General features: G+C 40.1%; 52 protein-coding genes and 1 riboswitch. Of the genes, 37 read left to right on the plus strand and 15 right to left on the minus strand.

The window, feature by feature from the left end; all coding sequences use genetic code 11:
- Positions 1-28: 28 nt before the first annotated feature.
- The 8 genes from BQ9859_RS07690 (at position 29) to BQ9859_RS07725 (ending at position 9,273) form a co-directional block, all read left to right on the plus strand.
- Positions 29-1,477, plus strand: a complete 1,449-nt coding sequence (locus tag BQ9859_RS07690; RefSeq protein WP_075877625.1) for a glycoside hydrolase family 1 protein — start codon at positions 29-31, stop codon at positions 1,475-1,477.
- 16 nt (positions 1,478-1,493) lie between these two features.
- Positions 1,494-2,876 carry a PTS transporter subunit EIIC gene (locus BQ9859_RS07695; RefSeq protein WP_075877626.1) on the plus strand — a complete coding sequence of 461 codons (1,383 nt, stop codon included), beginning with the start codon at positions 1,494-1,496 and terminating at the stop codon, positions 2,874-2,876.
- Between the two features lie 90 nt (positions 2,877-2,966).
- Positions 2,967-3,656 (plus strand): DUF554 domain-containing protein, encoded by a 690-nt coding sequence (locus tag BQ9859_RS07700; RefSeq protein ID WP_083662758.1) that lies wholly within the window; start codon positions 2,967-2,969, stop codon positions 3,654-3,656.
- Positions 3,657-3,670: 14 nt separating this feature from the next.
- Positions 3,671-4,672, plus strand: coding sequence for an AraC family transcriptional regulator (locus BQ9859_RS07705; protein ID WP_075877627.1), 1,002 nt, complete (start codon positions 3,671-3,673; stop codon positions 4,670-4,672).
- A 103-nt stretch (positions 4,673-4,775) separates the two neighbouring features.
- Positions 4,776-6,734, plus strand: coding sequence for a DNA mismatch repair endonuclease MutL (gene mutL / locus BQ9859_RS07710; protein ID WP_075877628.1), 1,959 nt, complete (start codon positions 4,776-4,778; stop codon positions 6,732-6,734).
- The gene (gene miaA, locus BQ9859_RS07715; RefSeq protein ID WP_235846411.1) at positions 6,727-7,644 is read left to right on the plus strand and encodes a tRNA (adenosine(37)-N6)-dimethylallyltransferase MiaA; all 918 of its coding nucleotides are present in this window, start codon (positions 6,727-6,729) and stop codon (positions 7,642-7,644) included. The genes mutL and miaA overlap by 8 nt, the downstream gene beginning before the upstream one ends.
- Before the next feature lies 1 nt (position 7,645).
- The gene (locus BQ9859_RS07720) at positions 7,646-8,380 is read left to right on the plus strand and encodes a tRNA threonylcarbamoyladenosine dehydratase (protein ID WP_075877630.1); all 735 of its coding nucleotides are present in this window, start codon (positions 7,646-7,648) and stop codon (positions 8,378-8,380) included.
- Positions 8,377-9,273, plus strand: a complete 897-nt coding sequence (locus tag BQ9859_RS07725) for a diacylglycerol/lipid kinase family protein (RefSeq protein WP_075877631.1) — start codon at positions 8,377-8,379, stop codon at positions 9,271-9,273. The genes BQ9859_RS07720 and BQ9859_RS07725 overlap by 4 nt, the downstream gene beginning before the upstream one ends.
- Positions 9,274-9,572: 299 nt before the next feature.
- Here BQ9859_RS07725 and BQ9859_RS07730 read toward each other — a convergent pair whose 3' ends face one another.
- The 3 genes from BQ9859_RS07730 to BQ9859_RS07740 all read right to left on the minus strand — a co-directional run bounded on the left by BQ9859_RS07730 (position 9,573) and on the right by BQ9859_RS07740 (position 12,418).
- A complete protein-coding gene (locus tag BQ9859_RS07730; RefSeq protein ID WP_075877632.1) occupies positions 9,573-10,445 on the minus strand; it encodes a Cof-type HAD-IIB family hydrolase in 873 nt (290 codons plus the stop codon).
- On the minus strand, positions 10,402-10,902 hold the full coding sequence (locus BQ9859_RS07735; protein ID WP_083662760.1) for a DUF3284 domain-containing protein: 501 nt from the start codon (positions 10,900-10,902) through the stop codon (positions 10,402-10,404). Before BQ9859_RS07735 ends, BQ9859_RS07730 begins: the two co-directional genes overlap by 44 nt.
- 259 nt (positions 10,903-11,161) lie before the next feature.
- The gene (locus BQ9859_RS07740; RefSeq protein WP_075876486.1) at positions 11,162-12,418 is read right to left on the minus strand and encodes an IS110 family RNA-guided transposase; all 1,257 of its coding nucleotides are present in this window, start codon (positions 12,416-12,418) and stop codon (positions 11,162-11,164) included.
- A gap of 301 nt (positions 12,419-12,719) precedes the next feature.
- On the opposite strand from BQ9859_RS07740, the gene BQ9859_RS07745 reads away from it, so the two are divergent.
- The 4 genes from BQ9859_RS07745 to BQ9859_RS07760 all read left to right on the plus strand — a co-directional run bounded on the left by BQ9859_RS07745 (position 12,720) and on the right by BQ9859_RS07760 (position 17,527).
- Positions 12,720-14,051: a 6-phospho-alpha-glucosidase gene (locus tag BQ9859_RS07745; protein ID WP_075877634.1), complete on the plus strand. Its 1,332-nt coding sequence runs from the start codon at positions 12,720-12,722 to the stop codon at positions 14,049-14,051.
- Positions 14,052-14,064: 13 nt separating this feature from the next.
- A complete protein-coding gene (locus tag BQ9859_RS07750) occupies positions 14,065-14,682 on the plus strand; it encodes a hypothetical protein (RefSeq protein WP_075877635.1) in 618 nt (205 codons plus the stop codon).
- A gap of 151 nt (positions 14,683-14,833) precedes the next feature.
- A complete protein-coding gene (locus BQ9859_RS07755) occupies positions 14,834-16,165 on the plus strand; it encodes an MATE family efflux transporter (protein WP_143404404.1) in 1,332 nt (443 codons plus the stop codon).
- 90 nt (positions 16,166-16,255) lie between these two features.
- Complete coding sequence (locus BQ9859_RS07760) at positions 16,256-17,527, plus strand: HlyC/CorC family transporter (RefSeq protein ID WP_075877637.1); 1,272 nt, start codon at positions 16,256-16,258, stop codon at positions 17,525-17,527.
- Positions 17,528-17,560: 33 nt separating this feature from the next.
- Here BQ9859_RS07760 and BQ9859_RS07765 read toward each other — a convergent pair whose 3' ends face one another.
- The gene (locus BQ9859_RS07765) at positions 17,561-18,757 is read right to left on the minus strand and encodes a cation:proton antiporter (protein WP_075877638.1); all 1,197 of its coding nucleotides are present in this window, start codon (positions 18,755-18,757) and stop codon (positions 17,561-17,563) included.
- A 40-nt stretch (positions 18,758-18,797) separates the two neighbouring features.
- A riboswitch (Fluoride riboswitch) is annotated at positions 18,798-18,868 on the minus strand.
- A 135-nt stretch (positions 18,869-19,003) separates the two neighbouring features.
- Between BQ9859_RS07765 and BQ9859_RS07770 the strand changes: the two genes are divergently transcribed.
- The 3 genes from BQ9859_RS07770 to BQ9859_RS07780 all read left to right on the plus strand — a co-directional run bounded on the left by BQ9859_RS07770 (position 19,004) and on the right by BQ9859_RS07780 (position 21,834).
- Positions 19,004-19,528, plus strand: coding sequence for a nitroreductase (locus tag BQ9859_RS07770; protein WP_075877639.1), 525 nt, complete (start codon positions 19,004-19,006; stop codon positions 19,526-19,528).
- 100 nt (positions 19,529-19,628) lie between these two features.
- A complete protein-coding gene (locus BQ9859_RS12855; RefSeq protein WP_407940100.1) occupies positions 19,629-20,747 on the plus strand; it encodes a collagen-like domain-containing protein in 1,119 nt (372 codons plus the stop codon).
- A gap of 40 nt (positions 20,748-20,787) precedes the next feature.
- Complete coding sequence (locus tag BQ9859_RS07780) at positions 20,788-21,834, plus strand: glycosyltransferase (protein WP_083662764.1); 1,047 nt, start codon at positions 20,788-20,790, stop codon at positions 21,832-21,834.
- Positions 21,835-21,864: 30 nt separating this feature from the next.
- Here BQ9859_RS07780 and BQ9859_RS07785 read toward each other — a convergent pair whose 3' ends face one another.
- Both BQ9859_RS07785 and BQ9859_RS07790 read right to left on the minus strand, forming a co-directional pair.
- Positions 21,865-22,515: a YggS family pyridoxal phosphate-dependent enzyme gene (locus tag BQ9859_RS07785; protein ID WP_075877640.1), complete on the minus strand. Its 651-nt coding sequence runs from the start codon at positions 22,513-22,515 to the stop codon at positions 21,865-21,867.
- 87 nt (positions 22,516-22,602) lie between these two features.
- Positions 22,603-23,265: a phosphatase PAP2 family protein gene (locus BQ9859_RS07790; RefSeq protein ID WP_075877641.1), complete on the minus strand. Its 663-nt coding sequence runs from the start codon at positions 23,263-23,265 to the stop codon at positions 22,603-22,605.
- A gap of 198 nt (positions 23,266-23,463) precedes the next feature.
- On the opposite strand from BQ9859_RS07790, the gene glpK reads away from it, so the two are divergent.
- The 4 genes from glpK (at position 23,464) to BQ9859_RS07810 (ending at position 26,737) form a co-directional block, all read left to right on the plus strand.
- The gene (glpK, locus tag BQ9859_RS07795; protein ID WP_075877642.1) at positions 23,464-24,945 is read left to right on the plus strand and encodes a glycerol kinase GlpK; all 1,482 of its coding nucleotides are present in this window, start codon (positions 23,464-23,466) and stop codon (positions 24,943-24,945) included.
- A gap of 40 nt (positions 24,946-24,985) precedes the next feature.
- Positions 24,986-25,843, plus strand: a complete 858-nt coding sequence (locus tag BQ9859_RS07800) for a D-2-hydroxyacid dehydrogenase (RefSeq protein ID WP_235846412.1) — start codon at positions 24,986-24,988, stop codon at positions 25,841-25,843.
- Positions 25,844-25,910: 67 nt separating this feature from the next.
- Positions 25,911-26,354, plus strand: coding sequence for a ribose 5-phosphate isomerase B (gene rpiB, locus BQ9859_RS07805; protein ID WP_075877643.1), 444 nt, complete (start codon positions 25,911-25,913; stop codon positions 26,352-26,354).
- Between the two features lie 23 nt (positions 26,355-26,377).
- Positions 26,378-26,737, plus strand: coding sequence for a hypothetical protein (locus tag BQ9859_RS07810; protein ID WP_083662768.1), 360 nt, complete (start codon positions 26,378-26,380; stop codon positions 26,735-26,737).
- 32 nt (positions 26,738-26,769) lie between these two features.
- Here the strand turns inward: BQ9859_RS07810 and BQ9859_RS07815 are convergent, their stop codons facing one another.
- A complete protein-coding gene (locus tag BQ9859_RS07815; RefSeq protein WP_075877645.1) occupies positions 26,770-27,234 on the minus strand; it encodes a hypothetical protein in 465 nt (154 codons plus the stop codon).
- Positions 27,235-27,478: 244 nt separating this feature from the next.
- Between BQ9859_RS07815 and BQ9859_RS07820 the strand changes: the two genes are divergently transcribed.
- Together BQ9859_RS07820 and BQ9859_RS07825 are read left to right on the plus strand one after the other, a co-directional pair.
- On the plus strand, positions 27,479-29,611 hold the full coding sequence (locus BQ9859_RS07820) for a PTS sugar transporter subunit IIABC (RefSeq protein ID WP_075877646.1): 2,133 nt from the start codon (positions 27,479-27,481) through the stop codon (positions 29,609-29,611).
- A gap of 24 nt (positions 29,612-29,635) precedes the next feature.
- Positions 29,636-30,466 carry a PRD domain-containing protein gene (locus BQ9859_RS07825; protein WP_075877647.1) on the plus strand — a complete coding sequence of 277 codons (831 nt, stop codon included), beginning with the start codon at positions 29,636-29,638 and terminating at the stop codon, positions 30,464-30,466.
- 73 nt (positions 30,467-30,539) lie between these two features.
- Here the strand turns inward: BQ9859_RS07825 and BQ9859_RS07830 are convergent, their stop codons facing one another.
- The 4 genes from BQ9859_RS07830 to BQ9859_RS07845 are packed head-to-tail and all read right to left on the minus strand — an operon-like array spanning position 30,540 to position 34,111.
- Positions 30,540-31,208 (minus strand): hypothetical protein, encoded by a 669-nt coding sequence (locus tag BQ9859_RS07830; RefSeq protein WP_075877648.1) that lies wholly within the window; start codon positions 31,206-31,208, stop codon positions 30,540-30,542.
- On the minus strand, positions 31,192-31,740 hold the full coding sequence (locus BQ9859_RS07835; RefSeq protein ID WP_075877649.1) for an RNA polymerase sigma factor: 549 nt from the start codon (positions 31,738-31,740) through the stop codon (positions 31,192-31,194). The genes BQ9859_RS07830 and BQ9859_RS07835 overlap by 17 nt, the downstream gene beginning before the upstream one ends.
- Positions 31,741-31,770: 30 nt before the next feature.
- Positions 31,771-33,240 (minus strand): hypothetical protein, encoded by a 1,470-nt coding sequence (locus BQ9859_RS07840; RefSeq protein ID WP_075877650.1) that lies wholly within the window; start codon positions 33,238-33,240, stop codon positions 31,771-31,773.
- Positions 33,218-34,111, minus strand: coding sequence for an ATP-binding cassette domain-containing protein (locus tag BQ9859_RS07845; RefSeq protein WP_075877651.1), 894 nt, complete (start codon positions 34,109-34,111; stop codon positions 33,218-33,220). Before BQ9859_RS07845 ends, BQ9859_RS07840 begins: the two co-directional genes overlap by 23 nt.
- A gap of 208 nt (positions 34,112-34,319) precedes the next feature.
- Here BQ9859_RS07845 and glyA point away from each other — a divergent pair, with 208 nt between their 5' ends.
- On the plus strand, positions 34,320-35,546 hold the full coding sequence (gene glyA / locus BQ9859_RS07850; protein ID WP_075877652.1) for a serine hydroxymethyltransferase: 1,227 nt from the start codon (positions 34,320-34,322) through the stop codon (positions 35,544-35,546).
- Between the two features lie 2 nt (positions 35,547-35,548).
- Positions 35,549-36,025: a 23S rRNA (pseudouridine(1915)-N(3))-methyltransferase RlmH gene (gene rlmH / locus BQ9859_RS07855; RefSeq protein ID WP_075877677.1), complete on the plus strand. Its 477-nt coding sequence runs from the start codon at positions 35,549-35,551 to the stop codon at positions 36,023-36,025.
- Between the two features lie 26 nt (positions 36,026-36,051).
- Here rlmH and BQ9859_RS12205 read toward each other — a convergent pair whose 3' ends face one another.
- A complete protein-coding gene (locus BQ9859_RS12205; protein WP_083662771.1) occupies positions 36,052-36,336 on the minus strand; it encodes a GNAT family N-acetyltransferase in 285 nt (94 codons plus the stop codon).
- 463 nt (positions 36,337-36,799) lie between these two features.
- Between BQ9859_RS12205 and BQ9859_RS07865 the strand changes: the two genes are divergently transcribed.
- On the plus strand, positions 36,800-37,978 hold the full coding sequence (locus BQ9859_RS07865; RefSeq protein ID WP_075877653.1) for a phosphoglycerate kinase: 1,179 nt from the start codon (positions 36,800-36,802) through the stop codon (positions 37,976-37,978).
- Positions 37,979-38,001: 23 nt separating this feature from the next.
- The gene (gene tpiA, locus BQ9859_RS07870; protein ID WP_075877654.1) at positions 38,002-38,748 is read left to right on the plus strand and encodes a triose-phosphate isomerase; all 747 of its coding nucleotides are present in this window, start codon (positions 38,002-38,004) and stop codon (positions 38,746-38,748) included.
- 222 nt (positions 38,749-38,970) lie between these two features.
- Here tpiA and BQ9859_RS12730 read toward each other — a convergent pair whose 3' ends face one another.
- Both BQ9859_RS12730 and BQ9859_RS12735 read right to left on the minus strand, forming a co-directional pair.
- Positions 38,971-39,444 carry a transposase gene (locus BQ9859_RS12730; RefSeq protein WP_235846413.1) on the minus strand — a complete coding sequence of 158 codons (474 nt, stop codon included), beginning with the start codon at positions 39,442-39,444 and terminating at the stop codon, positions 38,971-38,973.
- Position 39,445: 1 nt separating this feature from the next.
- Entirely contained in the window at positions 39,446-40,156 is a 711-nt protein-coding gene (locus BQ9859_RS12735; RefSeq protein ID WP_235846414.1) for an IS110 family transposase, read from the minus strand.
- Positions 40,157-40,468: 312 nt separating this feature from the next.
- Between BQ9859_RS12735 and BQ9859_RS07880 the strand changes: the two genes are divergently transcribed.
- The 11 genes from BQ9859_RS07880 to BQ9859_RS07940 all read left to right on the plus strand — a co-directional run bounded on the left by BQ9859_RS07880 (position 40,469) and on the right by BQ9859_RS07940 (position 51,485).
- Complete coding sequence (locus BQ9859_RS07880) at positions 40,469-42,544, plus strand: excinuclease ABC subunit UvrA (protein ID WP_202613464.1); 2,076 nt, start codon at positions 40,469-40,471, stop codon at positions 42,542-42,544.
- Positions 42,545-43,164: 620 nt separating this feature from the next.
- Positions 43,165-45,084 carry a tetracycline resistance ribosomal protection protein Tet(W) gene (gene tet(W), locus BQ9859_RS07885; protein ID WP_075877655.1) on the plus strand — a complete coding sequence of 640 codons (1,920 nt, stop codon included), beginning with the start codon at positions 43,165-43,167 and terminating at the stop codon, positions 45,082-45,084.
- A gap of 50 nt (positions 45,085-45,134) precedes the next feature.
- A complete protein-coding gene (locus BQ9859_RS07890; RefSeq protein WP_075877656.1) occupies positions 45,135-45,902 on the plus strand; it encodes a class I SAM-dependent methyltransferase in 768 nt (255 codons plus the stop codon).
- 171 nt (positions 45,903-46,073) lie between these two features.
- Entirely contained in the window at positions 46,074-46,496 is a 423-nt protein-coding gene (locus tag BQ9859_RS07900; protein WP_002586616.1) for a sigma-70 RNA polymerase sigma factor region 4 domain-containing protein, read from the plus strand.
- A complete protein-coding gene (locus BQ9859_RS07905; protein ID WP_002586615.1) occupies positions 46,489-46,701 on the plus strand; it encodes a helix-turn-helix domain-containing protein in 213 nt (70 codons plus the stop codon). Before BQ9859_RS07900 ends, BQ9859_RS07905 begins: the two co-directional genes overlap by 8 nt.
- Before the next feature lie 498 nt (positions 46,702-47,199).
- Complete coding sequence (locus tag BQ9859_RS07915) at positions 47,200-47,598, plus strand: plasmid mobilization protein (RefSeq protein ID WP_002596229.1); 399 nt, start codon at positions 47,200-47,202, stop codon at positions 47,596-47,598.
- Positions 47,570-49,195 (plus strand): relaxase/mobilization nuclease domain-containing protein, encoded by a 1,626-nt coding sequence (locus BQ9859_RS07920; RefSeq protein ID WP_002596230.1) that lies wholly within the window; start codon positions 47,570-47,572, stop codon positions 49,193-49,195. Before BQ9859_RS07915 ends, BQ9859_RS07920 begins: the two co-directional genes overlap by 29 nt.
- A gap of 10 nt (positions 49,196-49,205) precedes the next feature.
- The gene (locus BQ9859_RS07925) at positions 49,206-49,571 is read left to right on the plus strand and encodes a cysteine-rich VLP domain-containing protein (RefSeq protein WP_425386754.1); all 366 of its coding nucleotides are present in this window, start codon (positions 49,206-49,208) and stop codon (positions 49,569-49,571) included.
- A gap of 188 nt (positions 49,572-49,759) precedes the next feature.
- Complete coding sequence (locus tag BQ9859_RS07930) at positions 49,760-50,437, plus strand: replication initiator protein A (RefSeq protein ID WP_242956034.1); 678 nt, start codon at positions 49,760-49,762, stop codon at positions 50,435-50,437.
- Positions 50,434-51,276, plus strand: coding sequence for an ATP-binding protein (locus tag BQ9859_RS07935; protein ID WP_002596233.1), 843 nt, complete (start codon positions 50,434-50,436; stop codon positions 51,274-51,276). Before BQ9859_RS07930 ends, BQ9859_RS07935 begins: the two co-directional genes overlap by 4 nt.
- 14 nt (positions 51,277-51,290) lie before the next feature.
- Positions 51,291-51,485 (plus strand): transposon-encoded TnpW family protein, encoded by a 195-nt coding sequence (locus BQ9859_RS07940; protein WP_002596234.1) that lies wholly within the window; start codon positions 51,291-51,293, stop codon positions 51,483-51,485.
- A 64-nt stretch (positions 51,486-51,549) separates the two neighbouring features.
- Here the strand turns inward: BQ9859_RS07940 and BQ9859_RS07945 are convergent, their stop codons facing one another.
- The gene (locus BQ9859_RS07945; RefSeq protein WP_002596235.1) at positions 51,550-51,750 is read right to left on the minus strand and encodes a hypothetical protein; all 201 of its coding nucleotides are present in this window, start codon (positions 51,748-51,750) and stop codon (positions 51,550-51,552) included.
- A 225-nt stretch (positions 51,751-51,975) separates the two neighbouring features.
- Here BQ9859_RS07945 and BQ9859_RS07950 point away from each other — a divergent pair.
- Positions 51,976-52,732: recombinase family protein (locus BQ9859_RS07950; RefSeq protein WP_161941289.1), on the plus strand; the 757-nt coding region annotated here is incomplete at its 3' end.

The raw sequence follows: 52,732 nt of genomic DNA on the forward strand, positions 1-52,732 counted from the left end.
ACTGTTGAGAAAGGGGGAGTGAAAGTCGATGAGCAAATTCCCGCAAAATTTTTTATGGGGTGGAGCAACTGCATCTGCACAGTTTGAAGGTGGATATGCAGAAGGACATCGTGGAAAGTCGCAACTGGATTATATTGATTACATAGATCCAATCCATCGAAATAATGCGCATTCCACAGATTTGTTAACTTATGAACGCTTCATAAAAAACAAAGAACAAGAAGATTCAAAAAATTTCCCAAATCGACGCGGAAGTGATTTTTATCACAGGTATAAAGAAGATATCGCTTTGTTAGCAGAAATGGGTTTTAAAGTATTCCGTATGTCTATTTCGTGGGCCAGAATTTATCCAACTGGTTATGAAGAACGACCAAATGAAGAAGGACTTGCATTTTATCATCAAGTATTTCAAGAATTACATAAATATGGAATCGAACCATTGGTTACGATCATTCATTATGAAAATCCAGTTACCCTAACAGAAGATTTAAATGGATGGGAAAATCCAAAAATGATCGATCTGTTTGTGAAATATGCAAAAACAGTAATTGATGAATATAAGGATGAGGTCACCTATTGGCTGGGATTCAATGAAATAAATGCATGTTTGGATAACCCTTATGTGAGTGCTGGAATGTTTGTTGAAAAATCAGATAAAAACTATCTGTCTTGTTGTCATCAGGCATTGCATCATCAGTTTATTGCACAAGCATTGGTTACAAAATATCTGCATGAAACAGCACCTAATTGCAAGATGGGGGCAATGATTGCCCGATTAGAATGCTATGCACAAACGTGTGATCCGGCTGATGAATATCAAACGCTGATCGAAGATCAAATTAATTGTTCATTTCTTGATATTATGTGCAGAGGAAAATATCCAAAGACATTATTAAACTATTTTAGACAAAATGAAGTAGATATTCAAATGGTGAATGATTATGAAAAGATTCTACAGGAAGGTGTCGTTGATTTTATCTCTATCAGTTACTACATGAGCTATGTCATCAGTTCAAAACCTGGACAAAAAGAAAATCCTGGAAATCTGATGAAGACATTGGTAAACCCGTATTTGAAACAAAGTGCATGGGGTTGGGCGATTGATCCTTTAGGCCTCAGAATTACATTGAATCGTTTGTATGATAAATATCAATTGCCAATATTTATAGTAGAAAACGGATTAGGTGCAAGAGACCAGTTAATTCAAAATACAGTGAACGATGACTATCGAATTGATTATATGAGAGAGCATATCAAAGCCATTGCAGGCGCAATTGAAGATGGTGTGGATGTAATGGGGTATACTTCATGGGGATGTATAGATTTGGTATCAGCAAGTATGACAGAAATGTCAAAACGTTATGGATTTATATATGTAGATGCAGACGATTATGGAAAAGGAACATATAATCGCTATAAAAAAGCTTCATTTTATTGGTATCAACATGTGATAGCTACAAATGGAGAAGAGTTATAAAAGGAGGTTTTCTATCATGACTATTCAAGAAACGTCTACTAAGATCATTGAATATTTAGGTGGTAAAAATAATATCATTAGTTATACACATTGCGCGACTCGTCTACGTTTTAATCTACGTGATGCAAATAAAGCTGATATGGATGCAATAAAAAAATTAGACGGCGTGTTAGGTTCTGCTTTTCAAGGCGGGCAGCATCAGGTCATCATTGGTCCAAATGTAGATACATATTATCAAGAAATTGAAAAACAAATTGCAGATACAAGCAAGGCAGCTCCAATTTCAGATGAAAATTTAGATGATGTTAAGAAAAAAGGCGTTGTTAATCTAGTATTAGACACTTTAACAAGTATTTTGTCTCCAATCATTCCGGCATTTTGTGCTGCAGGTATGTTGAAGGTCGTACTTTTAACTTTAGTATCGATTGGCGCTATTTCTGATTCTTCAGCTACATATACTGTGTTTAGTAATATTTCTGATGTAGCTTTCTATTTCCTGCCTTTTTTGGTAGCAGTAACATCTGCAAAACGTTTTAAAGTTAATGAGGGATTGGCTATCATCGTTGCCGGCGCATTGCTTTATCCTTCTTTTATCAATGCAGTTTCTGCAGGAGAAAGCATGACGATATTTGGAATCAATATTCCAATGTATACCTACTCATCAACTATTTTCCCAGCATTATTAGGTGTTTTGTTACTAAGTTATGTATATAAATTATTTGATAAGATCATTAGTTATGGACCAATCAAGCTATTATTAGTCCCACTGTTATCTATTCTTATAACAGTACCTCTGGTATATCTGATTGTTGCTCCATTAGGAAACTGGGGTTCTGAAATTATCGGTGGTGGAATTGAATGGATGTTGAATACATTAGGACCTATTGCTGGTTTAGTTATTGGTTTCTTCTATCCAATTTTGGTTCTTACTGGATTACATCAAGGAATGAGTGCTATTCAAATCATGGAAGTTTCTACTTATGGATATACAATTTTATTAGCTGTCGCTTTGTTCCACAACTTTGCTGAAGCCGGAGCATCTTTCGGTGTAGCATTTGCATCAAAAGACAAGCAAATGAAGAGCATTGCGGCTGAAACAGGTATTACAGCATTTATCGGTGTTACAGAACCTGCCCTATATACGGTCATGACAAATGATCGTTATGCAATGCTTTCTTCCATGATCGGCTGTGCAGCTGGCGGTTTCTTCAGTTTATTGTTTGGTCTTCGCGGATATGCTTATGTTTGGCCTAATTTCTTTAGTATTCCTTCTTTTGTAGGTCCAGAAAGCCCATTGTTTGCAGTAGTGATTACATTGTTGATTACAATGGCAGTTGCATTTATTATGCCAACGATATTTGTAAAATTGAAACTGACCACTTTTAAGAAAAACAATTAAACATTGTAGAGAGTACAAGATATTATATAATGATATTGTCTTTTTATAGGACAATATCATTATTTCTATTTAAAAATTGAGGTGATAGATATGGATATGTTTATTGGTCCACTGTTTAATTCAGCGATGGTCATTATTGGAACAATTGCAGGAATTATATTTAAAAAATACTTAAAACCTACCGCACAGGATATTGTACTCAAGGGGCTTGGATTTGTTACGATTTACATAGCAATCGGATCTATATTGGATTCAGCTAGTGGAATCAATGTATTGATTTCTATGTCTGTAGGTGCTTTTATTGGAGAAACATTTGACTTGGAAAAACGTTTTAATCAAATGGGTGATTGGCTGCAAGCAAAATTTGGAAAAGGAAATTCACAATTTTCAGATGGATTTATTGAAGCCAGTTTATTATTTTGTATGGGGTCTATGGGAATCTTAGGTTCATTAGAAAGTGGATTGATGCATACACACAATACATTGTTTTCAAAAGGGTTGTTAGACGGTATTGCTTCTGTGTTCTTCTCTGCTAAAAAAGGAATTTCAGTTGCATTTGCCGGTATCGTATTATTTATTTATCAAGGTTCGCTGACGGCTTTGTCATCTTTGTTAGCACCTGTCTTGAATGATCAGTGTATGGCACAAATCAATGTGGTAGGAGGAATCATCCTATTATCTGTTGCTTTTAATTTATTAGGTATAGGGAAATTTAAATCAATGAATTATGTTCCTGCAATTATTGTTTCTGTTCTTTTGACTTTATTATTCCAAATTTAAATAAGAGGTAAATCATGTATTTTCCATCAATTGATGAGTATCTAAGAAGAGAAACAACATCAGAGAAATGGCATAAAGACCATCCTGGGGAAATCAGCAGATTATATTCAAATGCACGTTATTTTAAAGAAGTAAAAAAAGGAGTCTATTATACAAATTTGTCTCCAGAATTTAGGATCAATGATTTGATCGTAATGAAAGAAAGCAGATATACAAGACTGTATCCAGGCTTTCATGATTATTATGAAATTACTTTTATATATTCAGGAAAAAGTACCTATTATATACATAACAAGGAGATACATCTAAATCAAGGGGATATCATTTTAATTCAAAAAGGTGTCGTAAGAGCATCCGATTATAGCGATACAAATGATATTATAGTGAATATCGTATTTAAAGAAGAAATGGTAAATTTAGATTTTTTAAAAGATTTTTCCGATAATAACTACGTGTATGAATTCTTTTCAAATAGTTTTTTTCAAAATGGAAATGAAGATGGTTTTATGGTGATTCACAACCATGAAAATCATCTATTGGAATTAGCTTTGGAATGTATCTGTACTTTATACTATTCTGAACGTAAATTTAATTATACGCAATTAATGTCAGATTATTTTCATGTATTGTTTCAACAACTGATCACAACAATAAATGATAAAGGCTCTTTTGTCAGCCAAAAAGAAAAAAATAATTATGTTATCTATCAGATATTGAACTATGTATCTTCCCATTATCAAGATGGTTCATTAAAAACCATGTCGAAAGAATTAGGATATAATTATAATTATCTAAGTAATCTGATACGGCAAAGTTTAGGTAAGTCATTTTCGCAAATTAAACAGGAATATCAATTGAATATTGCCTATCGTTTATTAAAAAGCAGTGATTTGCCTATTTATGAGATATGTCAGCAATGCGGATTTCAGAATCGTAATTATTTTTATAAAAAGTTTAAACAACGTTATGAAATTTCGCCTATGCAATTACGCATGCAGGAAAAAATGGTTATATAAATATTAGAACAAGATCTCAGAGCGGAGATCTTTTTTTGGCTGATTAGGTTTCTTTCAAAAAATAGTTTATAATAAGAAAGTATAAAAAACAGGAGTAAAACAAATGGGAAAGATTAATGTATTAAGTGAACATTTAAGTAATATGATCGCTGCAGGAGAGGTAGTAGAGAGACCTAGCGGCGTTGTCAAAGAATTGGTTGAAAACAGCATTGATGCAAAAGCAAAAGACATCACAATTGCAATCGAACAAGGCGGTATTGAAAGCATAACGATTATTGACGATGGAGAAGGAATGGATGCACAAGATGCTACCACTGCATTTGAAAGACATGCAACTAGTAAAATGAAAGATGAAAGCGATTTGTGGAATATTCACACGATGGGATTTCGTGGAGAGGCTTTACCTTCTATTGCTTCTGTATCACATGTATATTTACAAACAAATAATGGAACAGAATCCTCTGCAGTTGAAATCAGCTACGGAAAATTCAAAGGGGCACATCCTACTGCCTGTCCTTTAGGAACAAGCATTCGAATTGAACATTTGTTTCAAAAAACACCTGCCCGCTTTAAACATCTAAAATCCCCGCAATATGAATTTTCATTGATATCAGAAGTTGTACAAAAATTTGCATTGGCTTATCCCGAGATTCGGTTTACATTAACACATGATAATCGAACGATCTTCCAAAGCAAAGGAAGCGGAAACCTACGTGAGATCTTATTTCAGATGTATGATCGCAGCATTGCAAAAAGTGCAATAGAGATTCATGGAAAAGATATAGATTATCATATAGATGGCATGGCAGTACAGCCAAAATACAATCGAGCAACAAAATATTTTATCTTTTTGTTCGTAAATCGGCGGATGATCCGCAGTTATCATTTACAAAAAGCAATTTTGGATGCTTATCATCCATATCTGCCAAAAGATCGTTATCCGATCGTGGTATTAAATATCAAAATGGATGCACAATTGGTAGATGTCAATGTACATCCAAGCAAATGGGAGATTCGATTATCAAAAGAAAGACAATTGGAAAAATTGATCTATGAAACGCTGCGGGAAGCTTTACAAAAAGAATTTGAATTTGTGTCATTGGAAAGCAAAAAAGAAAAGATAAAAGTAGAAACGCAAAGTTTAAATTTTGAATTTCCGATCAATAAAGAATTAAAGAAACTGAATGAAGAAGTAAATGAAAGTTTTACAAAAGAAGATAAAAAACCTGCCGACAATCCAGTTCAGTCCACATTTGTTGTTGAATCAAGTCCATCTAATCAGAAAATAAAACATCAGGAAGTCATTGAGAGCTTATATGCAGTTCCTGTAAAGGATGAGCAATTGATGAAAGTGCAAGAAGAAAAGCCAAAAGTCTCTCATAAAATAGAAGAAACTGCAGATGATGATAAAGAACCAGAAGTAAAAAAAGAAGAAAAGAAACAAGAAGAAGTGCAGAGTGATAGTACAAAAACAGCAAGAGAACATTTGCCACAGTTACAAGTAATCGGACAATTTCGTAAATCATATATTTTGGCACAAGGTGATGAGGGCTTATATATCATCGATCAGCATGCCGCTCAGGAAAGATATCATTACGAACAAATTCGAAAAGCCATACTTTCTGGAGATACAAATAATCAGCAGCTGTTATTGCCATTACAGATAGAGACTACCATTTATGCAGTCAGTCGTATCGATGAATTAAATGCATTGCTGGAAAATATCGGTATTCATTTTGAAGAATTTGGTGAGCAGACATTGCTGTGCCGTTCCTTGCCTGTATGGATGAAACAAGTGGATGAGGTTGGTTTTTTGCAAGACATGATCGATATCTGGCAAAGAGATCAGCATATTGATATTGCTGCTTTAAGAGAACATGCCATTGCGACAATGGCATGTCACAGTTCCATACGCTTCAATCGAGCATTAACGATAGAAGAAATGCAGAAAGTCATTTATGATTTAGATCAGTGCGAGCAGCCGTTCCACTGTCCTCATGGCCGCCCAACGATTATCTGTATGAGTGATGCGCAATTACGAAAGGAGTTTGAACGTGGCTAGACAAGCAGAAAAGATCATTGTGATCATTGGTCCAACAGGAGTTGGAAAAACAGCATTGAGCATTGAACTCGCAAAGCAATATGACGGAGAGATCATCAGCGGCGATTCGATCCAAATCTATCGTGATTTAGATATTGGAAGCGCCAAAGCAACGAAAGAAGAGCAGCAGGGCATTCCACATTATTTAATTGATGAATATGATCTGAAACAAGATTATAATGTAAAGCTGTTTCAGAAAAGATGCAGAGAAGTGATAGAAGAGATTCGTCATAAAGGAAAACAGCCAATCATCTGTGGAGGTACAGGGCTGTACATCAAAGCAGCTTTATATGATTATGTATTTACAGATGAAGAAGAAGATCGTGAATATCGAGAATTCTTAGAGGAAAGAAGTGAAGATGAACTGTATGCAGCAGTATCGATCATTGATCCTGAAGCAGCCAAAACCATTCATCATAATAACCGCCGTCGGCTGATACGTGCTTTGATGATGGCACATAATGGAAAAAAGAAAAGCGAGATCATCCGTGTCCAAGAACATCGGCCTTTATATGATATATTTATGATTGGTCTTATGATGCCAAGAACGCATTTGTATGAAAGGATCAATCAGCGAGTGGATCAGATGATGCAGACAGGATTGTTAGATGAAATCAAAAATTTAGCAAAAGACCCTTCTGTCTGGACTTCACCTGGTTTCAAAGGAATTGGATATAAAGAATGGCATGGATATTTCCTGGGAAAAAACACATTGGAAGAATGTGTGGAACAAATTAAGAAGAACTCAAGAAATTTTGCAAAGCGGCAGTATACGTGGTTTCGCAATCAGTTTGATGTTCACTGGTATGATGTTGATGAACCAGGGTGGAAAGAACAATTGACCCAAGATATACAGGAATGGAGGAAATGACATGGAACAAACGAATACCAGAACGACACTTCTGCTGGGAGAAGAAGGTATAGAAAAATTAAAACAGAGTACAGTGTGCGTGCTTGGTATTGGCGGTGTAGGTTCGTATTGTGTAGAAGCACTTGCTCGTTGCGGAATCGGCAAATTGATCTTAGTAGATGGGGATCAGGTTGCTTTAAGTAATTTGAATCGTCAGATCATGGCGATATATGATACTGTTGGACAAGCAAAGCCCCAAGTCATGAAAGAAAGAATTTTGCAATATCGCGATGATATCGATATCAAATGTATCAATGTATTTTATCAGGCGTCCTTCAATGAACAAGTATTTGATCCTTCTGTTGATTTTGTTGTGGATGCCATTGATACAATTAGTTCGAAACGGGATTGCATCGAATACTGTCTTTCCCATAAGATACCGTTTATATCCAGCATGGGTATGGCAAATCGAATGGATCCGACAAAGATTACTGTCATGGATTTGATGAAAACAAGCTATGATCCATTAGCGAAAGTAATGCGTAACTTAATGCGCAAATCGACCGTAAAGGGAAAGATTCCTGTTGTCTGTTCACTGGAACAGCCGACAGTGCAAACAAAGATCATCAATGAAAATGGCAAGACAAGAAAAGAGAAGATGCCGCCTGCTAGTTCTCCTTTCGTTCCAGCAGCAGCAGGTCTTGCGTGTGCATCCTATGCAGTTCAAACATTGTTGAAAAAGGATGTGAAAAAATGAAACATGTGTTTATTATCAACTCGAAAAGTTCACATGCAAAACGTACGGAGTTAGAAAAACAGATTGCTTCTGCTTTTTCTAAAGAAGAATATGCTATCATCTATACCAACTATGCTGGACATGCAAAAGAAATTGCGAAAGAGGCTGCATCTAAAAATGAAGAAATGCGCATATATGCCTGCGGTGGAGATGGAACGCTGCATGAAGTAGTCAACGGCATATTATCATATCCGCATATAGAATTAGCAGTGGTTCCAATTGGAACGGGAAATGATTTTATCAAATCATTTCCTTCTTTAGATAAACAAGATTTTCTAGATTTAAAAAATTATCATCACATACAGCGTATTTACAGCGATATCATTATGATCAATGATCAAGCCAGTGTGAATACAGTTTCTGCAGGTTTGGATGTCAAAGTAGCTTATCATGTCGCAAAATTTAAGCAGTTCTCTTTTTTTCAAGGAATCGTGCCTTATTTTCTGGGATTATTGGTCAGTCTAATTGGAAAAATGACTGAAAAAGTAGAAGTACAAATAGATAATGATAAATATCCAATGTCTCCCTATTTGTTTATCGTAGCAGGGAATGGCCGTTACTATGGAGGAGGATATTGTCCTGCACCGAATGCACAAATCGATGACGGATGGTTTGACTATTCATTGATCAAAAAAGTTTCACGATTTAAAATATTATCATTATCTGGTAAATATAAGAAAGGCACACATTTATCTTACACAAAATTTGTGGCAAGCGGAAAAGCCAAAAAAATGCAGATTCTTACAAATGGAAGACCGATCCGCTTAAATTTGGATGGAGAATTATATGAAACAGCAGATCCACAGATTACGTTATATGAGAAAAAAATACAAATAGTATTGCCTAAAAAATAAGTCTTCTTGTAACATATAGACATATACAAGGGCATGAGAGAATGCTGTCAATGATTGCAGGGTATTATTTAGAAAAGTGCAGTATTAAATTGATGTGGTTCTTCTTTTGATCATCTGTTTTACAGTAGAAGAAATAAGGATATAGTTTAAAACCTCAATTATTATTTCATCATGAAAACCCAGGCGGAAATTGTGAATTGCCGTCTGGGTTTTATCTTCTTAATTTTTCATCATAAAATAGACAGGGTGATACTTTTGATAGGTATCTTAGTCATTGATCGGGAGATTTCTTTCATTGTTTATCCAAAATATTGGTATAAAAAGTGATAAACACCTTCTTTTTTATTAGATAAGGTTATATTTGATGCAAGTTGTTTAGTTTTGACATCTGCATTTCCCATAGCAATACTATTTGGAAAAGACAAGAATACAGAGTGATCGTTGGCACTGTCGCCAAATACAAGGACATGTTCTTTGTTGATTGCTGTTTCTTTACATACCTTCAGCAATGCCTGCGCCTTATTTACGTTTTTATGATTGATTTCGATGCAATAGGGAGATAAAGAAAAAATACTGAATTGAGAAGGAACATGTTTATCTAAATAGTTTTGCATTCGTTTGATTTGATGCGGCAATCCCCGAAAACAAAGTTTATATGCATTTTCTTTTAGCGAGATTGGCAAGTCTGGAACGATCTCTACCATAGAGAAAAGATTTTGAATAACTTTCGATCCTGTAGAGTATTTTTTTGCAACAAGAAATACTTTGTTCAAGTATTTGTTTCCTTCCAAATAATAACGATCTTTATAAGGAGCATAGATAAACATATGAAAAGCGCGTCCAACATGAATCAAATAATCACTTTCATTTTTCCGCAGTGAAGAAAACTTATAAAGTGTATTTGTTTCATAATTATAGATTCCTGCACCATTGGTATAGATCAGGAAACCATTAAATTGAGACAATTGCAATTCTTTGGCATATCGTTTCATTTCAAAGAGACTGCGACCGCTGCATAAAGCAATGCGAATACCTTTTTTTTGTAAATGAAGCAGATATTCTATGCTTTTGACAGGAATATTTTCTTTCTGATCTAAAAGTGTTCCATCTAAATCCATCGCAATTAATTTAATTGCTTTTGGAGATGTCTTGAGATTGATCGTCGTTTTCATTATTTTCTGTTTCTTCCTCTTTTTGTGAGCTGTTGCGTTTTTCAATTACATATTTTTCAATATTAGCTAAACGTTTTTTTGTGCGGCGAATGCCCGTTGTTTTTGCAAAAAGTGCAGTGAATCCAGTATCACCGCTTTTTCCATTTGACTTGATCAATTCTTCTTTATAAGTGATACCAATTCCTTCATCTAATGGTTCGACAGAGTAACTCATGAAATTGGAACCATTTGTGGAATCAATGCGTGAGCTGTAAACCTTTGGATATTCGTATGCTGTGATCGTTACTTGGTAAGACTGCCGTTTATTTACTTTTTTGGTATAGGACATTCCTCTTTTGATATTTTTGGGACGGACATGTTTACCGGTTGCCTGTTGAATATCAAGGGCAATAGCCTCACTGATTGCGTCAAAAAATTCTTCTGGAGTAATCATTAGCTGTACATTCACTTCCATCATAATACCTCAACTTTCGTATTAAAAAATCTAAATATATATTAACATTTTTCAATTTGAAGCGATAGAAATTTTCGCTTGAAAACGTATAGAGAAGTTTAATTATTTTCCAAAGGCTTAGGAAATAGTTTAGTTGAGAATGAGATGAAACAGATTTTATAATGACATTAATGATACAGAAAGAAAGTGTGAGGATGAAGTGTGAATAAAACTGTAAAAAAAAAGCCGACTTAAAAATAAGTAGTAAAAATATCGAAAAAATTTATAAGTTGATTTGAATAGAAGATATATCAATGCCGGATTGTTTCAAAAAGTTTAATGCTTCTTCAACTGTTAGTGATTGTTTGGTATCGGATCGTGGATTCATGAAGGATTCATAATCCGTTGGTTGAAATACTTCGCCTGTTAGGATCATGTGATAGATACTGACCAACATCATGCGTGCGATCGCAATGATGGCTTTCTTGTGACCACGTCGTTTCTTGATATTGGAATACTTTCTTCCAAAATAAGATGTCTTATCTTTGATGGTCGATAAAGCACATTGGACAAGCAGTGGTTTGAGATATTGTCCAGCTTTGGAGATACGAACTGACTTTTTCTTGCCGGCACTTTCGTTGTTGGCAGGAGAAAGTCCAGCCCAACTGACAAGTTGTTTGTCGGATTCAAACTGAGACATATCGATTCCTATTTCAGAGATGATCAGAATGGCCGATAAGGAACTAATTCCTTTTATTTGTGTGATATGCTGGAAAGATTCGCGTAAAGGATAAGCCCGCTTGACCAATTCTGCTTCACATGAATTGATGAGTTGATCCAAGTACTCCATATGATTCAATGATTTTTCCATCTTGAATCGTTGATCCGCTTCGATGTGATAGCCGTGAAGGGAGTCTAGTATCTTATCTTTGTTCTTACAATTTTTGTGAATGAGTTTTAAGATCTTGTCATCATCAATCACGTTTGGCTTCATGACTTCTTTCATGATATTGGAAGCTGTCTTGCCAAAAGGATCGGAGACAACAGAAGCTAATCCGATATTGGAAACGGTCATACAGTTCTGATAACGATTCCGTTCTGAAGAACGCATGCAGACCAGCTTGTATCGGTAACGGGCGATCTCACGCAGTTCTCGGATTTCTTTTGGAGGGATAAACGAGAATTTGATCAGATCATGTTTGAAGAGATCACAGATCCATTTGGAATCTTTCTTATCAGTTTTTTTGCCTTTGATGGCTTTGACATACTTGGGATGAGTTAAATGGACATTGATCTCACCTTCAAGAATGTTGAAGATAGGGATCCAGTATTTACCGGTAGATTCCATGCAGACATCACAACAGTGATAAGAATTCAGCCAATCCTTTAAACGATATAGGTCCGAGTTTAAAGTGGAAAAAGATTGTTGGAAATATTCTGTGATGTTCGACTGTCTATCGGTGATACCAATAGTAGCGACGACCAGATCTTTGTGAACATCCATGCCACAGCAGTTGAAACGAACGATTTTCATTGCCATATAAAAAAGCTCCTTTCATACAAAAGGAGAGGTGGCATTGACTGTCATCAAAGCGAATCGACAACAGTTGATTGAACAATCATAAGTGTCCAGGCTCAAAGTCCTACTTATTTGTGCTTGATATGATGACGGCAACTTATAAAAATACAGGATATTCAATTGAGTAGAATTCCTACTCACCTCCACGTGCTCTGTAGTATACCACCTCTCTTATAGGGTAACACGAAAATAAAGCATGTGGGATTTATTGATGAAATATTTGTGTCCGCGCGACTTTAGGCGCGGGGAAATGGAGGAAAAAATGAATAAAAAATTTTCTGTTGTAATTGCTGGAGGAGGAAGCACCTATACTCCAGAGATTATTCTTATGTTACTGGATAACATAGACAAACTTCCACTTCGCTGCATTAAGCTCTATGATAATGATGAAGATCGTCAAAATAAACTGGCTAAGGCATGTGAAATTTTAGTAAAGGAGAAAGATCCATCCATTGCTTTTATTGCAACAACAGATCCGGCAGTTGCCTATACAGATGTGGATTTTTGCCTGGCACATATCCGTGTAGGCAAATTGGCAATGAGAGAAAAAGATGAAAAAATCTCATTAAAACATGGTGTCGTTGGACAAGAAACTTGCGGACCTGGCGGTATTGCGTATGGTATGCGCTCCATTGCAGGAGTATTAGAAAATATTGATTATATGGAAAAATATTCCCCTGATTGTTGGATGTTGAATTATTCAAATCCAGCATCTATCGTTGCAGAAGCAACACGCCGATTACGGCCGCATGCAAGAATCATCAACATATGTGATATGCCGATCGGACTGGAAAACAGTTATGCGCAAATATTGGGAAAAAGAGATCGAAAAGAATTAGATATTCGTTATTTTGGATTAAATCATTTTGGATGGTATACATCGATCAAGGATAAAGAGGGAAACGAATTATTGCCGAAATTGATTCAACACCAGTTACAGTTTGGAAACTGTCCAGAGCATATAGAAGATGGAAATTATACGGATGCAAGCTGGCGTGATACAGCAATGAAAGTAAAAGATCTAGTGAAGTTGGATCCTACGACCACACCGAATTCCTATTTACAATATTATCTGTATGGAGATGACATGGTAGCACATGCAGATCCGAATTATACACGTGCCAACCAAGTGATGGATGGCCGCGAAAAAAGAGTATTTGGCGAGTGTGAAAGAATAGCAAAAGCTGGGACTGCGAAAGGAACATCATTGCAAATAGGGATTCATGCCAATTTTATCGTAGATCTTGCAACTGCATTGGCATTCAATACGCATGAAAGAATGCTGCTGATCGTGGAAAATAATGGAGCAATCGAGAATTTTGATAAAGATGCGATGGTAGAGATTCCTTGTATTGTTGGAAAAGATGGATATGAACCATTATCCATTGGTAAGATTCCAACGTTCCAGAAAGGTTTGATGGAACAGCAAGTTGCTGTGGAGAAACTGGTAGTAGATGCATGGATCGAACACAGCTATTTAAAGTTATGGCAGGCACTGACGTTATCAAAAACAGTACCGAGTGCCAACGTAGCAAAAGAGCTGTTAGATGATCTGATAGATGCCAATAAAGGTTATTGGCCGGAATTGAAATAAGGAGGAAAAAACAATGGGTAAAGATTACAGTTTATGGGCAGAGGCGAAAACAAAGCATGGCTTAGCTGCAGATGAAGTCATTTCAGGTTTACAAAAAGCAATTCGCCGTTCAATGACAGAATTAGCTTGTCGCTATGCATATGAACTTTATACGACAAGTCCAGTATTGCTGGAAAAAGTATGGAGCCGATTGATGTCAATCTCGGTAGAGGATATTGGATTTGGAAATTTAGATGCAGCAAGACATATTTATGTATTAAATCAAATGCGCAAGGAATATGCTTATGATGATCCAGATCAGCCGATGTATTTTATTCATGCAATCCGTATATTGTGTTCAAGTCAAAAAGATCGTTCAAGTGATTTCTTAAAGAACATCGTGATCAAGACAGCTGCCATGGGAGAAGTACCGGAGATAATCGATCTTGCTTTGGATAAACATACAAAACGAGGAAAAGCAATGGGCAGAGACTCGAAACACTTCTTTAACGAAGCTTGCAAAGTATTTCCGCAAGCAGAGGTAGATAATGATTATCGCGAGCGTTATGGAAAGATTCTAGAAGAATATGAAGAATATGATCCGGAAAAAGTTGAAGAAGATGCTTTTCAATATGCAGTAGGTCGTGTATAATGGTGATGACGAATATCCTGTCATGTAAGGATATTGGTTGATGAAGTCCCATTTCATCAACCCTCGCTTTGCATAAAACATTAGAAACTATCGAAGTGATGTCCAAAAGAAACCCCCGGGGTTTCTTTTTATGTGTAAAGGAGGAAACAATATGGAAAATAAAATGGGAACAATGGAAATAAAAAAACTAATCATAACAATGTCATTGCCAATCATGATATCGATGCTGGTACAAGCCTTGTATAATATCATCGACAGTATGTTTGTAGCAAGAGTGAGTGAAGATGCTTTGGCTGCAGTATCTTTATGTTATCCAATTCAAATGATCATGGTTGCAGTGGCATGCGGAACAGGAGTCGGGATCAATGCGATGCTGTCTCGCTATTTAGGAGAGAAAAAGCAAGAAAAAGCAAATCAAGTTGCAGCACACGGCTTATTTACTGCAATTTGTAACTGGATCGTATTTGCTCTGATTGGGATCTTCTTTTCAAGAAAATTTCTGCAGTTATTCTCAAATGATCCAGCAATCATAGATATGGGAATTTCCTATATGCGTGTTTGTACGATTCTTTCTTTTGGTGTTTTTGTGGAGATAACATATGAAAGGATCATGCAGTCAACAGGAAACACAATTTATAACATGATCATTCAGGGAATAGGAGCCATTGTGAATATCATATTAGATCCCATTTTCATATTCGGCATGTTTCATTTACCGGCTATGGGTGTAACAGGAGCTGCAATTGCAACAGTGATTGGCCAGATCATCGCAATGCTGATTGGTATTGTGATTACGCAGAAAAAAGTAAAAGAAGTACAAATTTCTATTCATGATTTTCATATCGACAGTCATATTCTAAGAGTAATATATCGAATCGGGATCCCGGCTATCCTAATGCAGTCGATCATGAGCTTTATGACTGTTATAATGAACATGATATTAGTTACCTTCTCGGAGACAGCAGTCTCGGTGTTTAGTATTTATTACAAGTTGCAGCAATTTGTATTCATGGCGGTCATTGGGATGAATAATGCTTTGATTCCAATTGTATCTTATAATTACGGAGCTAGAAAAATGGAACGAATTCATCACTCCATTCGTTTTTCTATACTGGTATCGTGTATCATCATGGGGATTGGCACATGTTTATTTGAACTGTTTCCTGCACAGCTGCTGTTTTTATTTGATGCAAAAGAGAATATGTTAGCAATTGGGATACCAGCTTTGCGAATTATCTCATTGTCATTTCTGTTTGCAGGTATTTCAATGGTAGCCTGTTCGGTATTTCAAGCATTGGGATCTCCAACGTATTCTTTGATTATTACATTATTGCGGCAAATGATATTATTGTTGCCTTTAGTATACTTCTTATCTTCAATGTTTGGATTGAATCAATGTTGGTGGGCGTTTTTGATTACAGAAATAGTATGTGCATGTATCGCATTTGTTCTATTGAAAAAAATAAAAAAACAGATCTTATAGGAAGTCATGCAGATGCCAGAGCGCATTATTGTTCTTGTTAAAAGAATATGATAAAATGATATCAATTAAAAAAGGGGAGATACGCTTTTTATGGATCCAGACTTATCGGCACAGATATTTGTTTTGATTGTTTTGTTAATGTTATCTGCATTTTTTTCTTCAGCAGAGACTGCATTGGTTTCTACAAATAAGATTCGCATGCGTACTTTATCGGATGAAGGGAATGCACGCGCAAAGCTCGTTTTAAAAATATTAGATAATCAAGCAAAAATGCTCAGTGCAATATTGATTGGCAACAACTTGGTAAATACAGCAGCAGCAAGTATTGCAACAACGATTGCTTATTCATTTGGCGGGGCTGCAGTTGGTGTGGCAACTTTCATCATTACGCTGTTGATTTTGATTTTTGGTGAAATTACACCAAAAACGATGGCAACCGAAAAGTCAGAGAAAATCGCTTTAGCCTATGCACCGATCATTTCTTTTTTGATGAAGTTATTGACCCCGGTCATCGTATTTATCAATGCATTTAGTTATGTCATTCTGCGTTTGTTTGGGGCTAAATCTGATTCTAATCGTCAAACTTTGACAGAATCAGAATTGCGGACGATCGTGGATGTATCGCATGAAGAAGGCGTTATTGAAAAAGATGAAAAGGAAATGATCAATAAAGTATTTGATCTGGGGGATACTAAAGCAAAAGATGTTATGGTACCGCGGGTCCATGTAGTAATGGCAAAACGTGATAGTACCTATCAGGATCTGATTGAATTATTCCGTCAGGAACAGTTTACACGTATTCCAATATATGATGGATCAGTGGATAATATTGTCGGTCTTGTAAATATGAAAGATTTATTATTATATCAGGACCTGAATGATTTTCATATCGATAAGATCCTGCGTAAACCATATTTTACTTATGAAAATAAACCTGTGAGCGATCTTTTATTTGAAATGAAGTATTCTACTTTTAATTTAGCAATTGTAATGGATGAATATGGTGAAATGGTCGGCATCATTACAGTAGAAGATATCGTTGAGGAGATCGTTGGGGATGTACATGATGAGTATGATGCACAAGAAGAAGAAAAAATCAAACAAATCAGTGAATATATTTATGAAGTAAAAGGATATATCAGTTTACATGATCTGAATTCAACATTGCATTTAGATCTAAATAGTGAAAATTTTGACTCGATCGGTGGATTAGTAATTGATCGTTTAGGACGTTTACCAAAATTGAATGACAGCATTACGTTAGACAATGGTATAAAAATTGAAGTAACAGCTTTAGAGAAAAATCGAATTGAAGAAGTGCATTTAACACTTCCAAAAAAGGAAAAAAGTGAATCTCAATAAAACGAGAATTCACTTTTTTTCTTGGAAAATATATTATTCTCTTTCTAATAGCCGCTTGTAAGAAAAGTCAATTCCTATGGCACCTAAAGGTGCTGTGATCAATATTCCTAATACAGCAACAGATAATACAATTGGTCCACAGGATAATCCCATGGCTAATGGAACAGAACCAATCGCTGCTTGTACGGTTGCTTTCGGTAAATAGGCTATTGTACAGAAAAGACGTTCTTTTTTATTTAAAGGGGATCGTAAAAGACAAATCGAAACACCAATAGAGCGAACACACAAGGCAATACAAATCATAGCAATGGCAGCTAGACCAGCTTGCAATGTATAACGAATATCTACTGCTGCACCAACCAATACAAATAAGATCACTTCAGATGCAATCCACAATTTTCCAAACTTTTCAGATAGTCGTTTCGATACAAAAGAGGGACTTTTCTTATTCAGTACACATGCCATTGCAATTACCGCTAATAATCCAGATATAGAAACAGTTCCTTTTAACCAGGATTCAATTGCTATAAAGAAGAATGAGATACCTAAAATAATAATGATCTTTGTACTATTTCTTACATAGTGTTTGTGGTTGTAGGCAGATTCAAAAAATAAGCTTAAAAGATAACCAACAACAGCACCTAATGCAATACCCAGCAAGATAGATACGGGAATAGAGATGAAGTCTGTGATATGTACGCTTCCTCCTTGAGCCATGCTAGAAAAAGTGGAAAATAAGACGATGACAAAGATATCATCACAAGAGGCACCAGCCATGATCAACTGAGGAATACCTTTCTTAGTTCCATATTTCTTTTCCATTAAATAGACCATTCGAGGCACTACGACAGCAGGAGAAACAGCAGCTAAGACGGAACCCATAACTGCAGCTTCAATAACAGAAATATGCAATAGCATAGGTGCAAATAAGATATAACCTATTATTTCAAAAGAGGCAGGAAGAAAAGACATAAGGATAGCAGGACGGCCAACTTTTTTCAAATCTTCTAAGTTCAAAGATAAACCAGCTTTTAATAAAATAATGATCAATGCCATTTGCCGCAACTCGGAAGATATGGATAAGATAGATGGATCTAATAGATTGCATACATAGGGACCTAAAATAATGCCTGTAATAAGCATGCCAATGATCCGTGGTAATCGAAGGGCTTGTACGATGGACGCCATTGCTAATCCAATGATGAAAATAAAGCCAAGTGATGTTAACATGATATTCCTCCTAAAATAAAAAAGCTGACAACCCGTGATAAAAATCACAGAAGTCATCAGCATACATGCGGTTTAGGTTTCCCAAGGGAGAACTTCATTCCCGAAAAGTATTTTACCGGATATTCTTTTTTTGTAAAGACCAATCAGCAGGATGCAGACTAAAAATGCTTGCTTGAGAAACAGAAATAAGAGAATTATAATAAAAGTGATGTTAATGATAAAAATAGACATAGAAAGGGGAAACATATGAATCAAGAATTTTTAAATTTAATTAAAAGTCGTCGCAGCATTCGTAGTTATGAAAATAAGAAAATTGATAAGGAACTGTTAGAGGCGGTATTAGAAGCAGGAACATATGCACCAACAGCAATGGGAAAGCAGTCACCTGTTATTGTAGCTGTTACAAATAAGAAATATCGTGATGAGCTTTCAAAATTGAACGCGGAAGTAATGGGTGCAGAAAATGACCCCTATTATGGAGCACCAGTCATTGTGGTAGTATTGGCTGACGGAACAATGCCGACTTTTATTGAAGATGGAAGCTGTGTATTAGAAAATTTGATGCTAGCAGCGCATGCTGTTGGTTTAGGAAGCGTATGGGTCAATCGTGAACGCCAAATTTTTGATAGTGAACGAGGGAAGCAATTGTTACAAGAGTGGGGTTTACCTGCTACACTTCGAGGTGTGGGAGCAATTGCCTTAGGATATCCAAAGGGAGAGGTACCAAAGCCGAAAGAACGCAAGAAAGATTACATCGTTCATGTGGATTAATTATTAAATATGAAAGAAACAGATTTATACTATTGCCTAAATCTGTTTTTTTTAATTTCATAGTCTAAATTGAATCATGAGGTTGAAAGGAGGAAGCAAAGTGAATTTCAATAAACGGAAATTTGGCTGTGACCCGAATGAATACTGGGATTGTGAATGTAATTGCGATTATGTTCCTTGTGATTGTTGCATTGGGCCAACAGGTCCAAGAGGACCTGAAGGAAAACGTGGTGAAAGAGGACCACAAGGCATACAAGGACCCTATGGACCGCAAGGTCCTCAAGGAAATACTGGAATAACAGGAGCAACTGGTGCAACAGGGCCACAGGGAATGCAAGGCCCAACGGGAGCGATGGGGCCAACTGGAGCCACAGGCCCGCAAGGAGAAGCAGGTGTGACAGGAGCAACCGGTGCAACAGGGCCGCAGGGAATGCAAGGCCCAACAGGAGCGATGGGACCAACTGGCGCAACCGGCCCGCAAGGAGATACAGGTGTGACAGGAGCAACCGGTGCAACAGGGCCGCAGGGAATGCAAGGTCCAACAGGAGCGACGGGTCCAACTGGAGCCACAGGCCCGCAGGGAGATACAGGTGTGACAGGATCAACCGGTGCAACAGGGCCGCAGGGAATACAAGGCCCAACGGGAGCGACAGGTCCAACCGGAGCAACTGGCCCGCAGGGAAATACAGGTGTGACAGGTCCAACTGGAGCTACAGGAGCAACAGGTCCGACCGGACCTCGTGGGGGTACTGGACCTGCAGGGCCAACCGGCCCAAGAGGAGTGACTGGAACCACCGGAGCCACAGGAACGGCAACTGAAAATCTTGCGGCGGTTAACAATAATGACACTCGAGTATCTGGAAATGGTCTGCTTAGTCTATTTCAGAATGTTGCAAATAGCGGTGATTCAATTACCCATATCGCAGGATCACCATTCGTTGAAATTACAAAACCAGGATTGTATGAGGTATATTATCAAACAAAGGTACAAGTAGAATCAGATGCGTATCCTGTGATTGCAGAAACTGTGGTGGTTTATGATGGGGAAACGCTGCCCCATTCTCAAGATCATGCGAAGATTTCCTCTGAAAAGGATGAAGAACTGATGAGCGGTTATGCTATTTTTTATGCAGAACAGCCGTCAACTCTATTCTTAAAAAATACTTTGGAAAATACGCATTTTATCGATACGATCTTATTTGTAAAAAAAGCGTCTTAAAAAGACTGCCGAAAGGCAGTCTTACATAGAGGTGAAAAAGATGGTTACCATTAGCCTATGCATGATCGTTAAAAATGAAGAAAAAGTGATTCGGCGCTGTCTTTCTTGTGCAAAATCTTTTGTGGATGAAATCATCGTTGTTGATACAGGATCTGCAGATCATACAAAAGAAATTGCCCGGGAAATGGGAGCACAAGTATTTTATTTCGAATGGATAGATGATTTTGCAGCTGCTAGAAATTTCTCATTTTCAAAAGCAACGATGGATTATATTCTCTGGTTAGATGCGGATGATATAATTGATCAAGAAAATCAACAAAAATTGAAAGAGTTAAAATATCGATTAGACTCTAGTATCGATGTGATCATGATGCATTATGAAATGAATCATATGAAAGATGAATCTCCAATCATTTTTGACAGAGAACGGATTGTAAAAAGAGAAAAGAATTTTCAATGGAACGGACGAATACATGAAACACTCTCAATTGAAGGGAAGATCATCTATCAAGATATTACGATTCAGCATCAAAAGATGACCGTAAATGATCCAAATCGAAATCTTTCTATTTTTAAAAAAATGGAAAAAGAGAATATGGTGTTTTCACCTCGAGAAATATATTATTATGCGCGTGAATTACAATATCATGGTCTAATTGAAGAAGCGATTCAAAAATATGAAACATTTTTGAAAGAAAATGGATGGGTAGAGGATCTATTGCAAGCCTGTTATGAATTAGGAAACTGTTATATGATCCTAAAACAACGTCAAAAAGCCTTTTTCGCATATATAAAAAGTTTTCAATATGAAGTTCCAACGAGTCAAATATGCAATGCAATCGGTTTTTGGTTTCTAGATGAAAAAGAATATGAACAGGCAGCTTATTGGTATGAACAGTCTATTCGTTCAACGCATCGCGGTGGTTTTGAAAAACAAGATGATCATGACTTTCTGCCGGCATTGCAGCTGGCAATTTGTTATTATTATCTTGATGAAAAAGAAATCGCAAAACATTGGTTTCATTTTGCAGAAAATATCCATCCGACACACAAACTGATTCAAAATAATCGCGTATATTTTTCATAAAAAAATTGCTGTAGAAATATACAGCAATTTTTAAATTTGATAGTTACGAGGTCCAAAAATATCAGAACCGATACGTACCATGTTCGAACCATGTTTTACAGCAATTTTCCAATCAGCGCTCATCCCCATCGATAACCAGCGAATCGAATCTCCATATTGCTTTTTTGCTTCTAAAAATAGCTGATGAACTTGTTCAAAACACTCTGCAATATAAACAGTATCGCTTGTATTAGGACCGACACACATCAAACCTTGTATATCGATATGAGGAAAGGATTCTTTGCATTGTGCGATAAAATCCAGTACATCTTCTTTCGGCAAGCCAGTCTTATTTTCTTCTTGTGAAATATTTACCTCTACTAAAACAGCGATGTTCTTTTCTATTTTAGCCGCTTGTTTTTCTATTTCTTTCGCTAAGGATAGTGAATCTAAACTTTGGATCATATCTACAAGAGGAAGTACTTGTTTTACTTTATTACGTTGCAGATGACCAATCATATGCCAGTGATAATTTTTATCATATTTTGCAATGATCTCCTGTACTTTGTTTTCTCCGAAAATGGTACAGCCGGCTTGATAAGCTTCATCAACTTCTTCTTTTGTCCTTGTTTTGCTTACCGCGACTAATGTAACATCAGCAGGTAATTCCGATTGGATTTGCTTTAATCGTTCAACATTCATAGGGCATCCTTCTTTCCGTATCTATGATACACCAAAAATAGCGCAATGGGCAAACAAAGAAGGGATAATAGAATAAGCTATAATAAATTAATCAACTAGAAAATGAAGTTTAGTAGAATAAAAGATTCGTCTCCAGTTTAAATGGTAGGTCACAAAATACAGAATGAGACTTAGCAGGATACCTGCAATGACATCAATGATGGAATGTTGTTTTAAAAACATCGTTGATAAAATGATGGAAAGTCCGATGAATACAGATCCGATATTAACAAGAATTCGGTGTTTCCATTTTGGACAACGCAATACGACCAGCATGATAGAAAATGTGCTCGCTACATGTATGGAAGGGCAAACATTTGCTGAATCATCTACACCTTGAATAAAGTGTACAAGCCATGCGAAGATATTATCAACTGGAAAATCAACACGTAAATTTATTCCATTTGGAATGACTAGATAAATGAGTAAAGAAATACTCATACCGGTAAACATGAAAAAGCAAAGGTCTTGAAAATATGTTTTATTTTTGAACATAAAATATAAAAGAGAACCAAACATGTATGGAAACCACAACAAGTAAGGAAGAATAAAAAATTCATTAAAAGGGATCATGTCATCAATAGAAGAATGTAGAATAATGATTGGAGACGCAAAATGTTCTAGTAACATAAAACAAATCAAATATGGAATATAATAGAATAGCCAAAAACAATAGGGATGTAATCTGATCCATTCAAATATTTGTTTCATAGCAAACACTCCTTATCTATATCTGTAATATTTTAACATGAAGGTAAAAAAAGAAAAGAAAATTCATTAAATCTAGCAATATTGTATTCACAAGCAATCGAATGATATAAAAATTGAGATGCAAATTGAAATGCGATGTCATGCAAAGAATAAAAAGTGATAAAATAAAAATACAAGCCAAGAGAGGAAGGTGTCCATATGAAACAATATATCATGGCAATCGACCAAGGAACGACAAGTTCACGAGCAATTCTCTTTGATGAAATGAGTAATATTGTTGCAGTGGCACAAAAAGAACTAGAAACATATTACCCGCATCCGGGATGGGTGGAACAAAATGCAAATGATATTTGGGCAAGCGTGGTTGGCGTGATGAATGAAGTGCTTGCCCGATCCGGTATCCATAGTGAACAAATCGCTGGTATCGGAATCACAAATCAAAGGGAGACAACAGTCATTTGGGAAAAAGAAAGTGGACAGCCGATTGATTTTGCTATTGTATGGCAGTCTCGCCAAAGTGACTCTTATTGTCAACAGTTAAAAAAAGAAGGGAAAGAGGAGTGGATCAAAGAAAAAACCGGACTGCTCTTAGATCCGTATTTTTCCGCTAGCAAGATTCGATTCTTATTGGATAAACATCATGCACAGCATCGGGCTGAAAATAATGAACTTTGTTTCGGGACTATCGACAGCTGGTTAGTATGGAAAATGAGTAATGGGAAATGTCATATCACGGATGTTTCCAATGCTTCTAGAACGATGTTAATGAATCTAGAGACATTAGATTATGATGAAGAATTGTTAAAATTATGGAATATACCGCGCTGTATGCTGCCAGAAATCGTTGATACAAGCGGTGAACTTGCTATGTGTGAAAGTGTTTTTTCACATCCTAGATCAATTACATCAATAGTAGGAGATCAACAAGCAGCATTATTTGGGCAAACTTGTTTTCATAAAGGCGATGTAAAAAATACATATGGTACAGGCTGCTTTTTATTGATGAACACAAAAGAGGATATCATACGATCCAAAAACGGATTGGTTACTTGTGCAGGATGGCGCATCAATGGAAAGACAGATTACGTCCTGGAAGGAAGCGTATTTGTTGCAGGGGCTGCTATTCAATGGCTGAGAGATGGGCTGCATCTTATCAATACAAGTAAAGAAAGTGAGGAAAGAGCAAGATCAGTAGAAAGCAGCGATGGAGTGATTGTTGTACCTGCTTTTACTGGATTAGGCGCTCCTTATTGGAAGCCAAGCGTCAAGGGGGCCATATTTGGTTTAACTAGAGGAACGAGTCAAGAACATATTATTCGGGCAACGCTGGAGTCTCTGGCTTTTCAAAGCTATGATGTGATCAATGCAATGCAAGAAGATGCTGGTATCCATATTCAACGTTTACAAGTAGATGGCGGTGCAAGCAGGAATACGTTCTTGATGCAATTTCAAAGCGATCTTATCAATGAACGAGTGGTACGTTCATTGATATCTGAAACGACGGCATTAGGAGCTGCATATTTGAGCGGGTTGGCTGTAGGATATTGGAAGGATCAAGAACAGATACAAGCTCAATTTCAAATAGCAGAAAGTTTTGAGCCAATGATTGATGAAGCCGCAAGAGAAAGTTTATTGAAAGGATGGAAAATGGCAATACAAGCGGCAATTGCCTTTGCATGATATGAAAATTCGTTGTATTCGAGAATTGAGTCCACAGACAATGGAAGAGATAAAAAGCCAATATGAGATTTGTGAGGATACAAGTGCACAGGTGATTATTGGCAATCCAGATCCACTATCCATTCCAAACTATCCACATTTGGAATTGATTCAATTAGATAGTGCAGGATATGATCAATATGATGTAGAAAAATTAAATGAAAATAAGATTCGTTTATGCAATGCATCTGGCTGTTTTGATGATGTGATCAGTGAGTATGTGATCGGTATGATGATCATGATGTATCAGAAACTGGATCAATATGTTTTGCAACAAAAACAACATACATGGAAACGCATGGATCAAGTGCGAATGATCAGCGGATCAACCGTTGTTGTAGTCGGATTAGGCAATATTGGCAGTGCTCTTGCACAGCGACTGCATCATTTAGGAGCACAGGTAATCGGCGTCAGGAAACATCCGGAGAGAAAAGTGCATGGCGTAGAACGCATTGTGACTTTGCAACAGCTGGATGAAGTATTGCCTTGTGCAGATACTGTTATTTTATGTTTGCCTGCAAATGATGAGACAAAGGGCTGTTTCCAGCACCGTTTGTTTACTTTGATGAAAGAAAATGCGGTATTTGTGAATGTCGGAAGGGGTTCGCTGGTTTCATTAAATGATATTCAAAGTGCTTTAGATGCGCATTGTATAGGCGGGGCAATTTTAGATGTTACGGAAATAGAACCATTGCCGAAAGAACATCCTTTATGGGATTATGATAATGTATTGATCACCCCGCATGTAGCCGGCACGTTTGCGAATGCTGACAGTTTTTCTCAATTTGAAGAAATTGTTTTAAACAATTTAAAACGATATCATGAAGGAAAACCATTACTTAATGAGAGACGACATTGACATTAGAATAAAGATGAAGTACGCTTGAAATATATATCTGAATCAAGGAATCAGGAGGGAGAAAATTATGAGGATTGCAATAGCGTGTGATCATGGTGCCTATGAGTACAAGGAAATGATCAAGAAAATGTTGTTAGAACAAGGACATGAGGTAAAAGATTTTGGAACAGATTCTACAGCTTCCATGGATTATCCAGATACAGCATTGCCTTGTGCACAAGCGGTTGCCAGTGGAGAATATGAGAGAGGAATCGTCATGTGTGGTACAGGTATCGGTGTTTCCATGACTGCAAATAAAGTAAAAGGAATTCGCTGTGCACTGTGCAGTGATCCATTGAGCGCTCGTTTGACAAGAGAACACAACGATTCAAATATGCTGGCATTTGGGCAGCGGATCATTGGAAGTGAAATGGCAAAAGAAATCGTCAATGTATGGCTGCAAACACCATTTAGTAATGGAGAACGTCACATCAAGCGAATCAAAAAGTTGATGGACATTGAAAAGTTATAATGAAAAAGACTCAGAAGTGTTTCATGAAAGTCTTAAAAGGCTTAGAATATGTTGTCGCAGTGGCATTAATTATAGCAATGGGGATTTCCATGATCTCATTTATCATTCAGGAAGCAAATGTATTTTCAATTCAAGATTTTCAATTAGAAACATATCTAAGTTTTTCTCTTTCTTTGATCGTAGGCATTGAATTTGTAAAAATGTTGATCTTGCAAACACCAGGTTCTTTAGTGGAAGTTGTTATGTTTGCAGTAGCTCGTCAAATTATTATGAGTCATGATAGTGCTTTTGATAATTTGATCGGTGTTATCGCTGTCTTGTTAATGTTTTTATGCCGAAAGTATTTATTAGGAGAAGGAAGTAAGTTATTTAATAATAAATAAAAAATCATTCCATTAATGTGTGGAATGATTTTTTATAAGATGAAAGCAGGTACCCACTGTATCAAGATAGAAAAAAACAGGCAGACAAATCCTTCTAACAGAAGAAAACGTATGATATGTTTTTTCCAAAACCCTTTTGGTAAAAGAGAAAGGATGGAGGGAGCTGTTGATAAGGGATAGATACACCATGTTTTTTTATGACAATGAGGACATAGTAAACGATATTGAAGAGAAGTCACTTTCCGCAAACCGCCAATTGTTAAAGTTTTTTTCTTTTTAAAAAGAAAAGGATGCTGGATCAGGTGATGGAAAGGAAGTGTGAAGGATGCATTACAGATCGTACAGGTAAATGTGATCATTTCTTCCCAATTTTTGCTTATTTTTCGTATTTCCAAGTAACAGTGAATCAAGCAGATAAATAAAATGCATACGATCAAAATAACAGAAACGATCGTAAGCAGTAATTGTATTTTATATTGTAATTGCAATAATTCCATTCTTTTTCTCCATTTCACTTGTGAAATTATTATAGCATAAAGCAAACAAAGAATAAAAATCATAGAAAAAACGATTGACAGAAACCGCTTACTTCGCTAGAATATAAATGGAAATAGAGTGTTACTGGTAATGCAGGCATGAACTATTAAAGATTTGATCTCGATAGAGATTCTTTAATGTTTGTGCCTTTTCTTTTTGCCGCAGCCAAACGTTAAAGAGTCTTGAGAAGAAAGGAAAAGGAAAATGAAAGACAAAGTATTTGGCGTTCTTCAACGCATCGGCAGAAGCTTCATGCTTCCAATCGCAGTGCTTCCGGTTGCAGGTTTGTTATTAGGTATCGGAAGTTCTTTCACAAATGAAACAATGATCGCTTCTTATGGTTTGCAAAGTATTTTAGGCAATGGGACTGTATTGCATGGTTTGCTGACTGTAATGAGCAAAGCTGGTAGCGCTATTTTTGATAACCTGCCTTTGATTTTTGCAGCTGGTGTTGCAATTGGTATGGCAAAGAAAGAAAAAGAGGTTGCGGCCCTCTCAGCAGTAATTGCTTTCTTTGTTATGCATGTATCTATTAATGCAATGTTGACCATTGACGGACAGATCTTGGCAGACGGCAGTATTTCTCCAGATGTATTAGGAGGAACGATTGCTTCTATGTGCGGCATTCAAACATTGCAGATGGGTGTGTTTGGTGGTATCATCGTTGGTCTTGGTGTAGCAGCACTGCATAATAAATTTTATAAGATCGAATTGCCAAATGCATTATCTTTCTTTGGCGGAAGCCGTTTTGTACCGATCATTTCAACAATCACCTTTGTATTTGTGGGTATTTTGATGTTCTTTGTATGGCCGGTCGTACAGAATGGTATCTATGCGCTTGGTTCGCTGGTAACAGGTACCGGTTATGTTGGAACACTGATCTTTGGTATCATCAAACGTGCATTGATTCCATTTGGCTTGCATCATGTCTTCTATTTGCCATTCTGGCAGACAGCTGTTGGAGGAACGATGGAAGTAGGCGGACATTTGATCCAAGGCGGTCAAAATATCTTCTTTGCACAATTAGCTGATCCAACAGTAACTCACTTTAGTGCAGATGCCACTCGTTATTTCTCTGGAGAATTCATCTTTATGATCTTTGGTCTTCCAGGAGCTGCTCTTGCCATGTATCAATGTGCAAAGCCAGAAAAGAAAAAAGTTGCTGGAGGATTATTATTGTCTGCTGCGTTGACAAGCATGTTCACGGGTATTACTGAACCGATTGAATTCTCATTCTTGTTCGTCGCACCAATGTTGTTTGCGGTTCAGGTCGTACTGGCAGGAGCAGCATACATGATCGCGCATATGCTGAATATCGCAGTTGGTTTGACATTCTCAGGTGGTTTCTTAGATCTGTTGTTGTTTGGAATCCTGCAAGGAAATGATAAGACAAGCTGGTTGTTGATCATTCCAGTAGGTATCGTTTATTTCTTCCTGTACTTCTTTATCTTCAAATTCCTGATCAAAAAATTTAATTTGAAAACACCTGGACGTGAAGATGATGACGAGGAAACAAAACTGTATACAAAAGCGGATGTCAATGCACGTAAAGAAGCGGAGAAAGATGGCGCTGCCGGGCAGCCAAGTGCATTATCTGCCATGATCACAAAAGGTTTAGGCGGTGCAGACAATATTTCGGATGTGGATTGCTGTGCAACACGTCTGCGCGTTACAGTAAAAAATGCAGATCAAGTAGATGAGGCTGTTTTGAAACAAAGCGGTGCTGCTGGCGTCATTAAAAAAGGAAAAGGTGTGCAAGTTATCTATGGTCCGCGTGTATCTGTTATTAAATCAGATCTGGAAGAATATCTTCAAAATCCAGTAGAAGTAGAAGAGACACCGGTGCAGGCGGTAGTTGAAGAACCAGCAAAAGAAGAAAAGAAAGAAATTAAAGAAATCTTTGTTGCTCCAATGAAAGGAGAAGCAAAACTGATCAATGAAACACCAGATCCTACGTTTGCACAAAAAATGATGGGAGACGGTATCGTTATTTTCCCTAGCGATGGAAATGTGTACAGTCCATGTGATGCAACGATTCAGTTTGTGTTTGATACAAAACATGCTATTGGATTGACATCTTCAGAAGGAATCGATATTTTGATTCATGCAGGTATCGATACAGTAAAATTAGGCGGTAAAGGATTCAATGTATTAGTAGAAAATGGACAAAAAGTAGAAAAAGGTGCAAAATTGATGGAAATTGATTTACAATATATTCGAGAGAATGCACCGTCAGATGCAGTTCCGCTGGTATTTACGAATTTAGGTGACCATCACCTAGAACTTTTGAAGCTGGGAAATGTCAATGCCGGTGATGAAATTATTCGTGTTAGATAAAAAATAAGGGAAAGGGAGGAGAACATGGCAAAAATTATTCGCATTTTAAACCATAATGCTGTGTTGATTCACGAAGTAAAGGAAAACCGTGTTCTCCTGCTTTTAGATAAAGGAATTGGTTTTGGACGTAAGATCAATGAGCAAATTGAACCGCCTTATACAGGAAAAGTATATGAATTGCAGAAAGAAACTACAAAAGGTCCTGCAAAAGATGTTTTGAATCATTTAGAACCGGAGTTTCTGGAACTCAGCAGTGAAATTATTGCCATGGCTGAAACGCGTTTTAAAAATATTGATCGAAATATTTTATTGCCGCTGGCTGATCATATTGCTTTTGCCATCGCACGTATCAAAAGTGGATTGAATATTACAAACCCATTTGTAAATGATATTTGCATGCTTTATCCAGAAGAGTATGAAGTAGCTAAAATGGGAAAACAATTGATCTATGAACGTTGCGGGTACGAAATCAATGAAGATGAAGTTGGTTATATTACCCTTCATATCCATAGCGCAATGGGGGAACAGGTCGATGAAGGAATGCTGGTGGCGGTGATCATCAATGAAAGCATTCAGCAAGTTGAAAAAGAATGCGGTGTAGAAATTGATGTGCATACTTTATCTTACAGCCGCTTGTTGACCCATATGAAATATTTATTGGCACGATTAAGAGATGGTGAAATACTCGCATTAGATATGGAGGAGTATACAAAAACGAATTTTCCGTATTCGTATAATGTAGCGCAACATATCATTGAGCGTATCGAACGGACCATTCATAAGGAAATCCCGAAAGTGGAAACTGGTTATTTAGCACTGCATATCGAACGTGTATGCAGAAATGATACAAATTAAGCTGCATCGATGGATGCAGCTTTTATCTTTGTGAAATTAATTATTGTTATCTAGTGATGAGGGAAAAACATACTTAATGATATTTTTGTCTAATGTCATAAAACAACAGTAAGATGGATAGAATAGTGATCAAGAAAATGGGATGAATCGAAAGCTGTTCAAAGAAGGATGGGGCAATGATCAAAAAGAATAAATAAAAGAGATAAAATACAAGATAAGTCAATAATACAAATATTTTTTGTGAAATCCAGCGATCTGCGAATAAGGTTATATTTTGAATCAAAAGAAATGGAAACAGAGTAGAGAAAAAGAGAGACCATATATTATTTTGCGCTAGAGTTTCGAAAAGGAACAAAAGCAAAAATAAGAACAAGTGTACAAATGCGATTGCAGCACATTTGTAGAGAAATAAGCGTCCTTGATTGATATAACAAATACTGATCAGCTCGTCCATACCATAGATTGACTGGCGATAAGTAGTATAGATACCATAACCGCCAAGAAAAAAGAAATAGAAGGCAATGATCAGCATATGATTTTGCTGCAGAAATACAAGCAGCCATAACAAGAGCATAAAAGAAACAACACTGAACAGCAGGAAGTAACGCAGCTCCATGTGAATGAGTCGCCAAATGATGTGTGAGCGGCTATCAACCATTTGTAAAGATAATTGTAATTGTTCAAAGGAAAGAAAGGCGGTTTTTTGAATGGCTTGCGGATCTGGGTCATTCCATTGTTTCATTACTATTGTCCTCCTTCCATAAATTGCGTAAATGAATCAGTGCACGGGCATGTCTGGATTTTAATGTCGATTGGGGGATACCCAGCAATTCGCTGATTTCACGAAAATTCATTTGCTTCAAATAATAAAAATAGATGATATCTTGTTCTTCATTTGGCAATAAGACGATTAATTGATGCAGATGTTCATATTCAAATGACTGCATCATGGCTTCCTGGAATGAGCATCCGTTAGGTAAGAGTTCTTCTTCGATCGGTAAATGCCGATGGCGCTGCTCTTTGCGCAAATGATCGATACAGCAGCTAGAAGCAATCACATAGAGATAGCCTAATAATTTTCCTTGTACACGATAGGTGGGAATCTGTTTCATAAAACGAAGAAAGGTTTCTTGCAAAATGTCTTGTGCATCTGCTTGATTTACTACCTTGGTAGTGACATAGCGGTACAACGGAGGGTAATAATGTTGGACCAGTTGTTGAACGGCAGCTTCATTTCCTTTTCGAAGTGCTTTAATCAAAGTTTTCTCGTTCAAAAATCCCCCTCCTTTTTTGATATAGAACTGTTATTTTGTTGTAATGATATGACGTTTAGCATGAAGAAACATGATAATAGTAGCGAAGATAATAAATAAAAGCCAGATGATCCACACAAAATCTTTAACCCAGATACCATTGCTTAGAATAGGATCATGAAGCTGTGGATTGGGAATAAAAAACAAATACAGATTACCTAGATTGACATAATTTAAAATAGCAAGGCTGGAAACCCATTCAGGGAGATATGGAAAAAATAAAAGCGGAAAGAACAAGATGCACAGTAGTATCAAAATTGTGATAAACCTGTTCTTTGTCAAACAGGAGATAAGGCTAGTACTAAATGAAATTGCTACGATTGCCAAACATTGCAGAGAGAATAAGGAAAAGATCAATTGCCGATAAGATAAGTAGGGAGTATCCAATAACTGTAAAATGAAATTTAACTGTCCAATCACAGGCAAATCGAATCCATGCAAAGAAACGGTGCTGACTGTGAAGAAGAATGCAATGAGATTCATGATGAGATAAAGGGTGAATGCAATCAGTAAATTGGCTGATATTTTAGCAATTGTGATTCTTGTATAACCGGTTTTCGTTGCTACGATCAGCTGATCCATCTTTGTACTTTTCTCAATGGCAAAGGTATTGGAAAATAAAATGGCTAAAATGACGATTGTGTACAACGTATTCGACTGCATGTGACGAATAAAAAGCTGTGCCGGAATCATGCTGCCATACGACTGCGGCTTTGAGAGTTGTTCTTCAGCATAAGTACGCAAATTAGTCTGCTCATTTGATAAGGTACCATTTTCAGTATAGTTTAGACTTAATCGGTTGAAGAGCGTTGTTTGCGGATACAAAAGACTATAGAGAGGATAATTGTTTGGATATTGTTGTGGTGTTTCTTCGTTTAGAAGAGGATCATCATACAAGATATCGGTATTGCCGCGATAGATCAGGTTTAATGTATTTAGACGGCTTTCATCTTTATAAAAGGTTTTTAATAAATAGTGATCAGACTCCTGATCAGAGAATTCTTCATAAGCCAGCGATACATAGTTCGTATTATGACTGCTTAGGCGTTGCAACAGCTGAAGATTTTCTGCTGTCAATTGATGCTGCTCATTGCGTTCAAATAACGCTTTCCAATCCTTTCCATAGAAGTTTTCCATTTTTGCATCGTCAATATTTTCATCTTTCGTAAACGCAGTGTACAGACGATTATAGTCATCCATAAAACGCTGCCATAATTCTTCATTCACGGTACCTTCATACTGTGAATAAATTTGATCTGCATAAGCATATAAGTCTCGATTGGCTTTTAACGGTTCGCCCTCAAAAGTAGAAAACTGCAAGTCAGGGTCATAGGCATTGATTGCTCGATAATCTTCACGTACGATCTGTACGACCATCATTGCGATGATAAAGATCAAAAGAGAGAGATGAAATTTGCTCTTCAGTATTTTTTGGAGCTCACTGATGATCAGTTTCCACATAACAATCACCTTCTTCGCTAAAATGATACAGATAATAGTCATCTAGATCTGGCTGGACAGGCCGCGCATGAGGATATGGCTGATGATCGGCCAATATGCGTAAATAAATCTGATTTCCCTGTTGATGCGTTTTGACAATGACCTGGTTTTGCAGCTGCTTGCCAGTTTCCTGATCGGAAAGAATGACTTCCCATACTTTTCCTTGTATGGTTTCCAGCAAGGCTTCACAAGTATCATGAGCAAAAATACTGCCGTCTTTCATGACCAGGATATCGTCTGCAATTGATTCAATATCACTGACGATGTGTGTAGATAATAAGACCGTACATTCATTTGCTAAAGAGGCAATCAAGTTGCGGAAAGCAATACGCTCTTTCGGATCTAATCCGGCGGTCGGCTCATCCAGCAGCAAGAGTGCAGGTTTTGTCAAAAGAGCTTGTGCTATACCGACACGGCGAAGCATTCCTCCAGAAAGATGTTTCATTTTGTATTTTCGCTCTTTCGAAAGGTGAAGCTGCAGGCATAACTCATCGATTCGTTTTTGAAGCAATGTTTTTGGCATACGTTTCAATAATCCCATGTAAGACAAAAATTGTTCGACCGTATAGTTTGGATAAAAGCCAAAATGTTGCGGCATATAGCCTAAAGATGCACAATAGGTATCATATTGTTTGCTAATGGCAATCTGATCAAAATAAATTTGGCCTTTACTTGGCGGTAATAAGCCGGCAAGCATACGGATCAAAGTGGTTTTTCCAGAACCATTCGCGCCTAAAAGTGCATGAACTCCTGGCTGGATCGAAAAACTGACTTGATCAACCGCCTTTTTTTGATGAAAAGTTCTGGATACGTGTTCACAGGTTAGTATCATTGTGTTGCCTCCTTTCACTCTTTAAACGTAATAAAGATAAAAAAAGACGAAAGTTTTGAGAAATGTAAGCATATTGTAGATACAAACGATAGATTTGTGTAAGAAAAGTAAACATAAGAAAAAAAGAAAGAGAAATGAATAAAAAAACGAGCAATTTTAAAGAAAGGTAAACTAGAGCATGCTATAATCTAACAAAGGATGTGATGAAATGAAAGATTTACAGATTAAAGAGATGATTGAAAAAGAAGCGAAACGGCAGTTAAACAATGTAGAGCTGATTGCTTCTGAAAATTATGTTTCTGACGATGTATTGGAAGCAGCAGGCAGTATCTTAACAAATAAATATGCGGAAGGATATCCGAATAAACGCTATTATGGCGGCTGTTATTGTGTTGATGAAATAGAAGAACTGGCAAGACAGCGGGCCAAAGAATTATTCCATGCAGAACATGCAAATGTGCAGCCGCACAGCGGATCTCAAGCCAATATGGCTGTTTATATGACAGTGTTAAAACCTGGAGATACGGTCTTAGGAATGAATCTGAGCGCTGGCGGACATTTGACACATGGTCATCCGTTGAATTTCAGCGGAACGTTATATCGCTTCGTTGATTATGGAGTGAATCCGCAAACGGAGATGATCGATTACGACGAAGTATTGGAAATAGCCAAGAAAGAAAAACCGAGATTGATCGTTGTAGGAGCAAGTGCTTATCCACGTATTATCGATTTTGCACGTTTTCGCACGATTGCAGATGAAGTAGGCGCATTGTTGATGGTCGACATGGCACATATCGCCGGTTTGGTTGCAGCTGGTGTGCATCCAAGTCCAATACCATATGCAGATTTCGTGACGACAACAACACACAAGACGCTGCGCGGACCGCGCGGAGGCATGATATTCTGTAAAAAAGAGTATGCTGCTCAATTAGACAAAACTGTCTTCCCGGGTATGCAGGGAGGTCCTTTGATGCATATCATCGCAGCAAAAGCAGTTTGTTTATATGAAGCAATGCAGCCAGATTTTGCTGCATACGCCAAACAGATCGTAAAAAATTGCCAAGTGTTGTCAGATACATTGAAAAAACACGGTTTTCGTATTGTAAGTGGAGGTAGTGATAATCACTTATTATTAGTAGATGTAAAAGCGAGCATTGATATGACCGGAAAAAAAGCAGAGGCTTTATTGGATGAAGCAGGCATTACTTGCAATAAGAATACGATCCCATTTGACCAGGAAAAACCATTTATTACGAGCGGTATTCGTTTAGGCAGCGCAGCGATGACAAGCAGAGGTTTTAAAGAAAAAGAATTTGAACAAGTGGGTGAGTGGATCGTTCGTGCATTACAGTTAGAATCGGGAAGCGAAGAAATGCAAGAGCTGCATGAAGAAGTGATTGCTTTGACGTCACAGTTTCCGATTCGTCATAATTGATCATGATTCGTATCATCGCAGTTGGAAAGATCAAAGAAAAAGCGATGCTTGCTTTGATTGATGAGTATCGCAAACGTTTATCTCCCTTTACAAAATTAGAAATCATTGAAGTAAATGATGAACATGCTCCGCAAACAAACAGCGATGCGGAAAATGAATTGGTCAAAGAGAAAGAGGGTAAACGTTTGCTGGCACAAATCAAAGAAAATGATTATGTTATCTTATTGGACCTGTGGGGGAAAATGTTTGACAGCGAAGGATTTGCCAGAAAGATCGATCAATTACAAACACAGGGCAATAGCATGCTTGCTTTTGTGATTGCCGGGTCATTGGGTCCAAGCAAAGAAGTGGTCGATCGCAGCAATTTGCGTTGGAAACTCAGTGATCTTACATTTACGCATCAGATGACAAGAGTTTTGGTGATGGAGCAGATTTACCGTGCATTTATGATCAATCATCATCGTCCATATCATAAATAAGCGACAGTTATTACACTGCCGCTTTTTTAAAGATTTCGTTGTGCAAGCAATACGATATCATTTGTGTTTGATTTCGTTTCTTTGATCGCTTGAAATTTGTTTTTTAACCAAAAATGCTCTGCCTGAGGATTCCCCTTGACCCAGGCAAGTTGTACATATTTATATTTTTCTTCACGTAGATATTCGCACAGCTCAGTTATGATCTCAGTTCCAGTTCCATGTCTCTGTTTTTTGACATCCATCATGAAAAAACCAATAAAAACACTTTTATCAGTAGGATAATGATCAATCAGATCTATAATGGCAATCAGTTCACCATTATCAAAAAAGTATCATCTCTACTTGTTTTTTCAGGAAATGTACGCATTTCCTCCAAAATAAGGTCACGGTTGACGAAGGGAGGACAATATTGATAATAAAGTGTGTTTTGACTGCAGAGTGCAACAATGTCATTTAGATCAAGTACATTGAGAAAGCGAACATTTCTGCTTTTTGAAAATCTATCGATTCTCATATAAAGACCCCTTTTTCTTTAAATGTATTTTAATTATATAGTATGAAAGCAATCATTGCATATCAATTTTCATTTGCCGCTTAGAACAATTTGAAATGTGGAAATGGGAAGAGGTAAAAGCAAAAATAAGACGATAAGAATCGATTGTTTTGCATGAAAAGGTGTTTGTGAAAAAGTGAACAGATACGATGGGAAAAGGCTTTAATTTGAAAATATTCAGTGCTATAATATGTTCAGTCATAATAAGGAGGAATTTGACAATGGCAAAGAGAACTGTGAAAGACCTTGATGTTGCTGGAAAAAAGGTCATCGTTCGCTGTGATTTTAACGTTCCAAGAAAGGACGGAAAGATTACAAATGATAACCGTATCGTTCAAGCGTTACCAACAATCAAATATTTGATTGAAAACAAAGCGAGAATCATTCTGATGTCTCACTTAGGAAAGGTTAAGACAGAAGAAGATAAGGCTAAAAATGATTTACGCTGTGTAGCAGAACGTTTAGCTGAACTGGTGGATACGAAAGTAAGCTTCTGCCCAGTTACTCGTGGAGAAGAACTGGAAAACATGGTTGCTGATCTAAAAGACGGCGAAATCGTTTTGGTACAAAATACACGTTATGAAAAAGGCGAAAGCAAAAACGATCCTGAACTTGCTAAATACTGGGCTAGCTTAGGTGAAGTATTTGTAGAAGATGCATTCGGTTCTGTTCACCGTGCACATGTTTCTACAGTGGGAATCCCAAGTATCATTAAAGATAATGGTTTAGGTTTCTTGGTAGAAAAAGAAGTTACGATGTTAGGAAAGGCAGTGGATACACCAGAACGTCCATTTGTTGCTATCATCGGTGGTGCGAAAGTATCTGATAAGATCGCTGTAATCGATAACTTGCTGAAGAAAGCAGACAAAGTTATCGTTGGTGGCGGAATGGCTTATACATTCATGAAAGCACAAGGATATAAAGTAGGTACTTCTTTGTTAGAAGAAGATAAGATCGAATTAGCTAAAGAATATATCGAAAAAGCTGGTGACAAACTTGTATTGCCTATCGATAATGTAATTGCAGATAAATTCGCTGCTGATGCAAATACACAAGTTTGCGAAGGCGATATCCCTGATGGATGGATGGGTCTTGATATCGGTCCTAAGACAGTAGAACTGTTTAAAAAGACATTAGAAGGTGCTAAGACTGTTGTATGGAATGGTCCTATGGGGGTATTCGAAATGGAACCATTCGCAAAAGGTACATTGGCTGTATGTACAGCTATTTCTGAATTGCCTGGTGCTACAACTGTAATCGGTGGTGGAGACTCTGCTGCTGCAGCAATCCAATTAGGATTTAAAGAGAAATTCTCTCACATTTCAACTGGTGGTGGAGCTTCTTTGGAATACATGGAAGGTAAAGAATTGCCAGGTATCGCAATCATTAGCGAAAAATAATTGAAAAGGGGAGAATAAGGATCATGAGAAAACCAATTATTGTTGGAAACTGGAAAATGAATAAAACGATGAAGGAAACAAAAGAATTCATCGAAGCAGTTGATGGTGCTGCTGCCAGCGAAAATGCTACTTACGGTATCGGAGCTCCATTTACTGCATTATCAACAGCAGTTGCTGCAGCTAAAAATTTAGTAATCGCTGCTGAAAACTGCCACTTTGAAGACAGCGGAGCATTTACTGGAGAAGTATCTGTTCCAATGTTACAAGAAGTTGGTGTTACATACTGCATTATTGGACATTCTGAACGTCGTACGATGTTTGGTGATACAGATGAAACAGTAAACAAAAAAGCAAAACGTTTGATCGAAGCAGGTATTACACCAATTCTTTGCATCGGTGAAACAGAAGCACAATATGATGCTGGTGAATCTGAAAAAGTTATCCGTGATCAGTTAACAGGTTCTTTAGCTGATTTGTGCCCAAAATGTGTTTCAGAAATGGTCATTGCATATGAACCAATCTGGGCTATTGGTACAGGTAAGAGTGCTTCAGTAGAAATCGCTGAAAACTGCTGCCGTATCGTCCGTGATCAGGTAAAAGTAATGTATGGCGAAGAAGCTGCTGAAAAAGTACGTATTCAATATGGAGGATCTGTAAAACCAGGTAACATCGTTGAATACATGGCGCAACCTGATATTGACGGTGCTTTAATCGGTGGAGCAAGCTTAAAAGCAGACAGCTTCATTGAAATTATTGAAAAAACAAAATAGTCAGCAGGTCATAAAGAGGATTGGATGGATACTTCCATCCTCTTTTTTTTAGAAAGATAACTATATAAAAATCAAGTAGTTTAGATGAAAAAGTTTGAAAATGTAAAACTGTTGATACCAGTTAGCTAATTTTGTAGAGATCTTTGAAAATGTGAATAAAAAGGCATGACAAAAACAACCTGAAAAAGGTTCAATTTTTTGATCTTGATGTGCTCGATCTATTTATCTTAAAAGTTCCGAATCAAACCGTTGATTTGTTGTTACCAAATGATAGATGATGCGTAATAACTTTCTTACACAGTGCCCCTGTGCACATCGATGTCCTTTGCCCTGTGACAGTTTATGACGATAGTAGGCATGGAACACGGGATTGAGCTTTATAACCGGAAGGATAACCTGGTAGAGTGTTTTCCTTAAATAGCGCGATCCTTTCTTGGTGATGGCCGTATGTTGTGCTTCATACTGGCTCGATTTGTGCTTGTAGGGAGATACACCGGCAAACTTTATGATTTGAGAAGCCGTGGAATAGTTGTGCAAATCTCCTAATTCCGCTAAAATGGAAGTACCAGAGAAATGAGAAATCCCTGGTATGCTGAGGATAGGAGAGTTTAGTTGCAGGCTGAATTCTTCTATTTTTTTGTCCAGTTCTCTGATTTGCTCATGGATCAGTTCCATCATGGCAATCAGATGTTTCATTTCAATGACTTCCGCCTTGGAGGGGGAAACCAATCGAATTTTTAGCCACTTCTTTCAGCCTTTCCGGTGTCAGTGCAATCTGACGGCCTCTTCCATTCGTCTCAAAACATTTACGGATACTGCGTATATTGGCATGAGCGATAGAATCGGCACTGCCGAATGTTTTCAGCACATTCATATAAACGATTCCGTATTTGGATCTAAACAAAGAATTGAATTCAGGAAACACGATATCGATACATTTCTGTAGCTTGTTGGAGTAGACATTCAGCTGTTCCTTGAGGTCGTGATGTTCGCGGGTCAATCGTTTCTGTTCATAGAGTTCAAAGCTGTTGACTTTTGATATCCGGTAACCCTTTCTTCTTTGATTGGAAGCCAGAATATCACAAATCAGCTGGGCATCCAGATTATCATCTTTGGTGGCACCAAGCTGCATTTTACGGGTCATATCGGTAGTTACTGGATTGATCAGGGCAACGGTATGACCGGCATCGAGTAAGAATTTCAAAAGATTGAAATGGTAATGACCGGTATCTTCCATTCCGATGAGAACATTCTTTTCAGGAAATGATTTGATTTTGTTTATTAAAAGATCGAATCCCTGTTTATTGTTTTTGAACGAAACAGGTTCGACAAGAAATTCACCGGTAGTCGAATCCATGATACAGAAGACATGAGAGAGTTTACCGATATCGATTCCGACAAGAAACATAAAAAAACACGTCCTTTCTGAAAAAACTATGTGAAGTGATGAACCACAGCACTTAAACCACAAAACCTGGTGCGTGATACGAATTCAAAGACTCATCTAACTGATCATTATTTTGGAATAAGGCGTGGTAAGAACCTTTCGAAAGTAGTCAAAGCCACAAGGAGGAATACAAATCCACATTCACATATTTCAATATTCTACAAATGAAACTTACCGTCTTCAACCTACGGTTATAAAAGGTTGATAGAAAGGAAAAGGTATATTGTAGTGACTATTAGATGAGTCTTTTACAATATACCAGGAGGGAAATACATGTCGCAGATGCCAGATAAAATTATTGTAAGAGGAGCAAAAGTTCATAATTTAAAGAATATTGATATCGATATACCTTTACACAAAATTGTGGCAATAGCAGGCGTATCAGGTTCAGGAAAATCTTCTTTAGCTTTAGGTGTTCTTTATGCAGAAGGATCTAGACGTTATCTAGACTCTTTATCTACTTATACCAGACGAAGGATGACAAGTGCAGCTAAAGCACAAGTAGATGAACTGTCTTATATTCCAGCAGCTCTTGCGTTGCGGCAACGCCCGGGACTAGGAAATATACGTTCGACCTTTGGGACCGGCACAGAATTATTGAATAGCCTGCGTTTGATGTTTTCACGATTAGCATCGCATGTATGCCCGAATGGACATAGGGTTTCACCTACTCTGGCGATTGCTGCTGGAAAAGAAATCGTTTGTCCTGTGTGTCATACTTCTTTTTATGCACCATCAGCTGAAGAACTATCATTTAATAGCCAAGGAGCATGTACTCATTGTGGTGGAACAGGGATCATTCGCAGTGTAGATTTCGCAACATTAGTACCAGATGAAACAAAAACAATTGAAGAAGGGGCGGTAGCTCCTTGGAATTCATTGATGTGGTCTTTAATGGTCGATGTATGTCGTGAAATGGGCGTACGTACCAATATTCCTTTCAATAAATTGACAGATACAGAAAAAGAAATTGTCTATCATGGCCCAGCAGTAAAACAACATATCTTGTACAAGGCAAAAAATTCAAATCAAGCAGCAGAAATGGATTTTACTTATTATAATGCTGTATATACAGTTGAAAATGCATTAGCAAAAGTAAAGGATGAAAAAGGCATGAAACGTGTGGAAAAGTTTCTAAAAGAAGAAGAATATCCACATTGTCATGGAAGCCGTTTATCAGAAAAAGCAAGAATGCCAAGAATCAATGGATATGCTTTAGATGAGGTGTGTCGTTTTCCATTAGATCGATTAACAGTTTGGGTAAAACAGGTGCCATCTACACTGCCAAAGGAAATGCGTCCAATGGCGGAAAGTATTTGCAGTTCTTTTTTAACAAATGCAGAAAGATTATTACAGCTTGGATTAGGATATTTATCATTAGATCGAAGTACAGCTACGTTATCTACCGGCGAAAGACAAAGAATGCAGCTTGCAAGAGCAGTACGTAATCGCACAAGCGGTGTTCTCTATGTGCTAGATGAACCAAGTATCGGGCTGCATCCATCAAATATCATTGGATTGACCAATGTAATGCGTGATTTAGTAAAAGATGGCAATTCAGTTGTATTAGTAGATCATGAAACAGAAGTCTTAAAACAGGCAGACTGGATGATTGAAATGGGACCAAAGGCTGGAGCAGATGGTGGTTCAGTGATCGCACAAGGTACGATCGAAGAGATTCAAAATGATGCAAATTCTCTGATTGCTCCTTTTTTGAAGAAAAGAACGGATATATTAAAGAAAGCTTCCTCTGCATTGTTTGCAGAGGGCACACTCACTCTGTCAATGAATAAAATTCATACAGTACAGCCTTTAACAGTAAAATTTCCTAAAGGAAAACTGAGTGCAGTAAGTGGTGTTTCTGGATCGGGTAAGACGACGATGATCCTGGAAAGTTTAGTTCCAGCATTAGAAGCTGCATTTAATGGAAAAAAAGCACCTTCTCATGTCTTACAATTGGAAACAGCAGGTATTCAGAAAGTAAAGCTCATTGATGCTTCGCCTATTGGAATTAATGTAAGATCGACAGTGGCGACTTATGTAAATATTCATGATGAAATACGTAAATTATTTGCGAAAACAAAAGAGGCAAAGGAAAATGGTTTGAAAGCAAGTGCTTTTTCTTATAATACAGGATCTTTACGTTGTGTTAATTGTGATGGAACTGGTGAAATACGGCTGGACGTGCAGTTTTTGCCAGATGTAGATATTCCTTGTCCTGTTTGTCACGGAACTCGTTACGGCAAAAAAGCAGAAGAAATTCACTATACGGATAGGAAGGGTAATCAAATTACATTACCGCAATTAATGCTCATGTACGGTAAAGAAGCAAGCAACCGAAAACAATAGATAGACCGCCAGCACTACACTATTCCGAACCAAAGACCAAAAGATAAGCATTTTGAGAAAATCTAAACTTTTGGATTTTCCTACAATGCCGACTACGGCGGAATCCCTCCCACTCCTTATATATTTCTTTCTGTATACATTGAATTTGTATTTAGTAAAATGCAGACAACACCACGGATCGGCTTTTGGCTGGACAATTCCAACCAAACACCGCAGCAGACAGTAGAAACCATTCTGAACGTTAGGAAGCCGGTATGATTGTTACATATAAGGGGAAGAAAAATTTCTTTTAGATACTTGTTTTCCTAAAACTGATGTGATATAATAATTCAAGTCCAGAAAAGGAGTAAAAAATATGCGGCAAGGTATTCTTAAATAAAACTATAATCAAATAGTGGGAACAAAGGATTATGATAGTCCCTTTTGTAGGGGCTTAGTTTTTTGTACCCAATTTAAGAATACTTTTGCCTTATCAATTTTGACATATCCCCAAAAACAGCACTCACAAACAGGTGTATGCTGTATATGTGTATGTCCGCAAATTATCATCCCCAGTGGTAAAAGTATTTTACTGCTGGGGATTTTTATGCCCTTCGGGGCAGTAAAGGGAGGACAATCACATGAAAATAATCAATATTGGAATTCTTGCCCATGTAGACGCTGGAAAGACGACCTTGACGGAGAGCCTGCTATATGCCAGCGGAGCCATTTCAGAACCGGGGAGCGTCGAAAAAGGGACAACGAGGACGGACACCATGTTTTTGGAGCGGCAGCGTGGGATTACCATTCAAGCGGCAGTCACTTCCTTCCAGTGGCACAGATGTAAAGTCAACATTGTGGATACGCCCGGCCACATGGATTTTTTGGCGGAGGTGTACCGCTCTTTGGCTGTTTTAGATGGGGCCATCTTGGTGATCTCCGCTAAAGATGGCGTGCAGGCCCAGACCCGTATTCTGTTCCATGCCCTGCGGAAAATGAACATTCCCACCGTTATCTTTATCAACAAGATCGACCAGGCTGGCGTTGATTTGCAGAGCGTGGTTCAGTCTGTTCGGGATAAGCTCTCCGCCGATATTATCATCAAGCAGACGGTGTCGCTGTCCCCGGAAATAGTCCTGGAGGAAAATACCGACATAGAAGCATGGGATGCGGTCATCGAAAATAACGATAAATTATTGGAAAAGTATATCGCAGGAGAACCAATCAGCCGGGAAAAACTTGTGCGGGAGGAACAGCGGCGGGTTCAAGACGCCTCCCTGTTCCCGGTCTATTATGGCAGCGCCAAAAAGGGCCTTGGCATTCAACCGTTGATGGATGCGGTGACAGGGCTGTTCCAACCGATTGGGGAACAGGGGAGCGCCGCCCTATGCGGCAGCGTTTTCAAGGTGGAGTATACAGATTGCGGCCAGCGGCGTGTCTATCTACGGCTATACAGCGGAACGCTGCGCCTGCGGGATACGGTGGCCCTGGCCGGGAGAGAAAAGCTGAAAATCACAGAGATGCGTATTCCATCCAAAGGGGAAATTGTTCGGACAGACACCGCTTATCCGGGTGAAATTGTTATCCTTCCCAGCGACAGCGTGAGGTTAAACGATGTATTAGGGGACCCAACCCGGCTCCCTCGTAAAAGGTGGCGTGAGGACCCCCTCCCCATGCTGCGGACGTCGATTGCGCCGAAAACGGCAGCGCAAAGAGAACGGCTGCTGGACGCTCTTACGCAACTTGCGGATACTGACCCGCTTTTGCGCTGCGAGGTGGATTCCATCACCCATGAGATCATTCTTTCTTTTTTGGGCCGGGTGCAGTTGGAGGTTGTTTCCGCTTTGCTGTCGGAAAAATACAAGCTTGAAACAGTGGTAAAGGAACCCTCCGTCATTTATATGGAGCGGCCGCTCAAAGCAGCCAGCCACACCATCCATATCGAGGTGCCGCCCAACCCGTTTTGGGCATCCATAGGACTGTCTGTTACACCACTCTCGCTTGGCTCCGGTGTACAATACGAGAGCCGGGTTTCGCTGGGATACTTGAACCAGAGTTTTCAAAACGCTGTCAGGGATGGTATCCGTTACGGGCTGGAGCAGGGCTTGTTCGGCTGGAACGTAACGGACTGTAAGATTTGCTTTGAATACGGGCTTTATTACAGTCCGGTCAGCACGCCGGCGGACTTCCGCTCATTGGCCCCGATTGTATTGGAACAGGCATTGAAGGAATCGGGGACGCAGCTGCTGGAACCTTATCTCTCCTTCATCCTCTATGCGCCCCAGGAATACCTTTCCAGGGCTTATCATGATGCACCGAAATACTGTGCCACCATCGAAACGGCCCAGGTAAAAAAGGATGAAGTTGTCTTTACTGGCGAGATTCCCGCCCGCTGTATACAGGCATACCGTACTGATCTGGCCTTTTACACCAACGGGCGGAGCGTATGCCTTACAGAGCTGAAAGGATATCAGGCCGCTGTCGGTCAGCCGGTCATCCAGCCCCGCCGTCCAAACAGCCGCCTGGACAAGGTGCGCCATATGTTTCAGAAGGTAATGTAAAGATACATAATCGTCAAGACGGCAACAATCAGAAGTTATGGAGGGTAACAATGGAATATAGTAAGGAAGATTTAATGGAAGCAAAAAAGAAAATTTGGGGAGTGGGAGAGAACATGGGAACAGAGGAAAGTAAAAAAATCTGGGAGGAGAACGCACAATTTTGGGATAATGCAATGGGTGACGAATCTAATGAATTTCACAGAGAGGTAGTGCGTCCCAAAGTAACGGAACTTCTATCTCCTAATCCTGCGGATTACATTTTGGATATTGCGTGTGGCAATGGAAATTATTCTTCGTATCTTGCACAAAGAGGCGCTTCGGTTGTCGCTTTTGATTACAGCAAAAAAATGATAGAATTGGCTAAAAGACGGCAATCACAATATGCAAAACAAATTGAATTTTGTGTGGCGGATGCGACCGATAGAAAAAGTATATTAGAATTAAAAAGAAATCGAGCCTTTACGAAAGCAGTTTCTAATATGGCAATTATGGATATTACGGATATTGAACCACTTCTTATGGCTGTTTATGAACTGTTGCAGGAAAGCGGAATTTTTGTCTTTGCAACGCAACACCCTTGTTTTGTCACGTTGACTGAAAAATATATGACACCGCACAGTTACTATGATATAGCGATTGAAGGGCAACCGAAAGAGCAGATTTATTATCATCGTTCCATACAAGATATTTTTAACCTTTGTTTTAGAGCTGGATTTGTCATTGATGGATTTTATGAAGAATGTTTTAAAACCAACAAAGAAATTCCTATGGTAATGATAGTAAGGCTTAAGAAGGTAAAACGTGATAGCTTAAAATAAATTCAAGTTTGTCGGGTAAATAGCAAACCCAGCCGAGCCAGTCAACGGTCAAGATGAACGGCGCATATGCGCAGCCGTTGACAGCCCCGCCCGCCTTTGCTGGTAGGCAATCAAGGGGCGACAGCAAGAAGTGCCACCGCCCCGCACTATTATTCAGAAAGGGGAATTTCCATGACCGACCAGATAGCCTATCAAGAATATATCCAGCGCAGGTACAACGCCTTTTGCAAGACTGTTATCCGCTGTGCCGCCTTGGACAAGATTTTGAAGCTTAAACGGCAATGGGAACGGCAAGTTTCCCTTGACTATCTGATGAACGAGAAGTTTGTCCAGTTTGCCGCGTCGGAGCCGGACGAGGAATACCCATTTACCGTCTGCGGTCAGACCGTCCTGCTCTGCAACGCCGCCCTTGCCGACGCGATCTCTGTTTTGCCGGAGCAGACGCGGGAAGAAATCCTGCGCTATTACTTTCTGCGCCAGCCGCAGCGCGTGATCGGCGCGTGTATTGGCCGGTCACGCAGCACAGCGGGGCGGCATATCCAGCTTGCCTTGCAGCGGCTACGCGAAGAAATGGGGGTGAGCCGGTATGAGTAGACTTCTCCCCTATGAAACAATCCTCAAAGCCCGTGAGGGCGACCCAGAAGCCGTGAACGCTGTCCTGCTCCACTACGCCGGATATATCCGCTATTTCTCAAAAGTGAACGGGCAGGTCAACGCCGAGGTGGAGGACTATGTAAAGCAGCGGTTAATTGACTGTCAATTCAAGTTCCGGCTTGACGAACCACCGGACAAGTCATAAAAACTGAATACCAGCCGCCACCGACGCGGCCAGCGAAAGCAGTAAGTCTTGAAAAAGATTTACTGCTTTTTTTGTTGTCCGGCTCCGCTCCCGGCCATTTTGCCCCCCTGCCGGTTGTAGTAGTAAGCGAGGAGGGAATTTTTCTGCCCTGGTGTTTGGCATTTGGAGCATTTACCCGTAGTAGAGGGCAAAGAGAAAGGATTTCTCCAACACCGGGTAGAAACCACTGCGTCCGGTGTCATTTTAGCGAAAGCGGGCAGGAATGCCCTTTACAGGATTAGTAGTAGCAGAAAAAGAGAAACAAACTTTTGTGGTTGCAGTTTTCCAAAAAAGTGGCGGACGGAAGTGAGAGAAAGTTTGCAGTCACGGAGAGCAAGTTTCTACCACGGTGCCAAAATCCGCAATTCTGCAGTTTTGCCCCTCGCGGGAAACTTGTTGGGGAGTGCCTTCCCCAAACCCTGCTCATGCGCCCTTACGGGCGAGAAAGGAGGTCACACCATGCGAAAGAAATACAACACGCCCCACCGCAGCCGCGTTGTGAAAACCCGGCTGTCCGAAGATGAGTATGCCGACTTCACAGCGCGGCTTGCGCCCTATGGTATCAGCCAGTCCGAATTTCTCCGGCAGGCGATACGGCGGGCGACCATACGCCCGGTTGTCCATGTGTCGTCGGTCAATGACGAGTTGCTTTCCGCTGTCGGGAAGCTGACAGCCGAGTACGGCAGGATCGGCGGCAACCTCAATCAGATTGCCCGGTATCTGAACGAATACGGCGTACCCTACAACACCCTTTCCGGCGAGGTACGCGCCGCCATATCCGACCTTGCCGTCCTCAAGTATGAAGTCCTCAAGAAAGTAGGTGACGCGGTTGGCAACACTCAAGCATATCAACTCTAAAAACGCCGACTACGGAGCCGCCGAGCAATATCTTCTCTTTGAGCATGACGAGTTTACCATGAAGCCCGTCCTTGATGAAACCGGCAGGCTTATCCCCCGCGAGGACTACCGGCTGTCCACGCTGAACTGCGACGGGGAGGATTTTGCCGTTGCGTGTATGCGGGCCAATCTCCGCTATCAGAAAAACCAGCGGCGGGAAGATGTGAAAAGCCACCACTACATCATCAGCTTTGACCCGCGGGACGGGCCGGACAACGGCCTGACCGTAGACCGGGCGCAGGCGTTGGGGGAACAATTCTGTAAAGAGCATTTTCCCGGCCACCAGGCCCTTGTCTGCACCCACCCGGACGGGCATAACCACAGCGGCAACATTCATGTGCATATCGTCATAAACAGCCTGCGGATTGAGGAAGTGCCGTTCCTGCCCTACATGGACAGGCCGGCCGATACGAAAGTCGGCTGCAAGCACCGATGTACCGACGCTGCCCTGCGCTACTTCAAATCCGAAGTCATGGAGATGTGCCACCGGGAGGGGCTTTATCAAATCGACCTCTTGAACGGCAGCAAGAACCGCGTCACCGACCGGGAGTATTGGGCGCAGAAAAAGGGACAGGCCGCGCTGGACAAGCAGAACGCCCCCATGATTGCCGATAGTATCACGCCCCGGCAGACCAAGTTTGAAACGAACAAGGAGAAGCTGCGGCAGACCCTACGGAAAGCCCTTGCCACCGCCGCCAGCTTTGACGAGTTTTCCTCTCTGTTGCTGCAGGAGGGTGTGACCGTCAAGGAGAGCCGGGGGCGGCTTTCCTACCTCACGCCGGACAGGACAAAGCCAATTACCGCCCGGAAGCTGGGCGACGATTTTGACCGCGCCGCTGTCTTTGCCGTTTTAGAGCAAAACGCCGCCAGAGCAGCCGAAGCGCCAGCCAGATCCCCCGATCCCCCACGCACCATAAAAGACCGCTTGCAGGTTGCCAGAGCCGAGATAGCCGCCCCGAAACAGGACGGAGTGCAGCGGCTTGTGGACATTGAGCAGAAAATGGCCGAGGGCAAAGGCCGGGGCTATGAACGCTGGGCGAAGATACACAATCTGAAGCAGGCCGCCAAAACGCTGTCCGTCTACCAGCAATACGGCTTTACTTCCCCGGAGCAGTTAGAAGCCGCCGTTGACACCGCCTATCAGAAAATGCGCCAGACCAGCGGCGAACTGAAAGCACTGGAAACGAAGCTGCAAGGGAAAAAGAAGTTGCAGCGGCAGGTGTTGGCCTACGCCCAGACCAAGGCCGCCCGCGACGGGCTGCGGGCACAGAAATCCGAGAAAGCCCGCGCCGCATACCGGCAGGCCCATGAGAGCGATTTTATCATAGCCGACGCAGCAGCCCGGTATTTCAAGGCGCATGGCATTACCAAGCTGCCCGCCCGGAAAGCGTTGCAGGCCGAGATCGAGCAGCTTATCTCCGAGAAAGACGGCCTGTATAACACCTATCACGAACAGAAACAGCGGTTCAAGGAGTTGCAGACCGTCAAGCGGAACATCGACCAGATTTTGCGCCGGGACGAGCCGCACCGCAGAAAGGAGCAGAGCCATGAGCGATAACCTGCCCCACATGGACTACCGCCAGCACCGGCGGGCGCGGCGGCTGGTACATGAGTGCTGTAACTACGATGAGGGGAACTGCCTGCTATTGGACGACGGGGAGCCTTGCGTGTGCGTCCAGAGCATTTCCTTTTCCCTCATGTGCCACTGGTTCCGTGTGGCTGTCCTGCCCCTTGACGGGGAGCTGGCCGCAGCCCTCTTGTGCCGGGGAAGCCGGAAACGGTGTGCCGTCTGCGGGGCGGCCTTTGTCCCCAAATCCAACCGGGGAAAATACTGCCCCGACTGCGCCGGGCGCATGAAGAAAATCAAAGCCGCCGAGAGAAAGCGGAAACAAAGGCAGAGATGTCACGCTTTAGAGCCTTTCAAACCCGCATAAATCAAGGCTTTTTTCGTGGGTGTCAAAGGGTACGCGATACATTTATCCTTTTCCCCCGGAAACGGCGTTTTAATGCGTGACAATACGCCAAAATCAACCCGAACACAGGGAGGTGATCCTATCGCTGATTATATCAGGGCAGACACGCGGCTGCCCGCCTATCTGCCGTATCCCCGTTTCCTGCTGAAATGGAGATTTCACAGACCGCCAAGCTGCTGTATTCGCTGCTGTTAGACCGTTCCACCCTCTCCCAGAAAAACAAGTGGCTGGACGACGAGGGCAGGATTTATATTATCTATCCCATCGCGGAGATAGCAGAAATACTGGATAAAGGCAGCACCACCATCAAGGGGGCGCTTAATGAACTGGACACGGCGGGGCTGTTGGAACGGGAACGGGGCGGCTTCTCCGCACCGAACCGGCTTTATGTCAAAGTACCGCCAGTGCCACAGGTACAGTTTTCAGACCAACTGATGGCCGGAAGTCCGCCCCTCATAGAGCCGGAAAACCGTCCTACTGATGGTCAGAAAACCGACCTTATGATGGTCGGAAAACCGTCCCCTAACCAAACTACTATAAACAACCTTACAGAGAGCCAAACAAAGGGAGTGAGTGGGGGGCCGTCCGCGCCCTATGGCCGATATGGAAATATTTTTCTGTCACAGACCGAATACGACGAGTTGCAGGCAGAGTACCCTGACAGGCTGGAACGGTTCATCGAGGAAATGAGCCGCTACCTTGCCGCCAACGGGAAAAGCTACCAGAACTATGCCGCCGCCCTGCGGATATGGGCGGGGAACGACAAAAAGGAAGCCCCTAAAAAGGGCATACCAGACTACTCATGCAAGGAGGGCGAGAGTTTATGAAGAATGAAATCAACGCGGTTTTGGAGAATATGACGACCACCATCCCGGAGCCGGAGGACTACACCGGCGAGGACGGTTTACTGTACTGCGGCAAGTGCCGCAAGCCGAAAGAAGCCTATTTTGCGCCGGATAAGGCCGCTATCTTCGGGCGCGACCGCCACCCGGCAGAGTGCGACTGCCAGAGAACCGCCCGCGAGGAACGGGAAGCCGCCGAAAAGCGGCGCAGACACCTTGACACCGTGGAAGAACTGAAACGCCGGGGCTTTACCGACCCCACCATGCGGGACTGGACTTTCGAGAACGACAACGGCAGGAACCCGCAGACCGGGCTTGCCCGCCGGTATGTGGAGCATTGGGAAGATATGCGGACAGACAATATCGGCTGCCTGTTCTGGGGCGGCGTAGGCACCGGCAAAAGCTACCTTGCAGGCTGTATCGCAAACGCCCTCATGGAGAAAGAAATCCCCGTCCGCATGACGAACTTTGCTCTTATCCTCAATGACCTTGCCGCCAGCTTTGAGGGGCGCAACGAGTACATTTCCCGCCTTTGTCGTTATCCGCTGCTGATCCTTGACGACTTCGGCATGGAACGCGGGACGGAATACGGGCTGGAACAGGTGTTCAATGTGATTGACAGCCGTTACCGCAGCGGCAAGCCGCTGATCGTCACGACCAACCTTACGCTGGACGACCTGCACAACCCGGAGGACACCGCCCATTCCCGGATTTATGACCGCCTGCTTTCCATGTGCGTCCCGGTACGCTTTACCGGCGACAACTTCCGGCAGGAAACCGCCAAGCGGAAAATGGAGAGCATGAAGAAACTGATTACCGACTGAAAGGAGTATTGCCTATGGCAGATAACAAGCAGCACGACACCCGCACCACCCGCCGCCCTGACTGTGTGACGGAAATCCGCATGGGCAATTCCGTCCTTGTCGTGTCCGGCTATTTCAAGAAAGACACCACAACCACAGCCGCCGACAAAATGGCGCGGGTACTGGAAGCGGAAGCCGCTGCTACACAGGAGCCGACTTATCCGGCGTGAACCGGGGCATGGAAAAGCGGCCATGCCAGGGAGCATGACCGCTGGAACGAAAATCGGAAGTGCTTTAGCAATTCTTAATCTCATTCTCTATAAAATAATTTGCAATTTCAAAGGCTTTTATTCTTCTCTTTGCCAATGTGATTTGTGATTTATAACGCTCGGAATTATCCTTTGATTCAAATGTTTTTACTGTTTCTCTTAGCTTGTGCAGAGTTGAATCAATTTGCCTTTTGGCCGCGGTTAATTCATCTATTGTATACTTCATGTTTTCTCCTTTAACTTCTGATTTTTTTGTTAAATCAGAGTATACCACGGAGTTATGAACTTTTCTACTGCAAATATGGGACGACAACCCATACCATAAAAATCGGAAAATTGAAAAGCTGTAAAGAAGCAAATTTAACGCTTTTGCCGCTGTACAGCCCCCGCCGTTCCGTGGTACAATGAAACCACGGAATAGTGGGGCTGGCTGTCGGAAACGGAGGATTTTATGTTAAGACAAGCCACCCAAAACCTCATTACCGCCCTTTATCCGAGATTGTCCCACGAGGATGAATTGCAAGGCGAGAGTAATTCCATATCGAACCAAAAAAGGATACTCGAAACCTACGCAAAACAGAACGGCTTTACCAATCTGCGCTGGTACACCGACGACGGTTTTTCCGGCGCGAACTTCCAGCGGCCCGGATTTCAAGCCATGCTTGCGGACATTGAAGCCGGGAAAGTGGGTACGGTCATCGTCAAGGACATGAGCCGGTTAGGGCGAAACTACTTGCAGGTAGGGTTTTACACGGAAATGCTGTTCCCTCAAAAGGGTGTGCGTTTTATCGCTGTCAACGATAATGTGGACAGTGCCAGCGAGGGCATGGACAACGATTTTACCCCGCTGCGAAATCTGTTCAATGAATGGCTGGTGAGAGATACGAGCAAGAAAATCAAGGCAGTGAAAAAGTCAAAAGGCATGAGCGGCAAGCCTGTTACCAGCAAGCCGGTTTACGGCTATGTGATGGACGAGGACGAGAATTTTATTATAGACGAGGAAGCCGCCCCGGTGGTGCAGCAGATTTACCAGCTTTGCCTTGCCGGGAACGGCCCGACCAAGATTGCCCGTATGCTGACGGAGCAGCAAATCCCCACGCCGGGGACGCTGGAATATCAGCGGACAGGCAGCACCCGCCGTTATCACCCAGGCTATGAGTGCAAATGGGCGACCAACACCGTCGTTCATATCCTCGAAAACCGAGAGT

Source organism: Merdibacter massiliensis, from assembly GCF_900155395.1.
Taxonomy (GTDB): domain Bacteria; phylum Bacillota_I; class Bacilli_A; order Erysipelotrichales; family Erysipelotrichaceae; genus Merdibacter; species Merdibacter massiliensis.

What these genes read in the sequence shown, in the direction of transcription:
- BQ9859_RS07690 (WP_075877625.1), top strand. Translation starts at nt 29, where the DNA reads ATGAGCAAATTCCCGCAAAATTTTTTATGGGGTGGAGCAACTGCATCT.
- BQ9859_RS07695 (WP_075877626.1), top strand. Translation starts at nt 1,494, where the DNA reads ATGACTATTCAAGAAACGTCTACTAAGATCATTGAATATTTAGGTGGT.
- BQ9859_RS07700 (WP_083662758.1), top strand. Translation starts at nt 2,967, where the DNA reads ATGGATATGTTTATTGGTCCACTGTTTAATTCAGCGATGGTCATTATT.
- BQ9859_RS07705 (WP_075877627.1), top strand. Translation starts at nt 3,671, where the DNA reads ATGTATTTTCCATCAATTGATGAGTATCTAAGAAGAGAAACAACATCA.
- mutL (WP_075877628.1), top strand. Translation starts at nt 4,776, where the DNA reads ATGGGAAAGATTAATGTATTAAGTGAACATTTAAGTAATATGATCGCT.
- BQ9859_RS07720 (WP_075877630.1), top strand. Translation starts at nt 7,646, where the DNA reads ATGGAACAAACGAATACCAGAACGACACTTCTGCTGGGAGAAGAAGGT.
- BQ9859_RS07725 (WP_075877631.1), top strand. Translation starts at nt 8,377, where the DNA reads ATGAAACATGTGTTTATTATCAACTCGAAAAGTTCACATGCAAAACGT.
- BQ9859_RS07730 (WP_075877632.1), bottom strand. Translation starts at nt 10,445, where the DNA reads ATGAAAACGACGATCAATCTCAAGACATCTCCAAAAGCAATTAAATTA.
- BQ9859_RS07735 (WP_083662760.1), bottom strand. Translation starts at nt 10,902, where the DNA reads ATGATGGAAGTGAATGTACAGCTAATGATTACTCCAGAAGAATTTTTT.
- BQ9859_RS07740 (WP_075876486.1), bottom strand. Translation starts at nt 12,418, where the DNA reads ATGGCAATGAAAATCGTTCGTTTCAACTGCTGTGGCATGGATGTTCAC.
- BQ9859_RS07745 (WP_075877634.1), top strand. Translation starts at nt 12,720, where the DNA reads ATGAATAAAAAATTTTCTGTTGTAATTGCTGGAGGAGGAAGCACCTAT.
- BQ9859_RS07750 (WP_075877635.1), top strand. Translation starts at nt 14,065, where the DNA reads ATGGGTAAAGATTACAGTTTATGGGCAGAGGCGAAAACAAAGCATGGC.
- BQ9859_RS07755 (WP_143404404.1), top strand. Translation starts at nt 14,834, where the DNA reads ATGGAAAATAAAATGGGAACAATGGAAATAAAAAAACTAATCATAACA.
- BQ9859_RS07760 (WP_075877637.1), top strand. Translation starts at nt 16,256, where the DNA reads ATGGATCCAGACTTATCGGCACAGATATTTGTTTTGATTGTTTTGTTA.
- BQ9859_RS07765 (WP_075877638.1), bottom strand. Translation starts at nt 18,757, where the DNA reads ATGTTAACATCACTTGGCTTTATTTTCATCATTGGATTAGCAATGGCG.
- BQ9859_RS07770 (WP_075877639.1), top strand. Translation starts at nt 19,004, where the DNA reads ATGAATCAAGAATTTTTAAATTTAATTAAAAGTCGTCGCAGCATTCGT.
- BQ9859_RS07780 (WP_083662764.1), top strand. Translation starts at nt 20,788, where the DNA reads ATGGTTACCATTAGCCTATGCATGATCGTTAAAAATGAAGAAAAAGTG.
- BQ9859_RS07785 (WP_075877640.1), bottom strand. Translation starts at nt 22,515, where the DNA reads ATGAATGTTGAACGATTAAAGCAAATCCAATCGGAATTACCTGCTGAT.
- BQ9859_RS07790 (WP_075877641.1), bottom strand. Translation starts at nt 23,265, where the DNA reads ATGAAACAAATATTTGAATGGATCAGATTACATCCCTATTGTTTTTGG.
- glpK (WP_075877642.1), top strand. Translation starts at nt 23,464, where the DNA reads ATGAAACAATATATCATGGCAATCGACCAAGGAACGACAAGTTCACGA.
- BQ9859_RS07800 (WP_235846412.1), top strand. Translation starts at nt 24,986, where the DNA reads ATGGAAGAGATAAAAAGCCAATATGAGATTTGTGAGGATACAAGTGCA.
- rpiB (WP_075877643.1), top strand. Translation starts at nt 25,911, where the DNA reads ATGAGGATTGCAATAGCGTGTGATCATGGTGCCTATGAGTACAAGGAA.
- BQ9859_RS07810 (WP_083662768.1), top strand. Translation starts at nt 26,378, where the DNA reads ATGAAAGTCTTAAAAGGCTTAGAATATGTTGTCGCAGTGGCATTAATT.
- BQ9859_RS07815 (WP_075877645.1), bottom strand. Translation starts at nt 27,234, where the DNA reads ATGGAATTATTGCAATTACAATATAAAATACAATTACTGCTTACGATC.
- BQ9859_RS07820 (WP_075877646.1), top strand. Translation starts at nt 27,479, where the DNA reads ATGAAAGACAAAGTATTTGGCGTTCTTCAACGCATCGGCAGAAGCTTC.
- BQ9859_RS07825 (WP_075877647.1), top strand. Translation starts at nt 29,636, where the DNA reads ATGGCAAAAATTATTCGCATTTTAAACCATAATGCTGTGTTGATTCAC.
- BQ9859_RS07830 (WP_075877648.1), bottom strand. Translation starts at nt 31,208, where the DNA reads ATGAAACAATGGAATGACCCAGATCCGCAAGCCATTCAAAAAACCGCC.
- BQ9859_RS07840 (WP_075877650.1), bottom strand. Translation starts at nt 33,240, where the DNA reads ATGTGGAAACTGATCATCAGTGAGCTCCAAAAAATACTGAAGAGCAAA.
- BQ9859_RS07845 (WP_075877651.1), bottom strand. Translation starts at nt 34,111, where the DNA reads ATGATACTAACCTGTGAACACGTATCCAGAACTTTTCATCAAAAAAAG.
- glyA (WP_075877652.1), top strand. Translation starts at nt 34,320, where the DNA reads ATGAAAGATTTACAGATTAAAGAGATGATTGAAAAAGAAGCGAAACGG.
- rlmH (WP_075877677.1), top strand. Translation starts at nt 35,549, where the DNA reads ATGATTCGTATCATCGCAGTTGGAAAGATCAAAGAAAAAGCGATGCTT.
- BQ9859_RS07865 (WP_075877653.1), top strand. Translation starts at nt 36,800, where the DNA reads ATGGCAAAGAGAACTGTGAAAGACCTTGATGTTGCTGGAAAAAAGGTC.
- tpiA (WP_075877654.1), top strand. Translation starts at nt 38,002, where the DNA reads ATGAGAAAACCAATTATTGTTGGAAACTGGAAAATGAATAAAACGATG.
- BQ9859_RS12730 (WP_235846413.1), bottom strand. Translation starts at nt 39,444, where the DNA reads ATGAAACATCTGATTGCCATGATGGAACTGATCCATGAGCAAATCAGA.
- BQ9859_RS12735 (WP_235846414.1), bottom strand. Translation starts at nt 40,156, where the DNA reads ATGTTTCTTGTCGGAATCGATATCGGTAAACTCTCTCATGTCTTCTGT.
- BQ9859_RS07880 (WP_202613464.1), top strand. Translation starts at nt 40,469, where the DNA reads ATGTCGCAGATGCCAGATAAAATTATTGTAAGAGGAGCAAAAGTTCAT.
- BQ9859_RS07890 (WP_075877656.1), top strand. Translation starts at nt 45,135, where the DNA reads ATGGAATATAGTAAGGAAGATTTAATGGAAGCAAAAAAGAAAATTTGG.
- BQ9859_RS07900 (WP_002586616.1), top strand. Translation starts at nt 46,074, where the DNA reads ATGACCGACCAGATAGCCTATCAAGAATATATCCAGCGCAGGTACAAC.
- BQ9859_RS07905 (WP_002586615.1), top strand. Translation starts at nt 46,489, where the DNA reads ATGAGTAGACTTCTCCCCTATGAAACAATCCTCAAAGCCCGTGAGGGC.
- BQ9859_RS07915 (WP_002596229.1), top strand. Translation starts at nt 47,200, where the DNA reads ATGCGAAAGAAATACAACACGCCCCACCGCAGCCGCGTTGTGAAAACC.
- BQ9859_RS07925 (WP_425386754.1), top strand. Translation starts at nt 49,206, where the DNA reads ATGGACTACCGCCAGCACCGGCGGGCGCGGCGGCTGGTACATGAGTGC.
- BQ9859_RS07930 (WP_242956034.1), top strand. Translation starts at nt 49,760, where the DNA reads ATGGAGATTTCACAGACCGCCAAGCTGCTGTATTCGCTGCTGTTAGAC.
- BQ9859_RS07935 (WP_002596233.1), top strand. Translation starts at nt 50,434, where the DNA reads ATGAAGAATGAAATCAACGCGGTTTTGGAGAATATGACGACCACCATC.
- BQ9859_RS07940 (WP_002596234.1), top strand. Translation starts at nt 51,291, where the DNA reads ATGGCAGATAACAAGCAGCACGACACCCGCACCACCCGCCGCCCTGAC.
- BQ9859_RS07945 (WP_002596235.1), bottom strand. Translation starts at nt 51,750, where the DNA reads ATGAAGTATACAATAGATGAATTAACCGCGGCCAAAAGGCAAATTGAT.